The sequence below is a fragment of the Geminicoccus harenae genome (assembly GCF_019800005.1).
Lineage (GTDB): Bacteria > Pseudomonadota > Alphaproteobacteria > Geminicoccales > Geminicoccaceae > Geminicoccus > Geminicoccus harenae.
Window position 1 is genome coordinate 225,465 of record NZ_JABGCL010000002.1, and the last position, 54,493, is coordinate 279,957.

A 54,493-nucleotide genomic window follows, 5' to 3' on the forward strand; every position below is an offset into this window, starting at 1 on the left:
GAGCATCCGGTGGCGCTGCAGCTGGGCGGCTCGGAGCCGGAGGCGCTGGCGGAGGCGGCAAGGCTCGGGGCCGAGCGGGGCTATGACGAGATCAACCTGAACTGCGGCTGCCCCTCGGAGCGGGTGCAGAAGGGGGCGTTCGGCGCCTGCCTGATGCGCGAGCCGGAACTGGTGGCGGACTGCGTGCGGGCGATGCGCGAGGCGGTGCCCGTGCCGGTGACGGTCAAGCACCGGATCGGGGTGGACGACGACGAGGAATGGCCGACGCTCTCCCGCTTCGTGAGCGAGGTGGCGGAGGCGGGCTGTTCGGTGTTCATCGTCCACGCGCGCAAGGCCTGGCTGAAGGGCTTGAGCCCCAAGGAGAACCGGGAGATCCCGCCGCTGCGCTACGAGCTGGTCGAGCGGCTGAAGGCGGAGCGGCCGGACCTGACCATCGTGCTGAACGGTGGGCTGCGCAGCGAGGCTGCGGTCGCGGACGCGCTGGCGCGGTTCGACGGGGTGATGATCGGCCGCGAGGCCTATGAGAACCCCTGGAGCCTGACCCGGTTCGGGCCGCTGGCGGGCCAGGAGGCGCCCCCTGGCCTGACGCGGGAAGCGGTGGTCCGGGCGATGGCGGATTATGCCGAGGCGCGCATGGCGACGGGCACGCCGTTCAGGGCGATCGGCCGGCACATGCTGGGCCTGTTCAACGGGCTGCCGGGGGCCCGGCGCTACCGGCGCATCCTGTCCGAGGGCATGGTCCAGGGCCTGCCCGCCCGGGAACTGCTGGACGCGGCCCTGGCCGCGGTCACGCGCGACGACGACACCACGAGGAAAGCCGCATGAGCAACGCCACCGAGAACCTGATCCGTGCCTACTACCAGGCGTTCAACGACCGGGACTGGGACGCGTTCTTCGATCTTCTGACCGACGACGTGGTCCACGACCTGAACCAGGGTGCGCGCGAGACCGGCAAGGATGCGTTCCGCCGGTTCATGGGGCGGATGAACCAATCCTATGCCGAGCGGCTGGCCGACATCGTGGTGATGACCTCGGCGGACGGCAGGCGCGCCGCGGCGGAATACGTGGTGCACGGCACCTACCTGGCGACCGACGAGGGGCTGCCCGAGGCGAAGAACCAGACCTATGTGCTGCCGGGCGGGGCGTTCTTCGAGGTCCGCGACGGCAAGGTCGCGCGGGTCACCAACTATTATAATCTCGAGGACTGGCTGAAGCAGGTGGGTGGCTGAGGCCTGAGCAGGAGGGAGGTCCGTCGATGAGCGAGCCCCGCTTCGAGCGCCTGACCGGCAGCCGGCTGGAGCAGGCCCTGCCCGAGCTCGCCCGGCTGCGCATCGAGGTGTTCCGTGACTTTCCCTACCTCTATGACGGCTCGACCGCCTACGAGGAGCGCTACCTGCGCACCTATCTGGACGAGCCCGAGGCGGTGGTGGTCGGCTGCTTCCTGGACGAGCGGGTGATCGGCGCTGCCACCGCCCTGCCCATGCGCGGCGAGCCGGAAGCGGTGCGCCGGCCGCTGGCGGAGGCCGGCTACGACACCGAGCGCATCTTCTATTTCGGCGAATCGGTCCTGGAGAAGGCCTATCGCGGCCGGGGGATCGGCGTGCGCTTCTTCCAGGAGCGCGAGGCGGCGGCACGCGAATCCGGCCGCTACGACCATGCGGTGTTCTGCGCGGTGGTCCGGCCCGACGATCATCCGGCCAGGCCCAGGGACTACCAGCCGCTCGACCGGTTCTGGCGCAAGCGGGGCTTTGCCCGGATCGAGGGGCTGAGCTGCCGGTTCTCCTGGAAGGACGTGGGCGACCAGCAGGAGTCCACGAAGGCCATGTCCTACTGGGTCAAGCAGATCTGAGGCCGGTCGGGCGCGGCCTGGCCCGGGTTCGTCTCGTCGTCATTGGCCGCATCCGCCCGGGTGCTTGCGGCGGGACTGCGACCGGCTACAGCCACCTGTCGTCTGGGCTCGGGTTCGTTCGGTAATGCGCTGCGCGTAGCCGCGGCCTCGGCAGGTTCGGCATCGTTGGCGGGCGCGGCCGGCGCGCGTGGGCGGCGGGGTTCCGTAGAGGCCACCGCGTCGGCCACCCGCTCCAGCAGGTCCGGCGCCTCTGCCGCGCGAGGTGCCTGGAGAAGCTTCAGCATCTCCCTGATCTCCCGCCACAGCGCCGAGCGGTAGCGGGTCAGCGCCGCCAGATGGGGCGAAAGGTCATACACCGCCGCTTCCGGCACGGTGTAGTCGTACTCCGCGATCAGCTCGGCGGCATGGGCGCCGGCCAGCCGGTCGCAGCGATCGCGCAGGAAGAAGTTCCAGGCGAGCTGGTCGACCAGCAGGACCCGGTCCGGCTCGGCGCCGGGGGCATATTGCTGGAGCAACGCCTCGCGGCGGCGGAGGAACTCACGCTCGTCCTCGCCGGGGAGGAAGCGGCGGCTCCGGGCGCACAGGCCATGGCGGACGGCGTTCCTGGCCGAGGCGGCCTTGCCTTCGGGGGTGACGGGGCCGGCGGAGCGGGCGCCGTTCTTGCGGGCGGCTTCGACTTGGGCAGGAGTGCGGGCGGCGGGCATGGGCGGGACTCCGGAGATAGGCGTTTACTCCTATATCCGGGATCCAGCCATTACTCCAGCCTGGAAGGAAACTGGTTCCGCAACCGCCCGAAGCCCGGTCATTTCGGCAGTCCGGCAAGGGTCAGCCCCTCATCGATGAACTTCCGATATTCGGGGTCTTCAAACTCATCCACCAGCTGATAGCGCACCGCTTGCGGATCAGGCATCACGCTCAATGCCGCCTCGATCTCCGACCTCGCCTCTTCCGTGCGCCCCAGCCGTACGAGGCAAATGGCCAGATAGCCGTGAATGTACCAGAACTGCTTGTACTGGCGCGAGTAGGCCTGCAACGCGTCCACGTAGCGGCCCAGTAACAGCAGCACCAGTCCCCGCACCTCCCAGTACCAGGTCGGTGGAATAGGGTCGCGTTCGAGCAGTTCGTCCAACATGGCGAGCGCAGCTTCGGCCTTGCCGATCCGCAGGAGCCACTCGCTGTAGTAGCCCATGGCGTGGGTGTCGCCGGGGTTGAGACTGATGGCGCGCTGCAGGTGGGAGCCCGCCAGCTCGAACCGCTTCCTGTAGGTCAGGGCCATTCCCAGATAGGCGTGCGCCTTGGAGTCTCCGTTGTCGAGCGCAACCGCCCTGCGGGCCGCCGCCTCCATCCCATCGAGATACTCGTCCCGAGGATCGGCCAGCCAGCGGACATAGCAGATCGCGCTCAGCATGGAATGCGTGAGCGAATGGTCTGGATCGAGGGAGAGTGCCCGTTCCACGAGGGGCATGGCTCGTTCGGCCTCATGCGCCGTCACATACTTCCTGGCCAGCAGGAGGCACTCGTATGCAGCCAGGCTCGGCATGTTGCGGCTCCTGGCGCTATCGGCAATCGCCAGCCCCAGCCTCGCTTCCAGAGTAACAACGATCGTTCTGACGACCTCGTCCTGAACGGCGAAGATATCGGTCAGCTCACGATCATAGCGCTCGGCCCACACTTCCCCGCCGCTCGGAGCATGGGTCAGTTGCACCGCGACCCGCACTCGAGATCTAGAACGTCTTACGCTGCCGGTTGCGATATACTCTACATTGAGCATTCGCGCGGCCGCCCCACCATCGATGTCCTTGCTCTTGAAGGAGAAGGAAGAATTGCGGGCGATGACCCGCAGGTTCCGGAACCGCGACAGTTCGGTGATGATGTCCTCGGAGATCCCTTCGGCGAGGTAGTCCTGCTCCGTGCTGCTGCCCATGGTGCTGAATGGCAGGACCGCGATCCCCGTCTTCCAATGTGCCGCCGCAGGAATAGTCATCCTGGTCATCGGGGATGAACCGGCATCGAGCACGACATTGTAAATGCGCACCAGCCTGCCGATGTTCTTGAGGGTCTGCTCGCCGGTATCCTCGAATTCGAGCTGCAGGTTGTTGCCGATACTCTCCTTGACCCAGCCTGTCACCGCGATGCCGCCCGGTGGGGCGAGGCTCTCGACCCTGGCGGCGATGTTCACCCCATCGCCGAACAGGTCATCGCCGTCGACGATGACGTCGCCGAGGTTGATGCCCATCCTGAACTCGATGCGCTGCTCATGCGGAACGTCGGCGTTGCGCTGCCGCATTTCCCGCTGGATTCCGGCAGCACAGTCCACCGCGTTCACCACGCTCGGAAACTCGACCAGCATGCCGTCACCCGTGAGCTTCACGATGCGGCCGTGATGCTGGCTGATCAGCGGCTCGATCAGCTGTGAGCGATGGTTCTTGAACGCTGCGAGCGTGGCGACTTCGTTGATTTCCATCAGCCGGCTGTAGCCAACCACATCCACAGCCAAGATGGCGGAAAGTCGTCGTTCCATGACCGGGCACGATGATGATGGAAAGCTTCAGCATATCGTAGGAAGCACGGCTCCGGCAATGTCCAGGCCATGGCTCTGTTCCCCAGCAGGCGAGAATACGCACGTTCGGCAATGGCACCCGTCCAGGACGGGCGCCACGCCATCTTCATCCAACTGTGCGAGTCGATCACATCGTCCAGGACAACCGGCCGAGCCGGCGGCGGGCATGGCGGGGCCCCGTTTATGGACTTACTCCTATAACCGGAATGTCGGCTGGATTGCCAGCACGGCGGTGCCGGCATGCCGCCCGCGAGGTCCGTCCTGCGCTACGGGTTCACGCCGAGCAGCTTCAGGTCGACCGAGTCGGCCATCGCCCGGTAACCGGTATCGTTCGGATGGAGATGGTCGCCCTTGTCGTAGGCGGCCTGGATGTGCTTCGGGCTGTCGGGGTTGCGGGTCACCGCGTCGAAGTCGATCACGCCGTCGAAGGCGCCGCTGGTGCGGATCCAGTCGTTGATCGCCTGGCGCTTCGCCTCCTTGGTCTCGTCGTAGTAGCCGAAGAGCGGCGTGCCCTCGAAGGTGTCGGCGAACGGCGTCAAGGTCGCGCCGATGATCCGCATCCCGTTGGCGTGCGCCCGGGCGATCAGCTGCTCGTAGCCGGTGATCACGTCCTCCGCGCTGGGGGCCGGCTCGCCTTCCGGCACCAGCAGCGTGCCCGGCCAGCCGATGTCGTTGATCCCCATCATCAGCACCACCGTGTCGGCATGGGGATGGCTCAGCACGTCCCGGTCGAAGCGGGCGAGCGCGTTGTCGCCCATGCGGTCGCGCAGGATGCGCGCCCCGGAGATGCCTTCGTTCAGCACCGCGACCTCGGCCCCCGCCTGATGCAGGCGCTCGGCCAGAAAGTCCGGCCAGCGGTGATTGGCATCCAGGGTGGAGCCGTCGCCATCGGTGATCGAATCGCCGAACAGCACGACGGCGCGGGCGCCCGGGGCGGCATCGACCATGATCCCGCTCAGGAAGATCCGCGACTCGATCGTCTGCGCCGGCTCGAAGGTGGTCGCCTGGGTGTGATTGCCCTCGCCCGAGATGTAGGCGGTCTGGCGGGCGTCGTTGTGCCAGGTGGTGGTGGGTGTGATCTCCGGCAGGAACAGGCTGACGGCGACGTCGCCCAGCGGCTCGACTGGCATGTCCACGGGGTCGCTCAGGATCGGCGCGCCGGGCGGCACGGTGACGGACGGGTTGCCGCCAAACGTCAGGGCGTGGTCCGAGCCGGGCTTGATGGCGCCGTTCTCGTCGGCCAGCGCGATATGCGCCGCACCGATCACCAGGGGGCGGTCGCCATACTCGTTGGAGAACTCCACGCGGACCCGGTCGCCGCCCAGGCTGACCTGGGCGACCTGCCGGATGGTCTGGTTGCGCAGGGCGCGGGGGATGTTGACCGGCGCGAAGAAGTCGGGCTCCCACACGGGCTGCGGGCTGGCCGACCAGGTGCCGATCCATGCACCGTCGTCGGCCGATTGCGCCTGGGCCGGTGCCGGGATGGCGGCGGACAGGCCGCACAGGATGACGGTCAGCGCGAACAGCGTCCGCCGCACCTTGGCGCGGACAGGTGCGGCCGGCGGCAGGTTGTCCTGAAACTGCTCGGACACGATTACCTCCTGATATGCTCTTTGCCGGGCCTGATGATCGCTTCTTGACTATGACGATCATTACCCGTTGGTCGAGGCTAGTAGTGTTCCCTGAATGGAACAACCGGCTGCGGGTCACGGCACTGCGGCTGTTCTGGTGCGGGTCCGGGCGCCGATATGCCGGGCATCCGGACCCGGAGCGAAGGCAGTTCCTTGATCTCCGCCGCGAACCAGCTAGATTGTAAGCTAGCTCATGCGGAGAGTAGCATGTCCGAGATCGGCGCCTTCGAGGCCAAGAACACGTTGGGCAGCCTGCTCGACCGGGTCGAGCACGGCGAGGAGATCGTCATCACCCGGCGCGGCCGGGCGGTTGCCCGGCTGGTGCCTGCGGGTCGTGGGCATGACCGGGCGAAGGCGCGCGCGGCAGCCGAACGGATCATGGCGCGCAGCAAGGGCGCACGGCTGGACGGCATCGGCCTGAAGGAGCTGATCGACGAAGGCCGGCCGTGAGCCTCGTGCTCGATTGCTCGATGGCGCTGTCCTGGTTCTTCGAGGACGAGCGGACGCCGGCGGCCGACGCGGTGCTGGCGCAGGTCGCCGAGCACGGCGCGGTGGTGCCAGGCATCTGGCGGCTGGAAGTGGGCAATGCGCTGCAGGCTGCCGTGCGGCGCGGACGGGTCGATGCCACATTCCGGGACGCATCCATCAGCGATCTGGCCTTGCTCGACATCGTGACCGACCAGGAGACAGACGGGCATGCGTGGGCGACGACGCTGCAGCTCAGCGACCGGTTCCGGCTGACCACCTACGACGCTGCCTATCTGGAGCTGGCCAGGCGGCGCGACCTGCCACTGGCTTCGCTGGATCGGGAACTGCGGACGGCGGCCCGCGTGGTGGGGACGGAACTGCTCGGGGAGTAGGCCCTGAGGTTGCGTCGGCCGGCCTAGAGGACCTGGTCGTCCTGGCCGCTGCGGTTGCTGTAGAACACGAGGCCCATCAGGACGATCCCGAGCACGCAGGTCAGGACGACGCCCAGGGTGAAGGCGATCCAGCCGTGCAGGCCGAGATTGATGTCGTCGAAGGCGCCCATGAGCCAGACGATGCCCATGACCAGGGCGATGAAGCCGATGCAGCCGGCGACGAACCCGCTCAACTGGCGCATCCGGATCGCTCCTCTTCCTGTGGGCCCGGGCCGTGGCTGGTGGGGTGGCCTAGCGCGGCATGTGGTGGCGGCGGGCGCTGGCCGGGCTGATCCGCGGGTCGTTCAGCCATCGGATGGCCTGCCCTGCTTTGCCTGCTCCTCGGCGCAGACGGCGAGCGCCAGCGCGGAATGGGCATAGGCGCCGCCGGCCCGCATCTCGGCGGCGACCCAGATCGCCTCCATCAGTTCCTGAGGGGTGGCGCCGGCTTTCAGTGCCGCTTTGGTATGGCCCTTGATGCAGTAGGGGCACTGGGTCACGTGTGCCACGGCAACCGCGATCACCTGCTTCATCCGGGCAGACAGGGCGCCCTCGGCGAACACCTGGCGGCTGAACGCATCGAAGGCGGCCTGGGTTTCCGGCGTCAGGTCGCGGCGCTGCTGCGCGATCTCGCGGGTCGCCGCCGGATACATCGCATCTGCCATGGCTTTCCTCCGGGCTCGGGCCGCGCGCGGGTGACCCTGCATCCTCGGCTTCATTTGGGCCCGAGATGGTCAAAAGCAATATCTAGAATATATGTTTAAGGAGGCACCGCGTCCGGGGACGGAGCCACGATGCGCCTGACGGTCCATGCCGACTATTCGCTGCGGATGCTGATCCATCTGGCGACCAGGCGCAGCAGTGCGGCCACCATCGCCGGGATCGCCGGTGCCTACGGAATCTCCAAGGCGCACCTGAACAAGGTCGCCTACGGGCCGGGCTTGGCCGGCTATGTCGGGACCGTGCGCGGCAAGGGCGGCGGGGCCTTCAATGAGCGAGGTAGCGGGAGGCGGGCATGACAGCGCGGGTTGCGGCGGAGCATGGGGCAGTCAAGCGGATCTGCCTGCCGGTGACGGCTGGGGATGGCGTGCGGGTCCTGGCCGACCGGCCATGGCAGCGGGGCGTGAGCAAGGCCGGGGCCGCGCCGGACGCATGGAACCGGGACGTGGTGTTGCGGGAGGTTCTGCCGGACGGCTCTGGCGGCCGGGCCGGGCGTGGAGCGATGCAGTCAATGATTGAGGAGACGATGCGATGATGCCTCAGCACGTGCTGGCCAGGGCGCGCGAGCGCCTGACGACCATCGATGCGACCGCACCCGTGACCGAGGCGGCCGACCGCATGGCAAAGCCGCATGTCGACCTCGTGGTCGTGTGCGATTCGGACGGGCGGATGGTCGGGGTCGTGACGAAGACGAACATCGTCGGCCAGGTCAGGCAGTGCCTGGGCGGCGCCTGCACGACCAGTGTGGCGGACATCATGGTCCGGGACGTGGTGTCCTGCGGCCCGGACGGCTCCCTGCAGGACGTCTGGTCGGCGATGAAGGGCACCGGCCTCCAGCGCGTGCCGGTGGTCGACGGGCACGGGCGGCCGGTCGGGATCATCTATGCGCGGGACGCCCTGCAGCACCTGCTGCGCGAGGTGGAGGACGAGGAGGCGCTGCTGCGGGACTATGTGCTGGGCATCGGCTACCGCTGAAGGGCGAACGGGCGCCCTTCCTGGCAGGAAGCTGGCCGGCGGGGCCGGCCAGCATGGTGGCAGGCCTCAGCCGGCCATCTGGTAGGAGGCGGCCGCGGCGCGGTGCATGGTGCGGGTGGCGAGCTGGGAAAGCTGCTCGCCGGCCTCGCGGCTCTCGCGCGCCGAGGTCTCGATGAAGTGCTGGTCGTGCTTGCGCTTCATGAAGACCGCGAACGGCGCCAGCGCACGGTAGCCGGCCTCGCGGTAGTGGGCGACGCGCTGGGCGACGGCGATCAGGCCGGCATCGCGCAGGTCCTGCTCCGGCATGCTCTCGATCAGGGCCTCGCTCGCCTCGCGGATGCAGGCGATCGGATCGGCGCCGGTGCTGACGGTCTCCTGGCCGAGCTCGCCCAGGATCTGCTCCAGCATGTGGCGCCGCTGCAGACCCTGCTCGACCCAGTCCCCGAAGATCTTGTCGAGATCCTTGTGCCCGGCGGCAGCGCGCAGGGTCGGCACCAGTTCACAGAGCTGGCTCTCGCCGCAGAAAAGCTCCTGCAACTGCTGGGTGTAGAGATCTTCCAGGGTGTAGATCGACAACGTTTCTGTCCTTCTTGGGCCAGGGCGGAACAATGACCGGCGGCCGCGCATCCTGCCCCCGCGCCAGGATCGGCTTCGGCGCAGGCAACGCGCAGTAACGTGCAGTGTTTTCGGGGATCCACCGGAATCCAGTTCTGGATATGGCTACTGAAGCTGTATTATTCAATAGCTTGGTGGAGCCAAGGTTTTTCTTTTCATCTGTCTGGTGGACAGGGGCGCGACCGGCGGACGACGGGAGGGGAAATCAGCGGAACGCCGGCTCGTCGAAGCTGCGCAGCTTGCGCGAATGGAGCCGGTCGGGGCCCTGCTCGCGCAGGAGCCGGATCGCCTCCAGCCCGACCAGCAAATGCTGCTCAACGCGCTGACGGTAGAACTGGTCGGCGGAGCCGCGCAGCTTGATCTCGCCGTGCAGCGGCTTGTCGGAGACGCAGAGCAGCGTGCCGTAGGGGACGCGGAAGCGGAAGCCGTTGGTGGCGATGGTGGCGCTCTCCATGTCGACCGCGATGGTGCGCGACTGGGAGAGGCGCTCGAAGAACTCGTCGTAGCGCAGCTCCCAGTTGCGGTTGTCGGTGCTGGCGACCGTGCCGGTGCGCATCCTGGTCTTCTGGTCCAGGCCGGACAGGCCAGTGACGTTGGCCACCGCCTGCTGGAGGGCGACCTGGACCTCGGCGATCGGCGGGATCGGGACGAACGGCGGGACCTCGTCGTCCAGCACATGGTCGTCGCGGACATAGCCATGGGCCAGCACATAGTCGCCGAGCTGCTGGGATCGGCGCAGGCCGGCGCAATGGCCGAGCATCAGCCAGCAATGCGGGCGCAGCACCGCCAGATGGTCGGTGATGGTGCGGGCATTGCTGGGGCCGACCCCGATATTGACCAGCGTGATGCCGCGGCCATCGGGGCGGGTCAGGTGGTAGGCCGGCATCTGCGGCAGATGGGCCGGGGACGTGCCGGACGGCTCCCGGTCGGTCAGGCGCGGGTTGGGGGTGACGACGTTGCCGGGCTCGACCAGAAAATCGTACTCGTCGCCGTCCAGGATCTGCTTGCGGCCCCAGGTGACGAAGTGCTCGACATAGCGCTGGTAGTTGGTGAGCAGGATGAAGCGCTGCACCCAGCCGGGCGAGGTGCCGGTATAATGCGCGATCCGCGCCAGGCTGTAGTCGACCCGCTCGGCGGTGAACAAGGCCAATGGGCCCGGCCGGTCCTTGGCCCGCAGCGCCGTGCCGTTGGCGATCGCGTCGTCGGTGCGCGACAGGTCCGGCATCGGGAAGACGTGCTGGAGGCGGCGGCGCTGGACCTCGTCCAGGTTGGGCGGGATGTCCTCGGTCACGAAGGGGAGCGGGATCGGCCGGTCGCTCACCCCCACCACCACCGGCTGCTGGTGGTTCTCCATCAGGATGGCGAGCTGGTTGCGGTAATAGTCGCGGAAGAAGTCGGGGCGGGTCAGGGTGGTGCCGTAGATGCCGGGCTCGTGGAGCACGCCATAGGCGAGCCTGCCGTCGAGCGCCAGGTGATGGGCCTCGACCACGATGCCGACGAACGGATAGCAGGCGTCGATCGGGCCGGGCTCCACGCCTCGGCCGAAGGCCTGCAGCGCATCGTGCAGTGCCTGCCGGGATTCTTGATAGATCGCCTCGATCCGGGCCACCGCCTCGTTCGGATCATGAAACACGCTGGCGTGGCGGACGCCGAAGCCGCCGAACTGTTCCGCCAGATCCATCGCCATGAGCTGCCTGCTGTCCTTGCCTGTCGCTGCGGTCTCACTTAGCACGGCCGGGTCGATCCCGCCGCATCTGCCGGCTCACGCCCTGCAACGAGACCCATGGCCCCTCCGCTTCTGGCACTGCGCTCCGCCTCGCTCGGCCTCGGCCGCAAGCGCCTGTTCGACCAGCTCGACGTCTCGCTCGCCAAGGGCGAGCGGGTCTGCCTGATCGGCCGCAACGGTGCGGGCAAGTCCACGCTCCTGAAGGTGCTGGCCGGGATGGTCGAGCTGGATTCGGGCGAGCGCTTCCTCCAGCCGCGCACGGGAGTGAGCTATTTGCCGCAGGAGCCGGACTTCGGCGGGCACGCCACCGCGCTGTCCTTCGTCGCCGCCGCCCTGCCCGAGAGCGTCGACCCGCCGTTACGCAAGGTGATGGCCGAGGCGGTGCTGGGGCGGCTCGGCATGGACCCGGAGCGGCCCACCGCCCCGCTCTCGGGCGGCGAGGCCCGGCGGATCTCGCTGGCGGCGGCGCTGGTGGTGGAGCCGGACGTGCTGCTGCTGGACGAGCCGACCAACCATCTGGACATCGCGTCGATCGAGTGGCTGGAGACGGAGCTGGCGGCGTTCCAAGGCGCGCTGGTGATCATCAGCCATGACCGGCGCCTGCTGGCGAACGTGTCGGCGGTCACCTGGTGGCTGGACCGGGCGAAGATCCGGGTCCACGACCGGGGCTTTGCCGATTTCGAGAACTGGTCGGAGCAGGTGCTGGCCGAGGAGGAGGCCAATCTCTACCGGCTGCAGAAGCGGATCGAGGCGGAGGAGCACTGGCTGCACCGCGGCGTTACCGCCAGGCGCAAGCGCAACATGGGGCGGCTGCGGCGCCTCCAGGATTTGCGCCAGCAGAAGCGCTCCTGGGTCGGGCGGACCGGCAGCGTCGATCTGCGCATGGATGCCGGCCAGGCGTCGGGCACGCTGGTGATCGAGGCCAAGGCGATCAGCAAACGCTTCGGCGAGCGGGTGATCGTCCAGGACTTCTCGACCCGGATCCTGAAGGGTGACCGGGTCGGGCTGATCGGGCCGAACGGGGTGGGCAAGACCACGCTGCTCCGCATGCTCACCGGGGAACTGGAGCCGGACAGCGGCCAAGTGCGGCTCGGCACCAATTTGACGCTGGCGCGGTTCGACCAGACCCGGGCGCAGCTCGATCCGGATGCCACGCCCTGGACCACGCTCTGCCCGGAGGGCGGCGACCAGGTGAACGTGCTCGGCCGCTGGCAGCACGTGGTGGGCTATCTGCGCTCCTTCCTGTTCGAGGAGGAGCAGGCGCGCACGCCGATCCGGGTGCTCTCGGGCGGCGAGCGCAACCGGCTGCTGCTCGCCAAGATCCTAGCGGCACCCTCCAACCTGCTGGTGCTGGACGAGCCGACCAACGACCTGGACATGGACACGCTCGACCTGCTCCAGGAGACGCTGGACGGCTACGAGGGCACCGTGCTGGTGGTCAGCCACGACCGCGACTTCCTGGACCGGGTGGCGACCAGCACGATCGTGTTCGAGCCGGACGGCACGGTCCAGGAATATGCCGGCGGCTATTCCGACTGGCTGGTGCAGCGGGCAGCGCAGGAGCCGGCGGCGGCGAGCAGGGCTGCCCCGGAGAAGCCGAAATCGGAGCGGCCGAAGCGGCCGATGGAGACCAGGCTGCTGCGCGAGCTGGAGCGGCTGCCGGGCAAGATGGAGGCGGCCACGGCCGAGATCGCCAGGCTCGAGGAGAAGCTGGGCCAGGCGGACTTCTACCTGAAGGACCCGGACGGGTTCGCCAAGGTGAACGCCAGCGTCGAGGCCAAGCGTGCCGAGCTGGCGGCGATGGAGGAGCGCTGGCTGGAGCTGGAGACGATGAAGGAGGCGGCGGGCCTTTAGGCTTCGCTTTTGCGCTGCATCCAGACGGTGGCGAGCGGCGGGCTGGCTGGCCGGCTCGGTTGCGCTAGGATGGCGTGGTCCGAGTGGTCCCCGTCGAGGGAGGCAGATCCTGGCCAAGACGACCCCTGCCCGCCTCCTGCTCCTTGCCATCGCCGCAGTCGCGCAATGCTGGCCCCTCGCCTGGGCGTCGTCAGCTTCGGCTGCCGGGCCGCGGCCGGTGGCGGTCTTTCCGGTCGAGTTCGCCGACACCAGCGGCGAGGCGCCCGGGGCAGATCGGACCGGGCGGATCGCCAGTACGACCGCGGAACTGGCCGACCTGCTCGAGCAGTCGGGCAGGTATCGCGAGGTCGATCTGACGCCGGTCCGCCAGCGCCTGACGGCGGCGGGCCCGCTTCATCTCTGCGACGGCTGCTGGCTCGACCTGGCCCGCGAGACCGGTGCCAAAGTCGCTGCGGTCACGGTCGTGCACAAGATGTCGACGCTGGTGGCCTCGATCCATGTCTGGCTCGTCGATGTCGCGGCCGGGCAGGTCATCCGCGACGGGGCGGTCTCGCTGCGTGGCGATACCGACGAGGCCTGGCGGCGCGGCGTTCGCTATCTGGTCCAGAACGTCCTCCTGAAGGAGGACCCGGGCCATGTCTCGCGGTCGTCGCCATTTCCGGGCGGGTGATGCGGCCGGGCAGGAAGTGAAATCTGGCAGGAGGGAAGTACCGGAAACCCTGCCTGGCAGATCAATGAAAACCACCTTGCGCCAGATCAGGTGCAGTGCAAGCATGTCTATTGCAGCAGGTCTGATCACACTCGACGAAGTGAGAAATGATGCTGTGCCACGAATAGGGATGGCATCCGAGATGCGTGCCGTGACGCTTCCTCGGTGGGTGCGCGCATAGCTGATATCGGGTCAGTTCTTTCCTGCTGCTGGCACCGGTTGGAGGCCCGACATGCGGAAGTGGCCCAGCTTGGCGGTTGTCATGCTGTCTGCGGCGGCAGGTCCCGCAGCGGCCCTGCCAGATGGGCCGGCCAGCGGCCGGATGGCCGCCATCTGCGGCGATTGCCGGGTGGAGCGCTTCACCCAGTGCGGCGCGCAGCTCAAGGGCCCCGCCTTCGACGAAGCGGGCAATCTCTGGATGGTGAGTGGGCGGACCGGCGACATCCACAAGGTGACGCCGGATGGCCGGTGCACGACGGTGGCGAACTCGGGCGGGGTGCCGGCCGCCTTGAAGTTCCACCAGGATGGCCGGCTGTTCGGCGCCGATCTCGCCCGGGGGATCTTCGTGCTGGATCTCGCCACGGGGGCGATCAGCGACTATGCCACCGAGTTCGGGGACAAGGGGTTCGCCGGGCCGTACGACCTGGTGTTCGACGCGCTGGGCGGGCTCTACTTCACCGATGCGGGCACCGGCCGGGTGCGGTCGTCGCTGCTGTCGCCGACCGGGGCCGTCTATCATGTGTCGCCGGAGCCGGCGAAGAAGGTCCGGCGGCTGGCGGGCGGGCTGGCCTTTCCGAGCGGGCTGGCGCTGGATGCTGCCGGGCGCTCGCTCCTGGTTTCCGAGAGCAGCGCCAAGCGGATCTTCTCGATCCGCCTCCAGTCGGGGCCGGAGGCGCCGCTGATCAGCTCGGTGGTGGTCCAGCTCCAGGGCAAGCCTACGGCCGACGGCATGGCCTTCGATGTCGAGGGCAATCTCTATGTCGCCCATGCGGGAGCTGGCGAGGTGCTGGTGCTAGACGCTGACCAGCTCCCGGTCGGTGCAATCGCGCTTCCAGCCGGGGCCGGGCAGTCCCCGACCGGCCTGGCCTACCATGGCGGCCATCTCTACGTGACCGAGGCGGACGAGAACGAGGTCTGGCGCGTCCGGGTGACGAACCCGCTCGTGGATCACCAGAAGGGTGCCGATGCCGGCGAACTGGTCATGGCCGACCCCATCCCTGGCAAGATCACCAGGAGCGGCATCGCCGTCGAGCTCGATACGGTCCTGACGGCGCCGCCGACCGCCAAGGTGACCAGGAACTTCCCGCGTGCGGCCCTGGTCCAGCTTGCCGACGCCGGGGACGGTTCGGGCAAGCTCTACCTCGCCGACCAGAACGGGGTGATCTGGCTCATCCGTAATGGGGTGCTGGCAGCCGAGCCGTTCCTGGACCTGCGGGAGGTGCGGGGCCCTGCCCTCATCACCGGCGGGCATCAGGTGGGCTTGCGCAGCTTCGCCTTCCATCCGGACTTCGGGCGGAAGGGCACTCCTGGCCATGGCAGGCTGTACACCGCGACCACCGAGAGCACGATCAGCGCCACCGGTGCGGTCAGGCTGTTTGAGGGGCCGGGCAGCGCCGCGCTGCATGACGTGCTGACGGAATGGCGGGTGGACCCGGGCGATGCGGACCGGGTCGATCCGGCCTCGCGGCGCGAGATCCTGCGTGCGGAGCAACCCGCCCGGATCCACACGATCGACCTCATTGCCTTCAACCCGGCGGCGAGGCCGGGCGAGGCCGATTACGGCAAGCTCTATCTGGGCTTCGGTGACGGCGCGTACCGGGAGGGTGTCCCGGACCCACTGCGTCAGGCCCAGGACCCGTCCACGCCGCTGGGCTCGATCCTCCGGATCGACCCGCTCGCCAGCGGGGACGATGCGTACCGCGTGCCGGACGACAATCCGTTCCTCGGCCGGCCGGGCTACCTGCCCGAGACCTGGGCGTTCGGCTTCAAGAACCCGGAACGGTTCAGTTGGGATAGTGTCACCGGGAAGATGCTCATCTCCGACATCGGCCAGGAATATGTCGAGGAGATCAATCTGGGCCTGCCCGGCGGCAATTACGGCTTCGGCCTGCGCGAGGGGACGTTCGCGCTCGACCCGAAGGACGCGCGCAGGCTGTCCATGCTGCCGGCCGACGATGCCGCGAACGGCTTCATCTATCCTGTGGCTCAGTACGACCACGACGAGGGCGATGCCGTCATGGGCGGCTTCGTTTATCGCGGCCGGGCGATCCCGGAGCTGCAGGGCCAATATGTCTTCGGCGACCTCGTCCGTGGCCGGGTGTTCCATGTGCCGGTGGGCGAGCTCGTCCAGGGCCGTCAGGCCGGGATCCGCGAGCTCACGCTGCTCGACGAGGGGCGGGAGACGACGCTCAGGCAGCTCGTCGGCAACCAGCAGCGGGTCGACCTGCGCTTCGGCACCGATGGCGAGGGGGAGCTCTATTTGCTGACCAAGCAGGATGGCGCGGTCCGCGCGGTCCGGCCGGCGGGTGCCGGGACGGCCAGGGCGAAGGGATTGGCCGAGCCTGGTGCCGATGGGCAGCTCCGCCGCTAGCCGCTTGGCCGGCCCCGTCAGTTCCGCGAGGCGGCGAGCCGGGCCCGCTCGGCGTCGCATTCCGGCAGGCGGTTGCGCGGGTCGAAGCTCTCGGCCGCGCCCGGCTTGGCGCAGAGCGGCAGGCCGGCCTTGCGGGCGCCGGCGATGAACAGGTCGGCGGCACTGCCGCCCAGCTGGTAGAGGTCGTTGTCGACCCAGGCCTCGGCGCTGAAGCCGGGATCCAGGCGCAGCACCTCCCGGGCATGATGGCGGGCCCGTTCCGTGAGGCCCGCCTGGGCGCAGCTCAGCGCCAGCATGACCTGCACCTCCAGCCAGGGGTTGGGCAGCTTCTCCAGCGCCGCCACGGCGTCGGCATGGCGGCCGGCGAAATAGAGCGGCATGGCATAGGCCAGGTAATGGAAGGGCGGGTGGAGCGGGTCGAGCTCGTGCAGCGCGCGCTCGACCAGCCGCACGCCCTCGGCGGCGCGCTCCGCCCCCAGCGCCTGGGCGATGCTGCCGCCGACCCAGCGGTTGACCAGCGCATTGTTGGGGGCGAGTTCCAGGGCGCGCTGCCAGGCCTGCCAGCCCAGCTCCGCCTCGCCCTTGCGGAAATGGGCGTTGCCGAGGGTGAGCTGGACCTCGGCATCGGCCGGATCGAGCTCGGCGGCCCGCTGGGCCGCCTGGTCGGACTTCGCCCAGGCGCGGTCGCGGTCGCCGGACCAGCCGTTGAGCGCATCCTGCTCGTAGATGCCGGCCAGGAACGCCCAGGCGCGAGCGAAGCCTGGATCGAGTGCCAGCGCCTGTTCCAGGAGCCGCTGGGCCTGGAGGATCCCATCCCGGTCGTGCCGGCGGTAGGGCTCGCCGGCCAGAAGATAATAGTCCCAGGCGGTGAGGCTGCCGGGGGTGCGGCGCTGGGCGCGGTCGCGCCACTCGGTCCAGATGGCACCGTCATAGCCGGTGAGCGTCCCGACCAGCCGGGTCAGGACCTCGTCGCGGATCCGGAACAGATCGCCGGCTGGCCGGTCGTAGCGTTCGGACCAGAGATGGGTGCCGCTGGCGGCATCGATCAGTTGCGCGTTGATCCGGACGCGGGTGGGCTCGACCTGCAGGCTGCCTTCCAGCACATAGTGGACGCCCAGCACCCGGCCGACCTCGCGGACATCGGTGGCGTTGCGCTTGATCGCCTCCACCGAGTTGCGGGCGATCACCAGCAGGCTGCGGGTGCGGGCGAGTTCGGTGATCAGGTCCTCGGTGAACGCCCCGGCCAGGCGCTCCTGCCGCTCGCCGCCGCTGAAATCGTCGAACGGCAGGACCGCGATCGCCGGGCGGTCGGGCAGCACGGCGTCGCGGCCGGGCCCGTCCAGGCCGTGCCACCACGCCCCGGCACCCAGGCCCAGCAGGAGCAGCAGTGCCAGGGCGGGCCGCCCGGGCCGGCGGAGCCTGAACCGGAGCCGGGTGGCCGTCCCGCCGAACCGGACCCGGTAGATCCGTACCGGCCGCTCCATGTTGCGGACCCGCTGCTCGCCGATGAACTCCAGCGGCAGGTCGAGCTTGCCCTGGAGATGGTCGTAGGCCGTGCCGGAAATGATCACGCCGCCCGGCTCGGCCAGATGCTCCAGCCGGGCGGCGACATTGACCCCGTCCCCGTAGAGGTCGCCATCGGCCTCGCGGATCACGTCGCCGAGATTGATGCCGATCCTTAGCTGGATGCGGCTGGACGAGGGGTTCTTCGCCTCCTTGCCGCCGCAGACCTGCTGGATCGCCACCGCGCAGCGCACCGCATCGACCACGCTGGTGAACTCGACCAGGGCGCCGTCGCCCATCAGCTTGACGATGCGCCCGCGGTAGCGGGTGATCATCGGCTCGACGCAGCCCTGCCGGAACGCCTTGAGCCGGGCCAGGGTGCGTTCCTCGTCCTGCTCCATCAGCCCGACATAGCCGACCACGTCGGCCGCCAGGATCGCGGCGAGCCGGCGCCTGCCCGCGGTGCCGGGCGCGGTCGTCCTTCTCGCGGGCTTGTCCATCGCCCAAGACCTCCCAGCCACGTCGGGCCGGGTATCATATACCTCCTGCCCCCTGCGGCGAACGCGCCAGAGGTTGTATTCCTATGATTGTGACGCGATGGCGCGTCCGGCCGCCGCCCTGCCCATCCCTGCATGGCTCGTGCTAGGCGGGGCTCGCGCGCCGGAGGGAACCGGGCTGCGCATGTCGATCCCGGCACTGGAGGCGACCATGAGCAACCGGAAGAAGGTGATTCTGCTCGCGTCCGGCATCCTGCTGCTGCCGGGCTCCGCCTGGGCGCAGTATTCGCCGACCGCCACCCTCGATCTCGGCATGGGCTTTGGCCGGATGGCCCTGGGCCAGGCGGTGCTGAACAGTGCGCGGGCGGCAAGCGGTGCCGGTGAGAAGTCGCCCGACACCGGGAGCGAGCAGCGCGCCACCATCGAGCGGGCCGAACCCGATCCCGCGCACGCCATTCCCGAAGGTTCGCTGACGTTCGAGGCCGTGCCGGGGGTCTCGGACTTGGTCATCCGGCGCTTCGTCGACGAGCTGAGCAAGGACCATCCGCAGCTGCGCGCGCAGGTCGAGGAAGAATTCCGGTCGGGCGCGTTGCAGGACTATTTCAGCGAGCTGCTGGATCGCTATGGCTACGAGGCTGACCATCTGGCCGATGTGTCGGCTGCCTATTACCTGTCCTTGTGGAAGATCGCCCATGGGCGCGAGCTCACCCCGGGTCAGATCGCCGGTGTGCGGCGGCAGATGCGCGCCCTGCTGGCGGAGGAGCCGGACCTGATGCGGCTCAGCGACGCGCAGAAGCAGGAGATCAGCGAGATTTTCGCGCTCAGCGCCTCCCTGTCCTTGCAGGGCTACGAGCAGCTCGTGCGCAGCGGCGATGAGGAGACGCTGGCGAATTTCCGCCGCGGCGTGCAGGCCACCTATGCGCCGCAGGGCCCGGACCTCACCGCGCTGTCGGTGACCGACGACGGCTTCTTCATCGAGTGAGCCATGGCGCGGGGGCGGCCGGTTCCCGGATCGGGATGCAGCCGGCCGCCTCCGCTGTGCTCAGCCGGCCAGCAGCTCGCGGAGCGGGGCGTCGATGGCGGCGCGGTCGCCCGGGTTCATGAGCGCCATGTGGCCCCAGGGCGAGGCCACCACCCGCACCTCGGCGTTCGGGATGTGCCGGGCCTCGGCCTGGCTGTCGACCGGCGGGAAATAGCGGTCGTTGTCGATCGGCACGATGATCGTGCGGGCCTTGATGGCGCCGAGCGCCGCCTCGAGGTCACCGCCATGGGCCGGGTTCGCGCTGATGTCGCCCTGCTCCCAGGTCCAGAGCTGGGAAAGCAGGTTGTTGGCGTCGCAGCGGGCGAAGAACGGCTCCCAGAAATCGGCGACGTGCTCGACCGTGCTGCGGGAGCCCAGCGGCCGGAAGGCTTCCTCGCGGAAGAACGGCTCCGAGGTGCCCCAGCCGGCATAGATGGTGGCGAAGGCCTGGATGCCGCGGACCGGCGGGCGGTCGTAGAAGCCGTCCTGGAAGGCCGGGTCCAGCTCCAGCGTGCGCCGCAGGGCCAGGAGGAACACCTTGTTGTAGTTGCCGGTCCGGGCCGAGCCGGCGATCGGGCAGGCCGCCTGCACCATGTCCGGATACTGTGCCGCCCACTGGAAGGTCTGGCAGGCGCCCATGGAGAAGCCGGTGACCAGCCGCAGCCGCTCGATGCCCAGCCGCTCGGTGACGAGCTGGTGCTGCAGGCGGACATTGTCGTGGATGGTCACCTTGGGGAAGCGGCCGCGGTCGACCGGTGCCGGGCTGTTGCTGGGCGAGGACGACAGGCTGTTGCCGAGCAGGTTGGTCAGGATGATGAAATACTTGTTCGGGTCCAGCGCCCGGTCGGCGCCCAGCATGAAGGTCTCGCTGTCGGCGTGGGTCCCGGTGTACCAGCTCGGCACCAGCACCGCATTGTCGCGCGCGGCGTTCAGCTTGCCGCGCGTGGCATAGGCCAGCTTGGCGGTCGGCAGCACGCCGCCCTTCTGCAGCATGAAGTTGGGCACCTCGAAGGTATCGACGTCGCTCATCTCGTTCCTCCCCGATCTGCCGTGGCGTTGCCGCCGGCATGGCCGCCAGTGGTAGGCTCTGTCTCGCGGCAGGCAAAGCACCCGGCGCCGCGACGGGTGGGTCCACCGTGACCGATCGTTCCGCCTGCGCTAGATTGCAGCGCAGCAAAAGGCTTGGAGATGGCGATGGCACTGGCGTCGGCCGCGACTGGAGCGGCATCGGCGAGGCTCGGGCGATTCGACTGGCAGGACCCGCTCCTGCTGGAGGAGGAGCTTTCGGACGAGGAGCGGATGATCCGCGACGCGGCGCGGGAATATTGCCAGGGCGCGCTGATGCCGCGGGTGCTGGAGGCGAACCGGCACGAGGTGTTCCACCGCGAGATCATGACCGAGATGGGCGGGCTCGGCCTGCTGGGTGCCACCATCCCCGAGGAATATGGCGGGGCGGGTGCATCCTATGTCGCCTATGGGCTGGTCGCGCGCGAGGTGGAGCGGGTCGATTCCGGCTACCGCTCGGCGATGAGCGTGCAGTCCTCGCTGGTGATGTACCCGATCCATGCCTATGGCGACGAGGCGCAGCGCCGGCGCTGGCTGCCGGGTCTCGCCAAGGGTGAGCTGGTCGGCTGCTTCGGCCTGACCGAGCCGGACTTCGGCTCCGATCCCGGCGGGATGCGCACCCGGGCGAAGAAGGTCGACGGCGGCTGGCTGCTGTCCGGCTCGAAGAACTGGATCACCAACTCGCCGATCGCCGATCTGGCGGTGGTCTGGGCCAAGGACGACGAGGGCGAGATCCGCGGCTTCGTGGTCGAGCGGGATACGAAGGGCTTCGAGACGCCCAAGATCGACGGCAAGTTCTCGCTCCGCGCCTCCACCACCGGCATGATCATGCTGGACGAGGCGTTCGTGCCGGACGGCAACCTGCTGGCGGGGGTGAAGGGGCTGAGAGGCCCGTTCGGCTGCCTGAACCGGGCGCGCTACGGGATCAGCTGGGGCTCGATGGGGGCGGCGGAGTTCTGCTGGCACCAGGCCCGGCAGTACACGCTGGATCGCCAGCAGTTCGGCCGGCCGCTGGCCGCCAACCAGCTCATCCAGAAGAAGCTGGCCGACATGCAGACCGAGATCACGCTGGGCCTGTCCGCCTGCCTGCGCACCGGCCGGCTGATGGACCAGGGCAAGGCGTCGCCGGAGCTGATCTCGCTGATGAAGCGCAACAATTGCGGCAAGGCGCTCGACATCGCCCGGGTGTCCCGGGACATGCATGGCGGCAACGGCATCGCCGACGAGTACCATGTGATCCGCCACGTGATGAACCTGGAGGCGGTCAACACCTATGAGGGTACCCACGACATCCACGCCTTGATCCTGGGCCGCGCCCAGACCGGCATCCAGGCCTTCTCCTGATGAGCGAGAAGCGGCCGATCACGCTGACCGACGGGGTCGCGGCCAGCGGCTCCACGCGCAGCGGGCTGGAAGTCATCCAGGGGATGATCGACGGCGACCATGTCTCGTCCATGGCGACCACCATGGACTGCCGGGTGGTCGAGGCGGAGCAGGGCAAGGCGGTGATCCGCGCGGTGCCGAACGAGGGCTTCCTCAACCTCCATGGCACGGTGCATGGCGGCTGGGCGGCGACCGTGCTGGACACGGCGCTGGGCTGCGCGGTGGTGACCACGCTGGCGCCCGGCCAGGGCACCGCCACGGTCGAACTGTCCACCCGGTTCCTGCGGCCGATCTTCCCGGAGACCGGCCCGGTGCTGGCCACCGGCACGGTGCTCAACCGCGGCCGCCGGCTGGTGCTGGCGGAGGGGCGGATCGTTTCGAAGGACGGCAAGCTGCTGGCGCAGGCCACCGGGACCTGGACGATCCTGGAGGCGGAGGCCAGGTAGCAGGAGGGGCCAACCGGCCGTATCCCCGGCGAGCCCAGGCCTTCGGCCGGGTCCCGGGGATCGCCGCTGGCCGCGGGATCAGTCGTCCCAGTCCGGCAGGGCCTCCAGCTGCTCCTTCGTGAGGTTGGTGACCAGGCCGTTCTCGCCCCGGGTGAGCTGATCGATCTCGATCACGACATCCTTCTCGTTGATGCCGAGAAAGCCGCCCACCTCGGCCGATACCGCGGTGACCTGGCCTTCCGGCGTCATCAGGACATCGTCGATCTCGCCGATGCTCTCGCCGTTCGGGCCCACGAGGTCGAGATCTTCCACCTCGTCGACCGTCAGGCCGAACGCCTCGACCCTGACCGCGTCATCCGCCTCGACCAGCGTGGCGGTCTGCGCATGGGCGATGCCGGCCACGCCGAGGATGGCGCCAGCGAGGATCCATTGCCGCATCATGAGTCACTCCCGTTTCGATCTTTCCGGCTCAAGCAACGCCAGGATCGGGCAGTGGTGCCATGAGATGCAGGGCTTTTCGCCCGGCCCATACGCAAACGACCGCAGCAGCCGTCGCCGTTGCGGTCGTCAGGTCAGGCACTCGATGAGGTCGGCGGGGTTCGGGCCCCGCCGGTTCGTCGCACGCTTTTGGTTCAGACCGGCCGCTTGTCGGCCGTGTTCTCGTGGGCGGGAGCGGGAACGTCGTCGGCCTTGGTCACGGCCGGATCGTCCTGCATGCCCTTCTTGAAGGTCTTGATGCCCGAGGCGAGGTCACCCATCACCTTCGGCAGCCGGCCGGCGCCGAACACGATCAACACGATCACCAGCACGACAATCCAGTGCCATGCGCTGAAGGAACCCATCGAAACTCTCCCAGTGCGACGTACCCGGAACGTAGCGACGTGCGGTCGGGATGCCAAGCGGCGATGGGCCGGAGCTCAGGTCAAAGCGGCAGGATAACGTCCAAGAACATGGCAGGCTCCCTGCCCGTGTCGAAGATTTCTGTGGTCCTTGTCGTGAATTCGCACAATTTTGTGCGTTTTCTCACATCCAAGCCCTGGGTGTCCGTGACACATAGACGGCGCTGAGGGCTCTGTATCGACCGGGTGGTCCAAACCGTTCGCGGTTCCACCCGGTTCTTTTTTTGTCCGGCGCACTGCGCGCGCCTGCGCTTGCCCAAGCCCCCCGGTCCCGCCATGATCCGCGGCCTTCGGCAAGGATGGGGGCGAGGAATGCGGATCGCGGCGTGCATGAACCGGCTCGGCACGGAGAGCGCCTTCGAGGTGCTGGCCAGGGCCGTGCGGCTGCAGGCGGAAGGCCGCTCGATCATCAATCTGGGCATCGGCCAGCCGGACTTCCCGACCCCGCCGCACATCGTGGACGCGGCGGTCAAGGCGCTCAAAGACGGCCATCACGGCTACACCCCTGCCAACGGCATCCTGAAGCTGCGCGAGGCGGTGGCCGCCGACATGTACCAGCGCCGCGGCGTGGAGGTCGACCCGGACCGGATCCTGGTGGTGCCGGGCGGCAAGGTGACGATGTTCTTCGCCATCCAGATGTTCGGCGAGCCGGGGGCCGAGATCATGTACCCGGACCCGGGCTTCCCGATCTATCGCTCGGTGATCGAGTTCACCGGTGCGAAGGCCGTGCCGATCCCGCTGCTGGAGGAAAAGGGCTTTTCCTTCTCGGCCGAGGACGTGCTGAGCCGGATCACGCCCAATACCCGCCTCATCATCGTCAACAGCCCCGCCAACCCCACGGGCGGTGTGGTGCCCCAGGAGGAGCTGGACCGGCTGGTGGACGGGCTGCGCGCGCATCCCGAGGTGGCGATCCTGTCGGACGAGATCTATGCGCGGATGGTCTATGACGGCGTGCCCCACGCCTCGCTCACCGGCTACCCGGAGATCCAGGACCGGCTGATCCTGCTGGACGGCTGGTCCAAGACCTATGCGATGACCGGCTGGCGGATGGGCTGGGGAGTTTGGCCCAAGTCCCTGATCGATCTCGCGACCCGCTTTGCCATCAACGTCCATTCCTGCGTCAACGCCTCGGCGCAGTATGCCGGCATCGCGGCGCTGGAAGGCCCGCAGGATTCGGTCGACATGATGATGGCGGCGTTCGCCAAGCGGCGCGGCGTGATCGTGGACCGGCTGAACCGGCTGCCGGGCTTTTCCTGCGTGAACCCGGGCGGCGCGTTCTATGCGTTCCCCAACATCACCGGTACGGGCAAGAGCTCGCGCACCTTGCAGGACGAGATCCTGAACCAGGCCGGCGTGGCCCTGATCTCCGGGACCAGCTTCGGCATCCATGGCGAGGGCTATCTGCGCTTCTCCTATGCAGCGTCGGTAGAGGCGATCGAGGAAGCATGCGACCGGATCGACCGCTACCTGCAGGGCTGAGCGAGGCGCCGAGCCTGGACGCGTTGCTGGCCGAGATCCGTGGCTGCCGGCGCTGCGCCGGGCTGCTGCCGCTGGGCCCAAGGCCGGTGGTGCGGCCCAAGCCCGGTGCCCGGCTGCTGATCGTGGGCCAGGCGCCGAGCACGCGCGTTCATGCCACCGGCATCCCCTGGAACGACCAGTCCGGCGAGCGGCTGCGGGCCTGGCTCGGGGTCGGGCGGGAACAGTTCTACGACGACCCGGCCATCGCGATCATGCCGATGGGCTTCTGCTATCCGGGCAAGGGCCGCTCCGGCGACCTGCCGCCGCGGCCGGAATGCGCGCTTGCCTGGCACGGGGCGCTGCTGCGCCACATGCCGGATTTGCGGCTGGTGCTGCTGGTCGGCGCATATGCGCAGCGGCACTATCTCGGTGCGAGCCTGCCGCTCACCGAGAACGTGCGCGGCTGGCGGACCGCACCCGCCCCGTTCTTCCCCCTGCCCCACCCGAGCCCGCGCAACATCGCCTGGTTCCAGCGCAACCCCTGGTTCGAGGCCGAGACCCTGGCGGACCTGCGCGCCCGGGTGAGCGGTCTGCTGGCGCCGGTGGCGGCGTGATTGCAGGACTGGAAGCCGGGCTGGCGGCGCATGGCCTCAGCCTGCTGGGCGGCTTCGTGCCGGAGCCGGGCGATGAGGTGCCGGGCGACCCGGCCACGGTGCTGCTGGTCGGCAATGTCGGCAGCGCCGTCCATCCGCATCTCCAGGCAGCGCCCGAGCGCGACGGGCCGCATCCTTTGGACCGCTGGACCCGGCGGGTCGTGGCGGAGGTCGCCGCACCGCTGGGGGCGGCCTGCCTGTTCCCGTTCGACGGGCCGCCCTTCCATCCGTTCCAGCGCTGGGCGATCCGGGCAGACGGCCGGTTCAGCGCCTCGCCGCTAGGGCTGCTGATCCACGAGCGCTATGGGCTGTGGGCGGCGCTGCGGGCGGCCCTGCTGCTCGACCGTCCGGTGGCGCTGCCGCGGTTCGAGGTGGTCGGCAGTCCCTGCCGGAGCTGCACCGGGCGGCCGTGCCTGACGACCTGCCCGGTCGGCGCATTCCGGCCGAATGGCTACCAGGTTGCCGCCTGCCGGGCGCATCTGGGCACGCTGTCCGGCCAGGACTGCATGATGGGCGGCTGCCTGGCCAGGCGTGCCTGCCCGGTGGGACGCGCGCACGCCTATGACCGGCCGCACGCGGCGTTCCACATGCGGGCGTTCCGGGTGGGCGGAAGCTAGGCGGCGGTGTTCGGCGCCTTGCCTGCCTAGGCTTCGGCCGCCGCCAGGGCGCTTTCCAGGTCGGCGATCAGGTCGCCCACGTCCTCCGCCCCCACCGAAAGCCGCAGCAGGTTGGCGGGTGCCGGCGAGCTCGGGCCCTCGATCGAGGCGCGGTGCTCCAGGAGGCTTTCCACCCCGCCGAGCGAGGTCGCGCGTTTCCACAAGCGGACATTGGCGGCGGTCGCGACCGCCGCCTGCTCCCCGCCTTGGACCAGGATGGAGAGCATCCCGCCAAAGCCGCCCTGCATCTGGCGCGCGGCCAGGGTGTGGCCCTTGTGGGTGGGCAGGCCGGGGTAGAGGACGCGCTCGACCCTGGGGTGCTCCTGGAGGCGGGCTGCGAGGTGCATGGCGTTGCCGCAGGCGGCGCGCAGGCGCAGGTGGAGCGTGCGCAGGCCGCGCGTGAGGAGCCAGGCCTCGAAGGGCCCGAGGATGGCGCCCCCGTCGTGGCGGATCGTGCGGATGCGGGGCCAGATCTCCCCATCGGTGCGCCGGGTGACCAGCGCGCCCGCCACCACGTCGCTGTGGCCGTTCAGGTACTTGGTCGCCGAGTGCATGACGAGGTCGGCGCCGAGATCCAGCGGCCGGGTGAGCAGCGGCGTCGGCACGGTGTTGTCGACCGCGACCAGGGCGCCTGCCGCGTGGGCAAGCTCGGAAAGGGCGGCGATGTCGCTCACCGCCCAGGTCGGGTTGGCCGGCGTCTCCAGCCAGAGAAGGCGCGTGCGGCCCGGGCGCAGGGCGGCGTGCACCGCCTCGGGCTCGGTCGTGTCGACCAGCGCCACCTCCAGCCCCCAGGCTGTGGCGGTCTCGAGCAGCCACTTGCGCAGGCCCCAGTACATCACTTCGGGGACCACCACATGGTCGCCCGGCCGGAGCGCCTGGAACACTGCGGTCGCCGCCGCCATGCCGGACGAGAACAGCAGCGCTTCGGCCCCGCCTTCCAGCCCTGCCAGCACCGCCTCGGCCGGCTGGTAGGTGGGGTTGCGGTCCCGGGCATAGTCGAAGCCGCGGCGGTACGCGTTGTCCGGGTCGCGCAGGAAGGTCGTGCTCGGCTGCAGCGGCGGGATGAGGCCGCCCGTGGCCGGGTCCTCGAAGCCGGCGGCCTGGGCCAGCAGGGTTTCGGGCCTGAGCTCCATCATGCTCCTCTTTCCAGTGCGCCGTGCGGATCGCCGGCCCTGGCTATTCCGCCGCGACCAGCACCGGCTGCTCCGGCCTGGCGCGGAAGCGGGCCAGCAGCTCGGCCTCGCGCGCCTTGGCGGCCTGGAGGTTGCGTTCCTTGACGTGGCCGAAGCCGCGGATCCGGGACGGGATCGCCGCCAGCTCCTCGGCCAGTGTGCGGTTGGCAGGCGTGAGGCCGGCCAGCAGCTCCTCGACCAGGGTCTCGTACTGGCCGATCAGGGCGCGCTCGGTGCGGCGCTCCTCCGTGCGGCCGAACGGATCGAAGGGGGTGAAGCGCAGCGCCTTGCCGTGGCGGAGCAGGCGGAAGGCGTGGCGCATCCAGGGGCCGAAGGTCGACTTGCGCAGATGGCCGGTCGCATGGTCGCGGCTGGCGAGCATGGGCGGGGCCAGGTGGAAGGTCAGCTTGCCGGTCGACTGGAACTCGTGGGCGAGCTGGGCCTGGAAGGAGGGGTGGCTCCACAGGCGCGCCACCTCGTACTCGTCCTTGAACGCCATCAATTTGAAAAGATTCTCGGCGACGGTGCGGGCCAACGCCTCGGTGCCGAGCTTGGTCCGCTCGACCAGGCGGACGCGCTTGACCAGCCGCTCGTAGCGCTCGGCATAGCGGCGGTCCTGGTAGTCGGTCAGGAACGCCATGCGCCGGGCGATCAGCTCGTCCAGGTCGGCCGGTGGGGCGGTGGGCACGGGCGGCGGGGCCAGCTCGGCCACGACGGCCGCGTGGTCGTGGGCGGCACGGCGGCCGAGCGTGAAGGCGGACTGGTTCATCGCCACCGCGACGCCGTTCAGCTCGATGGCGCGCATCAAGGCGTCCAGGCCCAGCGGGATCAGGCCGCGCTGCCAGGCATAGCCGACCATGAACAGGTTGGTGGCGATGCTGTCGCCGATCAGGCCGGTGGCGATCCGGCTGCCGTCGACGAACTCGGCCAGGCCCTCGCCCGTGGCCCGGGTGATGGCACGGCGCAGGCGCTCGGCCGGGAAGGAGAAATCGGCGTTGCGGGTGAAGTCGCCGGTAAACGTCTCCTCCAGGTTCACGACCGCCCGGGTGACCCCGGCGCGCACCGTGGCGAGGGCCGGCTTGCTGGCGGCCACCACCTGATCACAGCCGATCAGGACCTTTGCCCCGCCGGCGGCGACCCGCGGCGAGCCGATCTCGTCCGCGCTCTTCGCGATCTTCAGGTGCGACAGGACGGCACCGCCCTTCTGGGCGAGGCCAATCATGTCGATCGCGGCGATGCCCTTGTTCTCCAGATGCGCCGCCATGCCGAGCAATGCGGCGATCGTGACCACGCCGGTGCCGCCGATGCCGGTGACGATGATCCCGTAGGTGCCCTCGATCGCCGGGAGCGCCGGCATGGGCAGGTCGGCGGCGGTGGCCGTGAGGTCGCGCCGCTGGCCCTTCTTCAGGACGGCGCCCTCGATCGTCACGAAGGACGGGCAGAAGCCCTTCAGGCAGGAGAAGTCCTTGTTGCAGGCGGACTGGTCGATCTTCCGCTTGCGGCCGAGTTCGGTCTCGACCGGCTGGACCGCCACGCAGTTGGACTGCACGCCGCAGTCGCCGCAGCCCTCGCAGACCAGCTCGTTGATCACGACACGCTTGTCGGGGTTGGGGAACTCGCCGCGCTTGCGGCGGCGACGCTTCTCGGCGGCACAGGTCTGGTCATAGACCATCGCGGTGACGCCCGGCACGGTGCGCAGGCGGCGCTGCAGCGCGTCCAGCTCGTCGCGATGATGGATCTTCACCCCGTCGGCCAGGTCGTAGCCGATCGGGTATTTGTGCGGCTCATCGGTGACGACGTGGATCTCCTGCACGCCCTCGGCATGGAGCAGCCGCGTCACCTCGGCGACGTCGAGATTGGCGGTCTCCATCTTCTGGCCGCCAGTCATCGCGACCGCGTCGTTGTACAGGATCTTGAAGGTGACGTTGGCCTTGGCGGCCATGGCGGCGCGGATCGCCAGCGAGCCGGAATGGTAGAAGGTGCCGTCGCCGATGTTCTGGAAGACGTGCGACCTTGTGGAGAACGGCGCCTCGCCCAGCCAGGACGCCCCTTCCCCGCCCATCTGGGTGTAGCGGGCGGTGTCGCGGTCCATCCACTGGGCCATGTAATGGCAGCCGATCCCGGCGCGGGCCTTGCTGCCTTCCGGCACCTTCGTGGAGGTGTTGTGCGGGCAGCCCGGGCAGAAATAGGGCAGCCGCAGCATGGCCGGGTCGTCCGTGGTCACGGCGACCCGGGCCTCCACCTCGGCGACCCGCTCGGCCAGTTCGGGATCATGGGTCCGCTCCAGCAGAGCGCGGCCGATCGCGAGCGCTACCTGGTTGGAGTTGATCGCACCCCAGGACGGGAACAGGGTCCGGCCCATCCGGTCGTGCTTGCCCTCGATCACCGGCGCGTTCGGCTGGCCGTACAGCAGGCTGCGGACCTGGTCCTCGACCAGGGGGCGCTTTTCCTCGACCACGATCAGGCGGGACAGGCCGCGCGCCGCCTCCTCCAGGCCGCGCGGCTCGAGCGGCCAGCTCATGCCGACCTTGTAGACGCGCAGGCCAAGCTGGCGGGCGCGGGCCTCGTCGATGCCGAGATCGTCCAGGGCCTGGACCGTATCCAGCCAGGCCTTGCCGGTGGTGGCGACACCCAGCCAGGCATCCTCGCCGCCCATGACGGTCCGGTCCAGCCGGTTGGCGCGGGCGAACGCCTTGGCCGCCTCCAGCTTGAAGCGGTGGAGGCGCTCCTCCATGGCGAGCGGCGTATCCGGCCAGCGGATGTTCAGCCCGCCCTCGGGCAGCGGGAAGTCGTCGGGCAGCGCGATCGGCAGGCGGGCCGGGTCGATCTCGGCGGACACGGTGCTTTCCACCGTGTCGTGCACGCATTTCAGGGCCACGAGCGCGCCGGAATAGCGCGACATGGCGATGCCGATGAGGCCGTAGTCCAGGATCTCCTGCACGCCCGCCGGGTTCAGCACCGGGATCATCGCGTCGATCATCGCCGGCTCGGACTGGTGCGCCGTGGTCGAGCTCTCGCAGGTATGATCGTCGCCGAGCAGGCAGAGATAGCCGCCATGGGCGGCGGTGCCGAACAGGTTGGCGTGGCGCAGCGCGTCGCCGGAGCGGTCCACGCCAGGGCCCTTGGCGTACCAGATGGCGAACACGCCATCATACTTGTTCTCGCCGTCCAGCGCGGCCTGCTGGGTGCCCGAGCAGGCGGTGGCGGCCAGGTCCTCGTTCACGCCCGGCTGGAACACGACATGGTGCTCGTCCAGGAGCTTTTTGGCCCGGGTGAGCTGCTGGTCGTACTGGCCGAGCGGCGAGCCGCGATAGCCCGAGATGTAGCCGGCTGTGTTCAGCCCGGCCGCCAGGTCGCGGCGGCGCTGCTCCAGCGGCAGGCGGACCAGGGCCTGGATCCCGGTCAGGAACACCCGGCCCTTGGGCTTCAGATATTTGTCATCGAGGCTGACCGTCTGCAGGTCCGTCATCCTCGAATTCTCCCTGCTCCGCTCCCGGCACCGCGCCGGCAGGAGCCGGGGCGGACCGCCCGGGAAGCCCCGGATCGCCGGGCGCACGACAAAGCGCACCGGCTCCACCCTCTTAGATGGGCATCCTACCGCGTCCTGTCACCCGGGTTGCGGCACCGACATCCACCGGCACCGCAACCCCATGGGGTCACGGCATCAGCTGGCCGCCGTTCACCTCGATCACCTGGCCGGTGATGTAGCCGGCGAGCTTCTCCGAGGCGAGGAACAGGAAGGCGCCGGCACAGTCCTCGCTCACCCCCAGCCGCTGCATCGGGATGCGCTGGCGGACCTGCTCCAGCCGCTCGGGCGTGGAGTAGATGTCGTGGAAATAGGTGTGGATCACGCCGGGCGAGACCGCATTCACCCGGATACCCTGCGGGGCCAGTTCGGTGGCGATCGACTTGGTGTAGGTCGAGACGAAGCCCTTGGCGCTGGCATAGAGCGCGGCACCGGCGGCACCGCCGTTGCGCGCGGCGATCGAGCTGGTGTTGACGATGTTGCCCTTGCTCTGCACCAGGGCCGGCAGGGCCACCCGGGTCGCGGTCATCACCGAGCGGGCGTTCAGGTCCATGACGCGGTCATAGGCCTCGTCATCGCTCTCCTCGAGCGGGAAGCGCGCGACCATGTGGCCGGCATTGTTCACCAGCACGTCCAGGCCGCCCAGCTTGCCGATGGCGTCCTCGATCACCGACTTGACCGCGTCGGTCCTGGAGAAGTCGCCGCCGAACACCGGGGCACCGCCCAGCTCGGCAGCGAGCGCCTCGGCCTTTTCCCGGTTCTTGTTGTAGTGGATCGCGACCTTCGCCCCGGCCTCGGCGAACGCCTTGGCCGCCGCGGCGCCGATGCCGATCGAGCCACCCGTCACCAGAACGCGCTTGCCGCCCAGTCCGAAGCCGTCGTAACCGCCTGTCACCTGTCATCCCCGAAACGTGTCACTGGAGCCCGGAACCATGAGCGAGCCCCGCATCCTTGAGGGGCTCGGCAGCATCGCCGAGCAGTACGATGGCTTCATTCTGGACCAGTGGGGCGTGCTGCACAACGGCAGGGCTCCCTACCCGGGCGTGGTCGAGGCGCTGGAAGCCATGCGTGCTGCCGGCAAGCGCATCTGCCTTCTGACCAATAGCGGCCGGCGCGCCCGGATGAACCGGGACCGCCTGCTGGAAATGGGCTTCCCGCCGGAAAGCTATCACGGGCTGATCACCTCGGGCGAGGCCGCCTGGCTGGGGCTGCACGACCGCAAGGACCCGCGTCTGGCCGAGCTCGGCAAGAAGGCGCTGCTGATCACGCGCGACAACGACCTGGAGGTGGTCGAGGGGCTGGGCCTCCATCTCACCAGCGACCCGGGCCAGGCCGACTTCGTCTATCTGTCGGGGGTCGACAGCCCGCCCATGACGCTGGAGGACTACGAGCCGACCCTCCGGGAGGCGGCGGCACTGAGCCTGCCGATGATCTGCTCCAACCCGGACCGGATCGCGGTGAGCGCCGACGGGCTCCTGATCGCGCCTGGGACGATCGCGGCGCGCTACGAGGAGCTGGGCGGCCGGGTCTATTATTTCGGCAAGCCGAACCGGCCGATCTACGAGGCCTGCCTGACCGTGCTGGAGGGGATCAGCCCGGAGCGGATCCTGTGCGTGGGCGACAGCCTGGAGCACGACATCGCGGGTGCGGTCGGCATGGGCATGGACAGCTGCTTCGTCATGCAGGGCATCCATGCCGAGCATTTTCCCGAGGACCTGCCGGCCGACCGGCTGGCGCTCCGGGTGCGCGAGCTGGCGGAGCGCTACGAGACCATGCCGCGCTACGCGATCCATCGCACGACCTGGTAGGGCAACGAACAATCAATCCATGGGTGGGGCTGACTGAATGACCGCGATCCTGTGCGTCGGCGTGCTGGTGCTCGACGTGATCTTCCAGGTGGACGAGCTGCCGAGCGGCGGCGAGAAGATGCTGGGCCACGGCATGAGCGAGGCGATCGGCGGCCCGGCCGCAATCGGTGGGCTCGCGGCGGTGCGCCTGGGTGGCGAGGCAGCGCTGCTGTCCCGGGTCGGCGACGACCGGGTCGGCACGGCGCTGCTGGAGGGCTTCAGCGCGGCCGGGCTGGACGTTTCCGCCGTGGAGCGGCTGCCGGGCGGCGTCTCGTCCTTTTCCGCGGTGGCCGTCGACCCCAGGGGCGAGCGGCAGATCGTCAACTATACCGACCAGCGCCTCCATGCCGAGCCGCCGGGGCATATGCCGTCCATGGAACGTTTCAAGGCGGTGCTGGCCGACACGATCTACCCGGCGGCGGCCGCCCCGGCGCTGAAGGCCGCGCGGGAGCACGGCGTTCCGGGCGTGGTCGACTTCGACGTGAACCCCAAGACCGGCAGCCGGGAGATCCTGGATCTCGCCAGCCATGTCGCCTTCAGCCGGCAGGGGCTGCGCAGCCTGACCGGGATCGAGGATCCGGAAGCCGGCCTGCGCCAGGTGGCGGAGCGCCATGGCGGCTGGGTCGGGGTCACGCTGGGCGAGCAGGGCGTGGCCTGGCTGGAGGACGGGAAGCTGCGCCGGATGCCGGCGTTCCAGGTGGAGGTGGTGGATACGCTGGGTGCCGGTGACGTGTTCCATGGCGGCTTCGCCTACGGGCTGGCGCAGGGCATGGGGATCGAGGCCTCGCTGCGCCTGGGCTCGGCGGCCGCCGCGGTGAAGTGCACCCGCAAGGGCGGCGGCCCCGGCGCACCGACCCTGGCCGAGGTCGAGGCGTTCCTGGCCAGGCACTGACTTTCAGGCTTCAGCGCAGCCGGTCGCGGTCGCGCTCCCGGTCCAGCTCCCGGCGGCGCTCGGCATCCAGCAGGTCCAGGCGGCGCTGGCGCTCGAATGCCTGCCAGGCGTCATCCTCGCCGGCGGGGCCGCTGGGTGCCGGCGTCGGGCCGGGCGGCGACGGGCGGAAGGCGGGCGTGCCGATCCCGCGTACCGAGCGGCTGTCCGTGGCGTACCAGGCGTGCACGTCCTCCGCGGCAGCGAGGCTCGCTAGCGGCACGGGCTCCCGCACCCTGCCGCCCGCGGCTTCGATCTCGGCGGGATCGGGTGGGGCGCGTCGGCGCAGGCCGTCCGTGTCCGGCAGCGGGCGGGCCGGCACCGGCACCAGGGTCAGCTCTGCCAGCGGTACGACCGACCAGCCGGTCGCCGTTCCATCCGCAGACGGCAGGGGCGCCCAGGCGATACGGCCGGGTCCGGCTGCCGCCCAGGCCACCGGCGCCGGGTCGAAGCGGCTGCCCGGCAGCCACCACCAGCTCCCCGCCGCTAGGCGCCAGCGACCGCGGTGCTCGGCCAGATCCGAGAACGGCAGGTCGCCTTGCCAGTACCAGCCGGCCTCCCGCGCCCAGCGCCACTGCCCTCTCGAGAAGGGCCGCCAGCCGTCCGGCACTCCCTCCGGCCGCCAGGCCGGGCCGAGGTCCGGCAGCTCGTCCCAGGTCCCGAACGGCTGAAGCTGGTCCCGGAACTGCCGGGCCAGCGCCTGGCGCAGGTCCTGGGCCAGGGCTGGTGCCGGAAGCAGCATGGAGAGGAACAGGCGGCGTCGCATGTGACGTCATCTTGGCACGCAGGTCTCCCAAGGCTAGCTCACGGGGAACCAGCGAGCCGGACCAGGAGGCCATAAGATGCCGCGCTTTGCCGCGAACCTCAGCATGATGTTCAACGAGCATGCCTTTCTCGACCGGTTCGCCGCCGCGTCCGCCTGCGGCTTCGAGGGCGTGGAGTTCCTGTTCCCCTACGACTTCCCGGTGGACGAGGTCGCCGGCGCCCTGGACGGTGCCGGCCTGTCCCAGGCGCTGTTCAACCTGCCGCCCGGCGACTGGGCGGCAGGAGAGCGCGGCATGGCCTGCCTGCCCGGGCGGGAGAAGGAGCTGATGGCAGGGGTGGAGAAGGCGCTGCGCTATGCCGAGGCGCTGCGCTGCCCGACCCTGCACCTGATGGCCGGGATCCCACCCGCCGACCTGCCGCGCGAGCAACAGGAGGCGACATTCGCGGCGAACCTGGCCGAGGTCGCGAAGGCCTGTGCGCCGCTGGGCATCACCGTGGTGATCGAGCCGATCAACCAGCGCGACATGCCGGGCTATTTCCTCTCCTACCAGGACCAGGCCCGCCGGCTGATCGAGCGCTCGGGTGCCGAGAACGCCAAGGTGCAGATGGATTTCTACCACTGCCAGATCATGGAGGGCGACCTCACCCGGCGGCTGGAAGCGCAGATCGACCAGGTGGGCCATGTCCAGGTGGCGGGCGTGCCGGACCGGCATGAGCCGCACGAGTGCGAGGTCAACTTCCCGCATCTGTTCGCCCTGCTGGACCGGCTGGGCTATGCCGGCTGGGTGGGCTGCGAATACCGGCCGCGCGGGCGCACCGAGGACGGGCTCGGCTGGGCCGCTCCTTATGGCATCAGGGGGACTGGCGCATGAGCGACACGAACGGGGACGAGGACCGCGACCACGCCCTGAAGAAGGCGAAGATCAAGGCCGCCAAGGACGCGCTCTATGCGTCCAAGACCGGGGAGAAGGGCCTGATCGTGGTCCATACCGGCACCGGCAAGGGCAAGTCGACGGCAGCCTGGGGCATGGTGCTGCGGGCATTGGGCCACGGCTACCGGGTCGGGATCGTCCAGTTCGTGAAGGGCGCGCGCGAGATCGGTGAGCGCGTGATCTTCGACAAGTTCCCGGACCAGTTGCGCTTCGTCGCCCATGGCGAGGGTTTCACCTGGGAAACCCAGGACCGGCAGAAGGACATGGCGCTGGCCCGCCAGGCCTTCGAGGCGGCCAGGGAGATGATGACCGACCCCGAGGTCCGGATGGTGGTCATGGACGAGCTGAACATCGCGCTGCGCTACGACTACCTGCCGATCGAGGAGGTGCTGGACGTGCTGCGCGACAAGCGGCCGGACCTCCATGTCATCATCACCGGCCGCAATGCCCGGCCGGAGCTGATCGAGGCGGCCGACCTCGTCACCGAGATGCAGCTGGTCAAGCACCCGTTCCGCGCCGGCATCAAGGCCCAGCCCGGGATCGAGTTCTGAGCTTGGCCGGACCCGGCGCCCGGGCGCTGATGATCCAGGGCACCTGCTCCAATGCCGGCAAGTCGCTGCTGGTGGCGGGCCTGTGCCGGGCGTTCACCCGCCAGGGGCTGCGGGTGCGGCCGTTCAAGCCGCAGAACATGAGCAACAACGCGGCCCCGGCCGCGGATGGCGGCGAGATCGGCCGCGCCCAGGCGCTCCAGGCGCAGGCCTGCGGCGTGAAGCCGTCGGTGCACATGAACCCGGTGCTGCTCAAGCCGCAGACCGACAGCGGCAGCCAGCTCGTGGTCCAGGGCGAGGTCGCGGGCGCGGTGGGTGCGCGCGACTATTACCGGATGAAGCCGCAGCTTCTGCCCAGGGTGCTGGAGAGCTTCCACAAGCTGGCAGGAGAAGCCGATCTGGTCCTGGTCGAGGGGGCCGGCAGCCCGGCCGAGGTCAATTTGCGCCACGGCGATATCGCCAACATGGGGTTCGCAACCCGGGCGGGCGTGCCGGTGGTGCTGGTGGGCGACATCGAGCGCGGCGGCGTGATCGCCCAGCTGGTCGGCACCTGGGAGCTGCTGGAGCCCGAGGAGCGGGCGCTGGTTCGGGGCTACCTGGTCAACAAGTTCCGCGGCGATCCCGCTTTGTTCGCCAGCGCCCATCCGGTGCTGGCCGCCCGCACCGGCCTGGCCAGCCTGGGCACGGTGACCTGGTGCGAGGCGGCGCGGGACCTGCCCAAGGAGGACATGCTGGGCTTGGCCGAGCTGGCGCGCGCGCGGCCGGATGCGCCGCTGGTCGTGGCCGTGCCGAGCCTGCCGCGCTTGGCCAACCTGGACGATCTCGATCCTTTGGCCCAGGAGCCGGACGTGCGCCTGGTGATCGTGCCGCCCGGCCGGCCTATCGAGGCAGAGGCTGACCTCGTGCTCCTGCCGGGCTCCAAGGCGACGATCGCCGACCTCACCTTCCTGCGCCAGCAGGGCTGGGACATCGACATCCTGGCCCATGTCCGCCGCGGCGGACACGTGCTGGGGATCTGCGGCGGCTTCCAGATGCTCGGCCATACCGTGGCCGACCCGCTGGGGATCGAGGGGCCACCGCAGACCGTGCCGGGCCTGGGCCTGCTCGATGTCCATACCGTATTCGACCGGACCAAGACCGTGCGCGAGGTAGCGGCGATCGATGCCGACAGCGGCTTGGCGCTCACCGGCTACGAGATCCATCTGGGTCGCACCGTGGGGCCAAGCCTCGCCCGCCCGCTGGTCCGGATCGAGGGCCGCCCCGATGGGGCGGTCTCGGCGGACGGGCGGGTCGCCGGCTGCTACCTGCACGGCCTGCTCGCCAATGACGGGTGGCGCGCCCGCTATCTCAGGCGCCTGGCCCCAGCGCTGCGCGCGTCCGTGGCCCATGCCCAGCGCACCGAGCAGGCGCTGGACGAACTGGCCGACCACCTGGCGGCCTGCGTCCCGCTCGACCGGCTGCTGGCGGCAGCCGCTCTGGTTGCTCCGTTCCAGGGGCGCTGATCCGCCCGGTCCCGTTCACGGATCGTTAAGCGATGGGGGCGCATAAGGGAGGCAGGCCCACCATCGGAGTTCGCTTCCTTGCCCGACCCGTCGCTCGACCGCCGCCGGCTCGCGGCCCTGATGCGCCATCACGGCATGCCCGCGATCCTGCTGGACCTGCGCGGCCGGCCGATCGCCGCCCAAGGCGAATGGGCCGCATCCCTGCTGGGTGACCAGGCGCTGCGCGACAGGCTGACCGACCAGATCCGCGCCGGGCTGCAGGACGACCTCGCTGGACCCGTGGCTGGCCTGCGGCTCTGCCTGCTCCAGGACGAGCGTGGCCAGGCGCCGCTCGGCTGGCTCGCCACCCCGGCCGAGCCGGCCCGCGCCCGCGCCGGTGCCACGGCGCAGGTCTTCGCCAGCGCCCACGCGAGGCCCTCGGACGAGGACGAGTTCTGGCCGGACCACTGGGGCGGACCTCGCTGAGGCCCGCCTCACCCCGTGCCGCCACCCGCTGCGAGCGCCAGGAACCCGAGCAGGAGGAGGCCGAGCGCGATCAGCCAGGCGAGCCAGAGCAGGCGGATGGCGCGGCGCACGTCGCCAGCCGTGACATCGCGCCGGCCGTCGCCGATCCAGTGCGCCACCGAAGGAACCCCGCCATAGCTGCGCGGCCCGCACAAGGCGACGCCGAGTGCCCCGGCGAATGCCGCCTCCGGCCAGCCGGCGTTGGGCGAGCGGTGCCACCTGGCGTCGCGGCGCACGGTCCGCCACGCCCGGGCGGGGCTGGCGCCCGGCAGGACGCAGGCGGCCAGAATCGCCAGCAGGGCGGCAAGACGCGAGGCCGGCAGGTTGACCAGATCGTCCAGCCGCGCCGCCGCCCAGCCGAACTGGCGGTAGCGCGGGCTCTTATGGCCGATCATGCTGTCCATGGTGTTGACCGCCTTGTAGGCGACGAGACCCGGCATGCCCAGCAGCAGCGCCCAGACCAGCGGGGCCACCAGGCCGTCGCTGAAGTTCTCCGCCGCGGATTCGATCGCAGCGCGCCCGACGGCCGGCTGGTCCAGCCGGTCCGGATCGCGCCCGACGATCATCGCGACCTTGCGCCTAGCGGCCTCGATTCCCTCGTCCATGCCTCCAGCCACCGCCAGGACGTGGTCGGACAGGGAGCGCTGGGCGAGCAGGGTCGCGGCGGCCACCGCCTCCATGAGCCAGCCACCCGGCAGCTGCCCGGCCAGCGCCTGGAGCGCGGCTCCCGTGGCCACCGCCACGCCGAGCACCAGCAGCACCAGGAGGACGCCCCGGCGGCGCCTGGACGCGTCCGCTGCCCGCTCGTCTGCCAACCGCTCGGTGGGGGCCTGCCCGTCCGGGGGCGCGTCCAGGAGGGCGTGCTCCAGCGCCGTGACGAGCCGGCCGATCATCACCACCGGATGCGGCAGTCGCCGCCACAGCCAGGGCGGATCGCCGACCAGCCCGTCCAGGACGAGAGCCAGGATCAGCCAGGCCAGGAGGTGGGCGGGCGCTTCGACGAGCAAGCTGCGGCGTTTCCCGGATGCGTGGGCGGGATGCAGGAGGCGGCGGCTCCGCTGTGGCGAGCCGGCGGTGACACTGCTATCCACCGCCGACATTCGACAGCGCAAGCGCGATCGGGGTGGTCGTGCCTGCAGGTGCCAGCGGCGTGGACGGGGGCGCGATGAGCAGGATCGGTGTGATGATCTGCGGGCACGGGTCGCGCGACGTCGAGGCGACCCACGAGTTCGCGGCGCTGGTCGCCCACCTGCGGCGCCATTATGCCGACCGGCCGGTGGAGGCCGGCTATCTGGAGTTCGCCCGGCCGGTAATCCGCGACGGCCTGGACCGGCTGCGCGACAAGGGGGTCACGGAGATCCTGGCGATGCCGGCCATGCTGTTCGCGGCCGGCCACGTGAAGAACGACGTACCGTCGGTGCTGAACACCTGGGCGGCGGAGAATCCCGAGGTGCGCGTGCGCATGGCCCGCGACCTCGCCATCGACGGCAAGCTGCTGCAGGCCGCTGCGCAGCGGATCGAGGCGGCGCTGGACCTCGCCTCGGACGAGATCACCCGCGCCGAGACCCTGCTGCTGGTGGTGGGCCGGGGCACCTCGGACAGCGACGCCAACGGCAACGTCGCCAAGGTCACCCGGATGCTGTGGGAGGGCATGGGCTTCGGCCATGCCGAGACCGGCTATTCCGGCGTGGCTCACCCCCGCACCGACGAGGCGCTGCGCCGCGCGATCCGCCTGGGCTACCGCCGGGTGGTGCTGTTCCCCTATTTCCTGTTCACCGGCGTGCTGGTGCAGCGGATCTACGAGCAGGCGCGCGCGGTGGCCGCCGAGCATCCGGAGATCGAGCTGGTCGAGGCCGGCTACCTGAACGACCATCCGCTGGTGATCGAGACCTTCGTCGAGCGGATCGAGGGCATCGCCACGGGCGATACCGCCATGAACTGCCAGCTCTGCAAGTATCGCACCCAGATCCTGGGCTTCGAGCACGACCAGGGCGCGCCGCAGGAAAGCCATCATCACCATGTCGAGGGCATCGGCACCGACGCCGACCGCCACGGCCACCATCACCATCATCACGGACACGGGCACGGGCATCATCACGGCCATGGGCATCATCACCACCATCACGACGCGCCGGAACCGGACAAGGTCGTGGTGCTGAAGGACGGCGGGACGCGCCGGCGCGGATGAGCCTGAAGGGATGAGCGACTGGCTGAAGGACCCGGCGGAGATCTACCGCCGCTCGTTCGCGACCATCCGCGCCGAGGCCGCCCTCGACCGGCTGCCCGAGCCCGTCCGGCCGCTGGCGGTGCGGATGATCCATGCCTGCGGCATGACCGACCTGGTGGCCGACCTGCGCAGCGGGGGCGACCCAGCGGCGGCCGTGCGGGCGGCGCTGGCGAAGCGGGCCCCGGTGCTGGTGGATGCGCGCATGGTCGCGGCCGGGATCCTGGCCCGCCACCTGCCGGACGGCGTCGAGATCCACTGCGGGCTGGAGGATCCGAGGCTGGCCGATCTGGCGCGGGCGGCCGGCACCACCCGTTCGGCCCGGCTGGTCACGGGCTGGTGCCAGCGGCTCCGCGGTGCCGTGGTGGTGATCGGCAATGCGCCGACCGCCCTGTTCCAGCTGCTCGACGAACTCCGTACCGGTGCCGGCCGGCCGGCCGCGATCATCGCCACGCCCGTGGGCTTCGTCGGTGCGGCCGAGAGCAAGCAGGCGCTGGTGGAGGCGGAACTCGGCATCCCGTACGTGACCGTGCTGGGCCGCCGCGGCGGCAGCGCCATGGCGGCAGCCGCACTCAATGCCTGCCTGGTGGAGGCGGCATGAGCGAGCCCTGGCTGTATGTCGTCGGGATCGGCGAGGACGGCCCGGCGGCGCTCTGCGCCGAGGCCCGCGCGGCACTCGGCTGGGCCCAGCTGTTCATCGGTGGCGACCGTCATCTCGCCATGCTGGGCGACGACCCGCGGCCGCGCATGCCCTGGCAGGTGCCGCTCGACCCGTCGATCGAGCATCTGGCGAGCCTCCGGCGGCACCGCGTGGTGGTGCTGGCCTCGGGCGATCCCTTGTGGTTCGGGGTGGCCCGCCGGCTGGTGGCGCGGTTCGGCGAGGACGCGATCCGGGTCGTGCCGCAGGTGGCGTCCATGCAGCTCGCCTGCGCCCGGCTGCGCTGGTCGCTCGCCGAGGCGGAGGTCGTCACCATCCATGGCCGGCCGCTGGAACGGCTGGTGCGCTGGCTGCAGCCGGGCCGGCGCCTGGTGATCCTGTGTGCCGGCCGGCACTGCCCGGGGAGGATCGCAGCACTGCTGGCCGAGCATGGCTTCCGCAGCGCCCGGCTCCGCGTGCTGGAGCATCTGGGCGGGCCGGACGAGCGGGTACTCGACCTGCCGGCAGCCGAGGTGGCGCAGCATAGCTTCCGCGATCTGGTGGTGGTCGGGCTGGAAGTGTCTGCACCCGAGGGTCCGGTCCGCCCGCTGGTGCCGGGGCTGCCGGACGATGCGTTCTGCCATGACGGCCAGCTCACCAAGCGCGAGGTGCGTGCGGCGACGCTGGCCAGGCTGGCACCCTGCCCGCGCGAGCGGCTCTGGGATGTTGGTGCCGGCAGCGGCGCCATCGCCATCGAGTGGCTGCGCGCCCAGCCCGGCACCAGGGCCGTCGCGATCGAGCGGGACCCGGCCAGGCTCGAGCGCATCCGCGCCAATGCCCTGCGGCTGGGGACGCCGGAGCTGGCCCTGGTGCAGGGCAGCGCGCCCTCGGCCCTGGACGGACTGCCCGACCCCGACGCGATCTTCCTGGGTGGTGGCACCGGCACGCCCGGCCTGATCGAGACCCTGGTCGAGCGGCTGCGGCCGGGCGGCCGGCTGGTGGCGAACGCCGTCACCCTGGAGGGCGAGGCAGCGCTGCTGGCGGCAGCTTCCCGCCATGGCGGCGAGCTCGCCCGGATCGCGGTGAGCCGGGCGGAGCCGGTCGGCGGCACGCTCGCCTGGCGCGCCCTGGCACCGGTCACCCAATGGGCCTGGACCAGGCCGTGACCAGCCTGTTCGGCATCGGGGTCGGCCCGGGCGATCCGGAACTGGTGACGCTGAAGGCGGCACGGCTGATCGGCACGCTGCCGGTCCTGGCCCATGTCGGCGCGGACGGCCGGCCGAGCCGGGCCCGGCGGATTGCGCAGGCCATGATCCCGGCCAGCACGCGGGAGCTGTCGGCGGACCTGCCGATGCGCTGCGCCCCGGACGCGGCCAAGCCGGTCTATGACCGGCTGGCGGCCAACATCCACACCGAGATCCGGCATGGCCGGGCCGTGGGCTTCCTGTGCGAGGGTGACCCTCTTCTCTACGGCTCGTTCGTGGCCCTGCTCGACCGGCTGGGCGAGCAGGTGCCGGTGACGGTGGTGCCCGGCATCACCTCGATCGCGGCGGCCGCGGCCGGCAGCCGCCACGTCCTGGCCCAGCGGGACGAGAACCTGGCGATCCTGGCGGCCACGGCCGGGGACGCACGGCTCCAGGCGGCCATGGAAAGTGCCGCCAGCGTCGCGATCCTGAAGGTCGGCCGCCATCTGCCGCGGATCCGGCGCCTCCTGGCGGATGCCGGGCTGGCCCGATCGGCGCTGGTCGTGAGCGAGCTGGGCAGTACGGAGGAGCAGGTCCGGCCGCTCGATCTGGTGACGGAGGAACGCCTGCCCTATTTCGCCCTGATCCTGGCCCGCCGCCCGCGCGGGCTGCCATGACTACGATCGTCGTCCTGGGCAGGCGGAGCCTGCCCCTGGCTCGCCAGATCGCGGCAGCACTCGTCGGCGCCGAGATCCATGGCCCGGCCGGGCTGGCGGTCGATGCGAGCTTCGCCCGGGCGACGGAACACCTGCTGGGCCTGTTCCGCCAGGGCCGGCCGATCGTCCTCTTGGGTGCTGCCGGCATCGCGATCCGGGCGGTGGCACCAGCCCTGGCCGACAAGACCGAAGAGCCGCCGGTCCTGGCAGTGGCCGAGGACGGCTCCAGCGTGGTGCCGCTCCTGGGCGGCCATCGCGGCGCCAACCGGCTGGCCCGGCAGATCGGCGCCGCGCTGGGCGTCCAGCCCGCCATCACGACGGCGGGCGACCTGCGGCTGGGCCTGGCGCTGGACGAGCCGCCGACGGGCTTCGCCTGCCCGGACCCGGCGCCCGCCAAGGCACTGACCGCCCATCTGCTGGAAGGTGGCGGTGTGCGGCTGGACGACCCGGCGGGGCTGGCGCCGGCTGCGGGCTTGGCGAGTGTTGCGGTGGATCCGGCCAGCCGCTGGACGATCCGGCTGACCGAGCAGGCCGTCCCGGCGCAGCCGGGGCAACTGGTCTGGCATCCGCGCCGGCTGGTGCTGGGGGTGGGCTGCGAACGCAATGCGCCGGCGGGGCTGCTGATCGACCATGTGGCGGCCTGCCTCGCGCGGGCCGGGCTGGCGCCGGAAGCGGTGGCCTGCGTCGCCTCGATCGACCTGAAGGCCGACGAGCCCGCCGTCCATGCGCTGGCCGATCATCTCGGCGTGCCGGCCAGGTTCTTCACGGCAGCCGAACTCCGGGAGCAGACGCCACGGCTGGCCACTCCATCCGAGCTGGTGTTCCGCGAGGTCGGCTGCCATGGCGTGGCCGAAGGTGCGGCGCTGGCCGGAGTCGGGCCGGAAGGCCGGCTGCTCATGGCCAAGCAGGCGGGCCCACGGGTGACCTGTGCGGCCGCGCTGGCGCCGTTGCCCGTCGATCCGGAAGCGGTCGGTCGGGCGCGCGGCCGGCTGGCCGTGCTGGGCGTGGGACCTGGCCAGCCGGCATGGCGGACCCGGGAGGTGGAAGCCCTGCTGGCCTCGGCCAGCGACGTGGTCGGCTACCGGCTCTATCTCGACCTGGTGGCCGACCGGATCGGCCATTGCCGGCGCCACGACTTCGATCTCGGCGAGGAGGAGGCGCGCTGCCGCCATGCCCTGGCACTGGCTGCGGAAGGGCGCGACGTCGCCCTGGTCTGCTCGGGCGATGCCGGCATCTTCGCCATGGCCTCGCCGCTGGTGGAACTCATGGAACGGCCGGACGATCCGGCCTGGGCCCGGGTCGAGCTGGTGGTGGGCCCGGGCATCAGCGCCATGCAGGCGGCAGCGGCCAGGCTGGGTGCACCGCTCGGCCATGATTTCTGCGCGATCTCGCTCTCCGACCTGCTGACCCCGCGCCCGGAGATCGAGCGCCGCCTGCAGGCCGCCGCCCAGGGCGATTTCGTGATCGCCTTCTACAACCCGGTGAGCCGGCGGCGGCGCGACCTGCTGCCGCTCGCCCAGGCGATCCTGCTGGAGGCTCGGCCGGCTGACACGCCGGTGGCGATCGCCCGCAGCCTGGGCCGTCCGGAGGAGGAAGTGACGGTGACCACGCTGGCGGCCCTGGACCCCGAAGCGGTCGACATGCTTTCCCTGGTCCTGGTCGGCTCGTCCAACAGCCGCGCCGTGACCCTGCCGTCCGGCCGTACGCTGGTGCTCACCCCTCGCGGCTACCACCGGAAATCCGCATGACCGTGCACTTCATCGGCGCCGGGCCCGGTGCCGCGGACCTCATCACCGTGCGCGGCTTGGAGCTGATCCGGCGCTGCCCGGTCTGCCTCTATGCCGGCTCGCTGGTGCCGCGCGCCATCGTCGAGGCAGCTCCCGCCGATGCGGAGGTGGTGGACACCGCACCCTTGCATCTCGACCAGATCATGGCGCTGATCGAGCGGGCGCACGGCCGGGGCCAGGACGTCGCCCGGGTCCATTCCGGCGACCCCTCCATCTATGGCGCCACGGCGGAGCAGATCCGCCGCCTCGCAGCGCTCGGCATCCCCTACACGATCACGCCGGGCGTGCCGGCGTTTGCCGCGGCCGCGGCGGAGCTCGGCACGGAGCTGACCCTGCCGGATGTCGCGCAGTCGATCGTGCTGACCCGAACCACGGTCAGGGCCTCGGCGATGCCGGCGGGCGAGGACCTCGCCTCGTTCGCCCGGACCGGCGCCACGCTGGCAATCCATCTCTCGATCAACAACCTGGCGCGGGTGGTTCGCGACCTCGTGCCCGTGCTGGGCGAGGACATGCCGGTGGCGGTGGTGTACCGGGCGACCTGGCCGGACCAGCAGATCGTCCAGGGCACGCTCGGCGACATCCGTGCCAAGGTGAAGGGGCTGGGCCTGACGCGCACCGCGCTGATCATGGTCGGCCGGGTGCTCGACCCGGGCCACTTCTCCGACAGCCGTCTCTACGCGGCGGACCACACGCATGTGCTCCGGCCGGAGCCGGCGGGGTCAGGCTGACCGACTGTCGGTGAGGTCGCTGAATGGTCACGCGATCCGCTGCGGCATGATCCGGCTCATGGCGGCCTGGATCATCGCCATGCCGGCTTCAGGCAGCCGCCCATAGTATCGCGCAAGAAGGTGGGAACGGGAGAACCAGGCGAAGGTCCGCTCGATGATCCATCATCCGGCCGCAGGCGGATGATGCGCTTTCCGAAGGCACGGCGGTCGGCAGGCCGCCGGGGGCGCCGCGGGAGGACGTGGCAGCCCGCCAGCCGTTCCTCCAGTCCATAGCGCCATGCCTGCTCTGGCGGTGGAACCGGGCCTCCCATGCGCCAGCTGCGTTCCTTCTCCAGCCACTTTACGCACGGCCGGTACAGGCGCGAGCCGGCCAGACCAGCTCCAACCGCGGCAAGGCCGCCATGGGCGCTGCCTCGATCATATGCCATGTGCCGACCGCGCCGCGCAGGTTGGCAGCGTGGATGTGTGCCAGGAGGATCAGGCCCGATGCGTCCACCAGGATGCGCCGCTTGCGCCCGAACGTCTTCCTGACTGCCTCCGAGCCTCGGTCAGGTCCACCCACGCCCGTTGTCCGTGCTGTCTGCGAACCGATCGCGGCAGCGGGTCGGGTGCGAGCGTACCATCGGCCCTGTCCGCTTTGCGGACATCACTCCGCAGGATCGATGGTTTGCATCGACGGAGGAAAGTGGCGTGGCAGCATGCGCCAAGCGCAGCGGGAGCCGGCCAGTTATACCAAAGCTCAGAAGAAGTGGCTTGGATGCAGTGGCGTCGGGCGGAGCATGGTGAGATGGGCCAGGAGGCCCCTCATGCCTGCTTGCCCCATCTGTGATGATCTGTCTGCCCTCGAACTTCGTCGCCTGGCCCGGCACGAGCCGGATCGCCATGCTGCGATGCGCCTTTTGGCGGTCGCCGATGCGTCGGGTGGTCTGTCGCGGGCCGAGGTTGCCCGGCTGGCCGGGATGGAGCGCAAAGTGCTGCGCGATGCGGTGCTGCGCTACCATGCGGAAGGACCGCAGGGGCTGCGCACTCGGCCAAAGTCGGGAGGCCTGAGAGGCTGACGCCTGTAGAGCAGGCGATCCCTCAAGGCTCTCCGCCGGCTCCTGCCGGAGCTGCCCTGAGCCTAGGCGCCGCCCACAGCCTGGAGCCAGCGCGTTCCCTGCCGTGGGCCGGCCCGGCCGATGGGTCAGGCCAGCCCACATAGCCAGGGGAGTGCACCGGACGGGTCGGTTGCCGTCGGCCCGTCCGGCTGGGGCGGGCGGGCCAGCAGCACCACGGGGATGCCGCGCGCCCGCGCCGCCAGGATCTTGGCGTGGCCTGCCGCACCGCCCGATGCCTTGCTCACCAGCACGTCCACGCCGTAGCGCGCGAGCAACGCGCTTTCCGCTTCAAGCGTGAAGGGCGGGCGCGCCTGCACGTGCACCACCCCGAGCGGCAGGTCCGGGATCGGCTCGATGCTGCGCAGGACCAGCCGCATGCGCTGGTGGAGCTGGAGGAAGAGCTGGACGGCCTCGTGGCCGGTGGTGAGGAGCGCGGTCTTGCCGAAGCTCGGCAGGATGCGGACCGCCTCGGTTGCGTCGGCGACCTCCACCCAGCGGTCTTCCGCGTCGCGTCGCCAGGAGGGGCGCAGGAGACGCAGGCGCGGGATGCCGAGCGCAGCGCAGGCCTCGGCGGCATGCGAGGGCATCTGGCGCGCGAACGGGTGGGTGGCGTCCACCACCGCTGCCGGCCGTTCGGCCGCGAGCCAGGCGGTGAGGCCCGCGATCCCGCCAAAGCCGCCCTGGCGCAGCTCGCCCGCCACTTTCCCCGGCGTGCTGGTGCGCCCGGCCAGCGAGGTCACGGTCCGCCAGCCGGGCCGATCGGCCAGGGCTCGGGCGAGTTCGGTCGCTTCCGCCGTGCCGCCCAGGATCAGGACCAGCCGGGCGCCCATCCGACCTCCCTGCCCGTTCGGTCATACACCAGCACCTCCACCGCGACCGCGTCGCCCACCACCGCCTGCGCCACTGCGCGCGCCTGCTCGGCCACGTGCTGCGCCAGGGGGAAGCCCAGCGCATCGGCGGCCTGGTGCAGTTCCAGGGCGGTGTTGGCGGTGGCGGCCAGTGCCACGAGGGGCGCCGGCGCCCCGACGGTCCGCAGCAGGTCCGCCAGTGCCTCGGGCCGCATCGGGTTGCGCGCGGAATGGAGGTCCATGGCACCCTGCGCCAGCTTGGTGAGCTTGGCGAAGCCGCCGGCCACGGTCAGTCGGGCGACCGGGTGGCGGCGCAGATATTTCAGCGTGCCGCCCGCGAAGTCGCCCATGTCGAGCAGCGCCAGGTCCGAGAGCGCATGGCGCCGCCGCACCGCGGCCTCCGAGGTCGAGCCGGTGCAGGCGGCCACGTGACCCAGCCCCGCCGCGCGCGCCACGTCGATGCCGCGCTGGATCGAGTGGATCCAGGCGGAGCAGGAATAGGGCACGACGATGCCGGTGGTGCCCAGGATGGACAGGCCGCCCAGGATGCCGAGCCGCGGGTTCCAGGTTTTCGCGGCGATGGCGGCACCATTTGGGACCGACACCGTCACGGTCAAGTCGGCGGGCTGGCCCGTGGCGGCGGCCACCTCCTCCAACCCGGTGCGGATCATCGCGCGGGGCCCAGGATTGATGGCGGGCTCGCCGGGCGGCAGGGGCAGGCCCGGCAGGGTCACGGTGCCCACGCCTGGGCCGGCGAGGAAGCGGATGCCGCTGCCGGGCGGGGCGGGTGCGACCGTGGCGCCGACTTCGCAGCCATGGGTCACATCCGGGTCGTCGCCGGCATCCTTCACGATCGCGGCGAACGCGTGATCGGCGGTGAGTTCCGTGCGGGCGAGCGGCAGCCGGACGCTGCCGCCGCGCGGCAGGGTGATCTCGACCGGGTCGGGGAAGCCGGCGCCGGCCAGCGCCTGGAACGCGGCCTTGGTGGCGCCGGCGGCACAGGTCCCGGTGGTCCAGCCGCGGCGCAGCGCCGGGGACGGAGGTGCCTCGGCACTCGGTTTCGTCGCCATGCCCGGCTATCCTGGCCCGGTTACTGGATGCACCGGGAGACTCCCATCAGCTCCGCCCCTACCCTTCTGGTCGCCGCGACCGCCTCGGGCTCGGGCAAGACCGCGATCACCGCCGCGATCCTGCGCGCGCTTGGCCGGCGCGGCCAGACGGTGGGCGGGTTCAAGGTCGGCCCCGACTATATCGACCCGGCCTTTCACCGGGCAGCCTCCGGTCGGCCCTGCCCCAATGTCGATCCCTGGGCGATGCGAGTCGCCACCCAGACCGCCATCCTGGAGCAGGCCGGCCTCGCGGTCGACCTGCTGATCGGCGAAGGCGTGATGGGCTTGTTCGACGGGGCGGCGGACGGCACGGGTGCTACCGCCGATCTCGCCGCCACCCTCGCCATCCCGGTCGTGCTGGTGGTGAGTGCCAGGGGCATGGGCGCCTCGGCCGCAGCGCTGATCGAGGGGTTCTGCCATCATCGCGCCGACGTGGCGGTGGTGGGGGTGATCTTCAACCGGGTCAACACCGATACCCATGCAAGGCTCTTGCGCGAGGCCTGCGCCGGCCGGCTTTCCATCCCGATCCTGGGCTTCCTCCCCGACGACCCGGCCCTGACGCTGCCCGAGCGCCATCTAGGCCTGGTCCAGGCGCAGGAGCTGGCCGGGCTCGACCGGCAGCTCGACCAGGCGGCACGGCTGGTCGAGCGCCATCTCGACCTGCCGCGCCTAGTCCGCCTGGCACGTTTCCCGTCGGTCGCGGCCCTGCCGCACCGAACGGCACCGCTGAAGCCACCCGGCCAGCGGATCGCCCTGGCCGAGGATGCCGCGTTCGCCTTCGCCTACCCGTCGGTCCTGGCCGGGTGGCGGGCGCGTGGTACCGAGCTCCTGCCCTTCGCGCCGCTGGCCGACCAGCCACCCGACCCGGACGCCGATGCGGTCTACCTGCCGGGGGGATATCCGGAACTGCATGCCGCCAGGCTCGTCGGCGCTGGCCGGTTCATGTCCGGCCTGCGTGCCGCGGCCGCGAGGGGGGCCGCCGTCTATGGCGAGTGCGGCGGCTACATGGTGCTGGGCGAGGTGCTGGTCGACCGGGACGGCCAGGCCCAGCCCATGAGCGGCCTCCTGCCGGTGGTGACCAGCTTCGCCAAGCCCAGGCTGCATTTGGGCTATCGCCGCGTGACCAGCCGGCACTCCTCGCCCCTGGGGCTGGCCGGGACCGTCTGGCGGGGCCATGAGTTCCACTATGCCAGCGAGCTGGAGGCGCGTGGCCCCAGGCTGTTCGGCCTGGCCGATGCCCGCGGTGAGCCGCGCGCCGATGCCGGCTGCGTGCTGGGCCGGGTCTGCGGCAGCTTCGTCCATCTGGTCGACCGCGCCGACTAGCGGCCTTCGCTCTCAGAGGGGCGCTCCGCCACGCCCGCCTCGGCAAAACTCGCCATGCCGGTGTGGCAGGCGAGTGCCGCGCGCACCACCTGGATCGCCAATGCCGCGCCCGACGCCTCGCCCAGCCGCATCTCCAGGTCGAGCAGCGGCTGGAGGCCCAGCCGGCCGAGCAGGGCGCGGTGGGCATGCTCGGCGGAGACATGGCCGGCCAGGCAATGGGCGATGGCGGTCGGGTCCAGCCGGAACAGCACGGCCGCGGCCGCTCCAGTGACGAAGCCGTCCAGCAGCACCGGGATCCGGCGCCGGCGTGCCTCGAGGATGCAGCCGGCCATGGCCGCCAGCTCGAACCCGCCGAGTGCCTGCAGGACCAGCTCCGGGTCGCCCAGCACGTCCTGGTGCCGGGCCAAGCCCGCATCCACCACCGCTGCCTTGTGCCGGATCCCATCTGCGTCCAGCCCGGTGCCGGCACCGCACCATTCCCGGCCGCCACCGCCCAGCAGGGCAGCACAGACCGCCGCGGCCGTGGCCGTGTTGCCGATGCCCATCTCGCCGACCGCCAGGAGATCCACGCCCTCGCCGACGGCCCGCCGGCCGGCCTCGACCGCGGCGGCACATTCCGCCGGGTCCATTGACGGAGCTTTGGTCCAGTCGCGCGTCGTCCAATGCGGGAACGGGTCGTGCACCAGGAGCTTGGCGCCGCATGTGCGCGCCAGCTGGTTGATCGCGGCACCGCCCTTGCGGAAGTTGCGGACCATCTGGTCGGTCACCGCGGCCGGAAAAGCGGAAACACCCTGGGCGGCCACACCGTGGCGGCCGGTGAAGACATGGACCTCGACCCGGTCCAGCCGGGGCGGGTGGCGGCCCTGCCAGGTGCAGAGATGGGCCGTCACCTCCTCCAGCCGCCCGAGCGATCCCGCGGGCTTGGTCAGCTCCGCCTCGTGCTGCCGTGCTGCCGCGAGCGGTGCTGGATCGGACGGTGGCAGCGCCGACACGTCGAGGATCGGTTTGCGCATGGCGGCGTTTCCGAGGCTGGGGTACCGACCGACAGGAGGGCAGGCCCTGCCCCCCGACCGGCTGGCACGGACACAAGACTTGCTCCACGACGTCAAGCTCGCCCTGCAGTTCCTGACCAGGCTGCCGATCCGAACGGACGATCCTGCGGGCATGGCCGGCATCGCGCGCGCCGCCTGGGCGTTCCCATTGGCGGGCCTGGTGGTGGCCGCCGCCGCTGCCCTGACCTTCCTCCTGGCGGACCGGATCGGGCTGCCGCCGGTGCTGGCCGCGATCCTGGCCCTGGCTGCGTCCATCGCCCTGACCGGGGCGCTGCATGAGGACGGGCTGGCCGACCTGTTCGACGCCCTTGGCGGCCATGCCGGCCGGGCGCGCGCGCTCGAGATCATGCGCGACAGCCGAATCGGCACCTACGGCACGCTCGCCCTGCTGGTCACCCTGGCGCTGCGCGCCGGCGCCCTGGCCATGCTCGCCACGCCCGGCCGCGTCGCCCTGGCCCTGGCGGGCGCCGCCTGCCTATCACGAGCCGCCATGGCAGTCACGATGGCACTCCAGCACCCGGCCCGGCCCGACGGCCTGGGTGCCGCCGCCGGCCAGGTGACACCGGCCCGGGCTGCCATCGCCACTGCGCTCGCCAGCCTCTGCCTTCTGGCCGCAGCCGGTCCGGTCCAAGCGCTGCCCGCGCTCGTCGCAGCCGCCGGCACCCTGGCTCTCACCATGCACTGGACCCGCCGGCGCCTCGGCGGCTTCACCGGCGACACGCTGGGCGCCACCCAGCAACTGGTCGAAACGGCATGCCTGCTGGCAGCGGTCGCCGGTCAGCGCATGGGCTGAGGCTGGCGGTGGTTCGGGATCGTGGCTGGTAGTATTCTTCCCCAGAGAGATCGCGGGATCGGCACGAGTCCCGGCTCAGGCCAGGCGGTGGATGATGCCGAGCCGGAGGACAGTCGATGTCATGCAGCGCGACCTCGGAGCAGTCCGACGATCAGCGTGGCCTGGGGTCTCCGTCCAATGTGCCCATCGGCAGCCAAGCGCCAGTGGCGGCAAACCTGCTCCCCGACGGGACAGGCGGATGCACGACCATGCCTGCAGGAAGCTACATTGCCGCACCGTCAGGACCAGCGGGCGGTACCGAACGGAGGTCCGTCAATACGGCCATGGTGCCCTGGTCCCTCGCTGTGCTCAGCGATGAGACGCGGGGAAGAGCATCCGGGAGCTCGACGAATGATGAGCTCTGGATCTCTTACGGCCATCTGAACGTGGCGCTTGCGGCAATGCAGATCGTCGGGAGGCGTCGATATCCGCCATGACGCGCAGCGATGCGGTACCGGTTCCTGAAATGGCGATCTGTGGGACGATCAGATGGAGTTCCGCGCGCGGTACTTGGCTTAACGTATCCCGAAGGCAGCCGCGGCATGAACACCATCGCCGATGAGATGGCAGTCTGGGAGCGGTATGCAGCAGCATGGGGCTCCACCGCGATGGCTCATCTCACCTTCTGCCAGCAACATGGTAAAAGTGAGAGTTTCGGCCGCCAAACCGCTTGGGCCCCCGCCCACTTGGTTCGTCCGTCACAGTGAATGACAACTTCTTCGGCTACGGGGCCTGAAGGCCAAGCCGAACGGATGATCCGGGCCGTGACAGAGGCCACCATCAAGACCCTCCACTATCCTTGCCTTGGAGCACTTCAGGCCAGGTGCTGATCTATCGTGGCCGCCTGCCAGTTCGTCAGGCATCTGAAGTCGCTGTGACGGCGAGGACCCTTTCAGGCAGCCTGCGACGCAAAGTCCGGCGCCTCGATCTTCAAGATCGACTCGCACCACCTAATCATCACACCCTGTATCCACGCGCATCAGCCGGTGGCACGAAGCTGCTTCTCAGTTCACCCCATGGTACCGCTTGTACCACTGAATGAACTTCGGCAGCCCCTCTTCCAATGGGGTCTTGGGCTCGAAGCCGAGGTCGCGCTGGCTCGCCTCGATGTCGGCATAGGTGGCAGGCACATCGCCCGGCTGCATCGGTGCCAGGCAGATCTCCGCGCTACGCCCCAGTTCCTGCTCGATGATCCGGACGAAGGTCTTCAGGTCGTTCGGCCGGTGGTTGCCGAGATTGTACACTTTGGCCGGCACGCCCTGCGCGTCGGGGGCCGGTGGCCGGTCCAGGGCGGCAAGCACGCCCGCCACGATGTCGTCGATATAGGTGAAGTCGCGCTGCATCTCGCCGTGGTTGAACAGCGTGATCGGCCGGCCCTTGGCGATCGCATCGGCGAAGATGTAGGCCGCCATGTCCGGCCGGCCCCACGGCCCGTACACGGTGAAGAAGCGCAGGCCGGTCTGCGGGATCCGGTAGAGGTGGGCATAGGCGTAGGAGAGCAGTTCGTCCGCCCGCTTGGTCGCGGCATAGAGCGAGACCGGCCGCTCCACCGGATCGTCCACCGAGAACGGCGTCTTGTCGTTGCCGCCATAGACCGAACTGCTGGATGCGTAGACGAAGCTGTTCAGCTTGGGCAGGTCGTGGCGCGCCACCTCCAGCATCACCATGTGGCCGACCAGGTTGGCGCGGACATAGTCGAAGGGGGCGGTCAGCGAGTGGCGCACGCCGGCCTGGGCTGCCAGATGCACCACGCCGGTGATCTCGTGCCCGTGCTCTTTGGCGATCGCGCGGATCTGGTCCAGCTCGGCGATGTCGGCGCGGATGAAGCGGAAGCCTTCCCGCCCGGCCAGCTCGGCCAGCCGTGCCTCTTTCAGCGCCGGATCGTAATAGGCGTTGACGATGTCCACGCCGATCACCGCCTCGCCCCGGTCCAAGAGTGCTCGGGCGACATGAAAGCCGATGAAGCCGGCGACACCGGTGACGAGAATGGTCATGGGCCGGAGATTCCGCGCAGGAAGGTCGCGGGGCCCACTATCGCAGGCCCAGCCTAACAATGGGTAAAGCTCGCCCGGATCAGCCGCCGGCGGGCGCGTCCGCAGCGATATAGACGCGGACCATCTTGTCCGGGTTGGCCGGCGGCTCACCCTTGGCGATCGCGTCGACCAGCTCCATGCCGTCCACCACCTTGCCGAACACGGTGTACTGCCCGTCCAGCCAGTCGGCCCGGTCGAAGCAGATGAAGAACTGGCTGTTCGCGCTGTTGGGGTTCTGCGAGCGCGCCATGCCGAGCGTGCCGCGCTCGAACGGCGTGCGGGTGAACTCGGCCTTCAGGTTCGGCTTGTCCGAGCCGCCCATGCCCGTGCCAGTCGGGTCGCCGGTCTGTGCCATGAAGCCCGGAATGACCCGATGGAAGACGATGCCGTCGTAGAACCCGTCCCTGGCGAGCTCCTTGATCCGTGCGACATGGGCCGGCGCCAGGTCCGGGCGCAGCTCCACGGTCACCTTGCCGCTCGCCAGTTCGATGATGAGGGTATTGTCCAAGTCTCGGGCCTCCGCGCCGTTGATGGCCGGCTGCATGGCCAGAATGGCCGCGCCGATGACGAGAGCTCTTCTGGTGGTCACCAACCGACCCCTTACCCATATGGTCGCAAGTCCGGCCGGGCCCATCCCGACCGGCCCGGGTAGTCGCAGAAATCCAGCCGGCTGAGAACCCCGTTGCCGCGGCCGGTGGCCATGTGGCTGGCGCCATCCGGGCCGAGCCGCCATGTTCCGGTTGATCACAGACCCAGGAAGGATGGTTCGGGCCGACATGACGAGCTTGGCGCTGGCGCCCACCGGGCGCCGCGACGTCGAGGTGATCAGCCTCATCGGAGCGGGGCATTTCTTTGCCCATTTCTACATCCTGGCGCTGCCGCCCTTGTTCCCGCTGCTCACCGCGGGACTGGGGTTCAGCTACGCCGAGCTGGGCCTGGGCCTGGCCGTCCTGAACCTGGCGACCGGGCTGGCGCAGGTGCCGATCGGCATGCTGGTCGACCGCTACGGGGCGTTCTGGCCGCTGCTGCTGGGCCAGGTCTGCTTCGCGCTCGGCATCGGCCTGGTGGCGCTGGCACCGGGCTACCCCGCCTTTCTCTGCCTGATGGTGCTGGCCGGCCTGGGCAATGCAGTGTTCCATCCGGCCGACTATGCGATCCTGGCGGGCTCGGTAAGCAGAGGACGGCTGGGCCGCGGCTTTGCCGTGCACACGTTCGGCGGCTATCTGGGTTTCGCGGCCGCTCCGGCCGTTCTTCTGCCGCTGTCCGGCTGGCTCGGCTGGCAGCTCGCTTTGGGGCTGAGTGCCGTCGCCGGCCTGGCCTTCGCCGGAGTGCTGGTCGTCTTCCGGCATCATCTCGCGAGCGAGCAGGCCACGGCACCGGGAGCACCGCCGGTCAGTGGCGGCAGCACGCTGCGCCTGTTCCTCGGCTGGCCGGTCGCGATGGCCTTTCTGTTCTTCGCGCTGATCTCCGCCGGACAGGGCGGCTTCAGC

At 70.2% G+C, this 54,493-nt stretch carries 55 protein-coding genes (2 of these 55 only partly in view); 33 read left to right on the top strand and 22 right to left on the bottom strand.

Going from position 1 to position 54,493, the window contains the following annotated elements:
• The 3 genes in view from dusA to HLA95_RS02430 are tightly spaced (at most 26 nt apart) and all read left to right on the top strand, a layout consistent with a single transcriptional unit that may run on beyond the window.
• On the top strand, window positions 1-825 hold the 3' portion of the coding sequence (dusA, locus tag HLA95_RS02420) for a tRNA dihydrouridine(20/20a) synthase DusA (protein ID WP_223861337.1). 204 nt of this gene lie to the left of the window's left edge; 825 of the gene's 1,029 nt are visible here — the last part of the coding sequence; its start codon lies beyond the left edge, outside the window; the stop codon is at window positions 823-825.
• Entirely contained in the window at window positions 822-1,229 is a 408-nt protein-coding gene (locus tag HLA95_RS02425) for a ketosteroid isomerase-related protein (RefSeq protein WP_191057533.1), read from the top strand. The genes dusA and HLA95_RS02425 overlap by 4 nt, the downstream gene beginning before the upstream one ends.
• A gap of 26 nt (window positions 1,230-1,255) precedes the next feature.
• Window positions 1,256-1,849, top strand: a complete 594-nt coding sequence (locus HLA95_RS02430) for a GNAT family N-acetyltransferase (protein WP_191057532.1) — start codon at window positions 1,256-1,258, stop codon at window positions 1,847-1,849.
• On the opposite strand, the gene HLA95_RS02435 is transcribed toward HLA95_RS02430, so the two are convergent.
• From HLA95_RS02435 to HLA95_RS27975, 3 genes are all read right to left on the bottom strand, one after another.
• Window positions 1,828-2,553: a hypothetical protein gene (locus tag HLA95_RS02435; protein ID WP_191057531.1), complete on the bottom strand. Its 726-nt coding sequence runs from the start codon at window positions 2,551-2,553 to the stop codon at window positions 1,828-1,830. The genes HLA95_RS02430 and HLA95_RS02435 overlap by 22 nt on opposite strands.
• A gap of 98 nt (window positions 2,554-2,651) precedes the next feature.
• Window positions 2,652-4,370, bottom strand: a complete 1,719-nt coding sequence (locus tag HLA95_RS02440) for a tetratricopeptide repeat protein (protein ID WP_191057530.1) — start codon at window positions 4,368-4,370, stop codon at window positions 2,652-2,654.
• A gap of 305 nt (window positions 4,371-4,675) precedes the next feature.
• Entirely contained in the window at window positions 4,676-6,001 is a 1,326-nt protein-coding gene (locus HLA95_RS27975; RefSeq protein WP_222182265.1) for an SGNH/GDSL hydrolase family protein, read from the bottom strand.
• A 246-nt stretch (window positions 6,002-6,247) separates the two neighbouring features.
• Here HLA95_RS27975 and HLA95_RS02450 point away from each other — a divergent pair, with 246 nt between their 5' ends.
• Window positions 6,248-6,490 (top strand): type II toxin-antitoxin system Phd/YefM family antitoxin, encoded by a 243-nt coding sequence (locus HLA95_RS02450; protein WP_191057529.1) that lies wholly within the window; start codon window positions 6,248-6,250, stop codon window positions 6,488-6,490.
• A complete protein-coding gene (locus HLA95_RS02455) occupies window positions 6,487-6,900 on the top strand; it encodes a type II toxin-antitoxin system VapC family toxin (protein WP_191057528.1) in 414 nt (137 codons plus the stop codon). Before HLA95_RS02450 ends, HLA95_RS02455 begins: the two co-directional genes overlap by 4 nt.
• Window positions 6,901-6,923: 23 nt before the next feature.
• On the opposite strand, the gene HLA95_RS02460 is transcribed toward HLA95_RS02455, so the two are convergent.
• The gene (locus HLA95_RS02460) at window positions 6,924-7,142 is read right to left on the bottom strand and encodes a hypothetical protein (protein ID WP_191057527.1); all 219 of its coding nucleotides are present in this window, start codon (window positions 7,140-7,142) and stop codon (window positions 6,924-6,926) included.
• A gap of 102 nt (window positions 7,143-7,244) precedes the next feature.
• Entirely contained in the window at window positions 7,245-7,604 is a 360-nt protein-coding gene (locus HLA95_RS02465; RefSeq protein WP_191057526.1) for a carboxymuconolactone decarboxylase family protein, read from the bottom strand.
• Between the two features lie 129 nt (window positions 7,605-7,733).
• Here HLA95_RS02465 and HLA95_RS02470 point away from each other — a divergent pair, with 129 nt between their 5' ends.
• The 3 genes from HLA95_RS02470 to HLA95_RS02480 are packed head-to-tail and all read left to right on the top strand — an operon-like array spanning window position 7,734 to window position 8,634.
• A complete protein-coding gene (locus HLA95_RS02470; protein WP_191057525.1) occupies window positions 7,734-7,958 on the top strand; it encodes an Rrf2 family transcriptional regulator in 225 nt (74 codons plus the stop codon).
• On the top strand, window positions 7,955-8,194 hold the full coding sequence (locus HLA95_RS02475) for a DUF488 family protein, N3 subclade (protein ID WP_222182267.1): 240 nt from the start codon (window positions 7,955-7,957) through the stop codon (window positions 8,192-8,194). The genes HLA95_RS02470 and HLA95_RS02475 overlap by 4 nt, the downstream gene beginning before the upstream one ends.
• A complete protein-coding gene (locus tag HLA95_RS02480) occupies window positions 8,191-8,634 on the top strand; it encodes a CBS domain-containing protein (protein ID WP_191057524.1) in 444 nt (147 codons plus the stop codon). The genes HLA95_RS02475 and HLA95_RS02480 overlap by 4 nt, the downstream gene beginning before the upstream one ends.
• Window positions 8,635-8,700: 66 nt before the next feature.
• Here HLA95_RS02480 and HLA95_RS02485 read toward each other — a convergent pair whose 3' ends face one another.
• Window positions 8,701-9,210 carry a DUF892 family protein gene (locus HLA95_RS02485; protein ID WP_191057523.1) on the bottom strand — a complete coding sequence of 170 codons (510 nt, stop codon included), beginning with the start codon at window positions 9,208-9,210 and terminating at the stop codon, window positions 8,701-8,703.
• A gap of 244 nt (window positions 9,211-9,454) precedes the next feature.
• Window positions 9,455-10,930: an AMP nucleosidase gene (locus HLA95_RS02490; RefSeq protein WP_191057548.1), complete on the bottom strand. Its 1,476-nt coding sequence runs from the start codon at window positions 10,928-10,930 to the stop codon at window positions 9,455-9,457.
• Between the two features lie 102 nt (window positions 10,931-11,032).
• Here HLA95_RS02490 and HLA95_RS02495 point away from each other — a divergent pair, with 102 nt between their 5' ends.
• The 3 genes from HLA95_RS02495 (at window position 11,033) to HLA95_RS02505 (ending at window position 16,128) form a co-directional block, all read left to right on the top strand.
• On the top strand, window positions 11,033-12,829 hold the full coding sequence (locus tag HLA95_RS02495; RefSeq protein ID WP_222182269.1) for an ABC-F family ATP-binding cassette domain-containing protein: 1,797 nt from the start codon (window positions 11,033-11,035) through the stop codon (window positions 12,827-12,829).
• Between the two features lie 217 nt (window positions 12,830-13,046).
• On the top strand, window positions 13,047-13,499 hold the full coding sequence (locus tag HLA95_RS02500) for a DUF3280 domain-containing protein (RefSeq protein WP_191060851.1): 453 nt from the start codon (window positions 13,047-13,049) through the stop codon (window positions 13,497-13,499).
• Between the two features lie 301 nt (window positions 13,500-13,800).
• Entirely contained in the window at window positions 13,801-16,128 is a 2,328-nt protein-coding gene (locus HLA95_RS02505) for an SMP-30/gluconolactonase/LRE family protein (protein WP_222182272.1), read from the top strand.
• Window positions 16,129-16,145: 17 nt separating this feature from the next.
• Here the strand turns inward: HLA95_RS02505 and HLA95_RS02510 are convergent, their stop codons facing one another.
• Window positions 16,146-18,131, bottom strand: a complete 1,986-nt coding sequence (locus tag HLA95_RS02510; protein ID WP_222182274.1) for an adenylate/guanylate cyclase domain-containing protein — start codon at window positions 18,129-18,131, stop codon at window positions 16,146-16,148.
• Window positions 18,132-18,228: 97 nt separating this feature from the next.
• Between HLA95_RS02510 and HLA95_RS02515 the strand changes: the two genes are divergently transcribed.
• A complete protein-coding gene (locus HLA95_RS02515) occupies window positions 18,229-19,110 on the top strand; it encodes a DUF6683 family protein (RefSeq protein ID WP_222182276.1) in 882 nt (293 codons plus the stop codon).
• A gap of 60 nt (window positions 19,111-19,170) precedes the next feature.
• Here the strand turns inward: HLA95_RS02515 and HLA95_RS02520 are convergent, their stop codons facing one another.
• The gene (locus tag HLA95_RS02520; RefSeq protein WP_191059990.1) at window positions 19,171-20,178 is read right to left on the bottom strand and encodes an alpha/beta fold hydrolase; all 1,008 of its coding nucleotides are present in this window, start codon (window positions 20,176-20,178) and stop codon (window positions 19,171-19,173) included.
• A gap of 165 nt (window positions 20,179-20,343) precedes the next feature.
• Between HLA95_RS02520 and HLA95_RS02525 the strand changes: the two genes are divergently transcribed.
• Both HLA95_RS02525 and HLA95_RS02530 read left to right on the top strand, forming a co-directional pair.
• Complete coding sequence (locus HLA95_RS02525) at window positions 20,344-21,558, top strand: acyl-CoA dehydrogenase (RefSeq protein WP_191059989.1); 1,215 nt, start codon at window positions 20,344-20,346, stop codon at window positions 21,556-21,558.
• Complete coding sequence (locus tag HLA95_RS02530; RefSeq protein ID WP_191059988.1) at window positions 21,558-22,043, top strand: PaaI family thioesterase; 486 nt, start codon at window positions 21,558-21,560, stop codon at window positions 22,041-22,043. The genes HLA95_RS02525 and HLA95_RS02530 overlap by 1 nt, the downstream gene beginning before the upstream one ends.
• Before the next feature lie 78 nt (window positions 22,044-22,121).
• On the opposite strand, the gene HLA95_RS02535 is transcribed toward HLA95_RS02530, so the two are convergent.
• Both HLA95_RS02535 and HLA95_RS02540 read right to left on the bottom strand, forming a co-directional pair.
• Entirely contained in the window at window positions 22,122-22,484 is a 363-nt protein-coding gene (locus tag HLA95_RS02535; protein WP_222182278.1) for a PRC-barrel domain-containing protein, read from the bottom strand.
• A 191-nt stretch (window positions 22,485-22,675) separates the two neighbouring features.
• On the bottom strand, window positions 22,676-22,885 hold the full coding sequence (locus HLA95_RS02540) for a twin-arginine translocase TatA/TatE family subunit (protein ID WP_191059986.1): 210 nt from the start codon (window positions 22,883-22,885) through the stop codon (window positions 22,676-22,678).
• A gap of 369 nt (window positions 22,886-23,254) precedes the next feature.
• Between HLA95_RS02540 and HLA95_RS02545 the strand changes: the two genes are divergently transcribed.
• The 3 genes from HLA95_RS02545 to HLA95_RS02555 are packed head-to-tail and all read left to right on the top strand — an operon-like array spanning window position 23,255 to window position 25,670.
• Complete coding sequence (locus tag HLA95_RS02545) at window positions 23,255-24,421, top strand: pyridoxal phosphate-dependent aminotransferase (protein WP_223861536.1); 1,167 nt, start codon at window positions 23,255-23,257, stop codon at window positions 24,419-24,421.
• Window positions 24,388-25,014: a uracil-DNA glycosylase family protein gene (locus tag HLA95_RS02550; RefSeq protein ID WP_222182282.1), complete on the top strand. Its 627-nt coding sequence runs from the start codon at window positions 24,388-24,390 to the stop codon at window positions 25,012-25,014. The genes HLA95_RS02545 and HLA95_RS02550 overlap by 34 nt, the downstream gene beginning before the upstream one ends.
• Window positions 25,011-25,670 (top strand): hypothetical protein, encoded by a 660-nt coding sequence (locus HLA95_RS02555; protein ID WP_191061775.1) that lies wholly within the window; start codon window positions 25,011-25,013, stop codon window positions 25,668-25,670. The genes HLA95_RS02550 and HLA95_RS02555 overlap by 4 nt, the downstream gene beginning before the upstream one ends.
• Before the next feature lie 26 nt (window positions 25,671-25,696).
• Here the strand turns inward: HLA95_RS02555 and HLA95_RS02560 are convergent, their stop codons facing one another.
• From HLA95_RS02560 to HLA95_RS02570, 3 genes are all read right to left on the bottom strand, one after another.
• The gene (locus tag HLA95_RS02560; protein WP_191061774.1) at window positions 25,697-26,845 is read right to left on the bottom strand and encodes a trans-sulfuration enzyme family protein; all 1,149 of its coding nucleotides are present in this window, start codon (window positions 26,843-26,845) and stop codon (window positions 25,697-25,699) included.
• 40 nt (window positions 26,846-26,885) lie between these two features.
• A complete protein-coding gene (locus tag HLA95_RS02565; RefSeq protein WP_222182284.1) occupies window positions 26,886-30,350 on the bottom strand; it encodes an indolepyruvate ferredoxin oxidoreductase family protein in 3,465 nt (1,154 codons plus the stop codon).
• Window positions 30,351-30,537: 187 nt separating this feature from the next.
• Window positions 30,538-31,302, bottom strand: coding sequence for an SDR family NAD(P)-dependent oxidoreductase (locus HLA95_RS02570; protein WP_191060786.1), 765 nt, complete (start codon window positions 31,300-31,302; stop codon window positions 30,538-30,540).
• Between the two features lie 37 nt (window positions 31,303-31,339).
• Here HLA95_RS02570 and HLA95_RS02575 point away from each other — a divergent pair, with 37 nt between their 5' ends.
• Window positions 31,340-32,215: a TIGR01459 family HAD-type hydrolase gene (locus tag HLA95_RS02575; protein WP_191060785.1), complete on the top strand. Its 876-nt coding sequence runs from the start codon at window positions 31,340-31,342 to the stop codon at window positions 32,213-32,215.
• A gap of 37 nt (window positions 32,216-32,252) precedes the next feature.
• Window positions 32,253-33,146 (top strand): PfkB family carbohydrate kinase, encoded by an 894-nt coding sequence (locus HLA95_RS02580; protein ID WP_222182286.1) that lies wholly within the window; start codon window positions 32,253-32,255, stop codon window positions 33,144-33,146.
• A gap of 10 nt (window positions 33,147-33,156) precedes the next feature.
• Here HLA95_RS02580 and HLA95_RS02585 read toward each other — a convergent pair whose 3' ends face one another.
• Window positions 33,157-33,948, bottom strand: coding sequence for a DUF6600 domain-containing protein (locus tag HLA95_RS02585; protein WP_222182287.1), 792 nt, complete (start codon window positions 33,946-33,948; stop codon window positions 33,157-33,159).
• 76 nt (window positions 33,949-34,024) lie between these two features.
• Between HLA95_RS02585 and otnI the strand changes: the two genes are divergently transcribed.
• The 4 genes from otnI to HLA95_RS02605 all read left to right on the top strand — a co-directional run bounded on the left by otnI (window position 34,025) and on the right by HLA95_RS02605 (window position 37,394).
• Window positions 34,025-34,819 carry a 2-oxo-tetronate isomerase gene (gene otnI, locus HLA95_RS02590; RefSeq protein ID WP_191061419.1) on the top strand — a complete coding sequence of 265 codons (795 nt, stop codon included), beginning with the start codon at window positions 34,025-34,027 and terminating at the stop codon, window positions 34,817-34,819.
• The gene (gene cobO / locus HLA95_RS02595; RefSeq protein WP_191061420.1) at window positions 34,816-35,430 is read left to right on the top strand and encodes a cob(I)yrinic acid a,c-diamide adenosyltransferase; all 615 of its coding nucleotides are present in this window, start codon (window positions 34,816-34,818) and stop codon (window positions 35,428-35,430) included. The genes otnI and cobO overlap by 4 nt, the downstream gene beginning before the upstream one ends.
• Window positions 35,431-35,459: 29 nt before the next feature.
• A complete protein-coding gene (locus HLA95_RS02600; RefSeq protein ID WP_191061421.1) occupies window positions 35,460-36,929 on the top strand; it encodes a cobyric acid synthase in 1,470 nt (489 codons plus the stop codon).
• A 78-nt stretch (window positions 36,930-37,007) separates the two neighbouring features.
• Window positions 37,008-37,394, top strand: coding sequence for a hypothetical protein (locus tag HLA95_RS02605; RefSeq protein ID WP_222182288.1), 387 nt, complete (start codon window positions 37,008-37,010; stop codon window positions 37,392-37,394).
• Window positions 37,395-37,402: 8 nt separating this feature from the next.
• On the opposite strand, the gene cbiB is transcribed toward HLA95_RS02605, so the two are convergent.
• Entirely contained in the window at window positions 37,403-38,440 is a 1,038-nt protein-coding gene (cbiB, locus tag HLA95_RS02610) for an adenosylcobinamide-phosphate synthase CbiB (RefSeq protein WP_255591345.1), read from the bottom strand.
• 158 nt (window positions 38,441-38,598) lie between these two features.
• Here cbiB and HLA95_RS02615 point away from each other — a divergent pair, with 158 nt between their 5' ends.
• The 6 genes from HLA95_RS02615 to cobM are packed head-to-tail and all read left to right on the top strand — an operon-like array spanning window position 38,599 to window position 44,709.
• Window positions 38,599-39,621: a sirohydrochlorin chelatase gene (locus tag HLA95_RS02615; protein ID WP_191062348.1), complete on the top strand. Its 1,023-nt coding sequence runs from the start codon at window positions 38,599-38,601 to the stop codon at window positions 39,619-39,621.
• Window positions 39,622-39,631: 10 nt separating this feature from the next.
• On the top strand, window positions 39,632-40,258 hold the full coding sequence (locus tag HLA95_RS02620; protein ID WP_222182290.1) for a precorrin-8X methylmutase: 627 nt from the start codon (window positions 39,632-39,634) through the stop codon (window positions 40,256-40,258).
• Window positions 40,255-41,460, top strand: a complete 1,206-nt coding sequence (cbiE, locus tag HLA95_RS02625) for a precorrin-6y C5,15-methyltransferase (decarboxylating) subunit CbiE (RefSeq protein WP_222182291.1) — start codon at window positions 40,255-40,257, stop codon at window positions 41,458-41,460. The genes HLA95_RS02620 and cbiE overlap by 4 nt, the downstream gene beginning before the upstream one ends.
• Window positions 41,457-42,155, top strand: a complete 699-nt coding sequence (gene cobI / locus HLA95_RS02630) for a precorrin-2 C(20)-methyltransferase (protein WP_222182292.1) — start codon at window positions 41,457-41,459, stop codon at window positions 42,153-42,155. The genes cbiE and cobI overlap by 4 nt, the downstream gene beginning before the upstream one ends.
• Entirely contained in the window at window positions 42,152-43,942 is a 1,791-nt protein-coding gene (gene cobJ / locus HLA95_RS02635) for a precorrin-3B C(17)-methyltransferase (RefSeq protein WP_222182293.1), read from the top strand. Before cobI ends, cobJ begins: the two co-directional genes overlap by 4 nt.
• Complete coding sequence (gene cobM, locus HLA95_RS02640) at window positions 43,939-44,709, top strand: precorrin-4 C(11)-methyltransferase (RefSeq protein WP_191061481.1); 771 nt, start codon at window positions 43,939-43,941, stop codon at window positions 44,707-44,709. Before cobJ ends, cobM begins: the two co-directional genes overlap by 4 nt.
• A 340-nt stretch (window positions 44,710-45,049) precedes the next feature.
• Here the strand turns inward: cobM and HLA95_RS02645 are convergent, their stop codons facing one another.
• A complete protein-coding gene (locus tag HLA95_RS02645; protein ID WP_222182294.1) occupies window positions 45,050-45,271 on the bottom strand; it encodes a hypothetical protein in 222 nt (73 codons plus the stop codon).
• 328 nt (window positions 45,272-45,599) lie between these two features.
• Between HLA95_RS02645 and HLA95_RS02650 the strand changes: the two genes are divergently transcribed.
• Window positions 45,600-45,767, top strand: coding sequence for a helix-turn-helix domain-containing protein (locus tag HLA95_RS02650; protein WP_191061480.1), 168 nt, complete (start codon window positions 45,600-45,602; stop codon window positions 45,765-45,767).
• Window positions 45,768-45,892: 125 nt separating this feature from the next.
• On the opposite strand, the gene HLA95_RS02655 is transcribed toward HLA95_RS02650, so the two are convergent.
• Together HLA95_RS02655 and HLA95_RS02660 are read right to left on the bottom strand one after the other, a co-directional pair.
• Window positions 45,893-46,636, bottom strand: coding sequence for a cobalt-precorrin-6A reductase (locus tag HLA95_RS02655; RefSeq protein WP_222182296.1), 744 nt, complete (start codon window positions 46,634-46,636; stop codon window positions 45,893-45,895).
• Window positions 46,615-47,724 carry a cobalt-precorrin-5B (C(1))-methyltransferase gene (locus HLA95_RS02660; RefSeq protein WP_222182298.1) on the bottom strand — a complete coding sequence of 370 codons (1,110 nt, stop codon included), beginning with the start codon at window positions 47,722-47,724 and terminating at the stop codon, window positions 46,615-46,617. Before HLA95_RS02660 ends, HLA95_RS02655 begins: the two co-directional genes overlap by 22 nt.
• Before the next feature lie 27 nt (window positions 47,725-47,751).
• Here HLA95_RS02660 and HLA95_RS02665 point away from each other — a divergent pair, with 27 nt between their 5' ends.
• The gene (locus tag HLA95_RS02665; RefSeq protein ID WP_191061685.1) at window positions 47,752-49,086 is read left to right on the top strand and encodes a cobyrinic acid a,c-diamide synthase CobB; all 1,335 of its coding nucleotides are present in this window, start codon (window positions 47,752-47,754) and stop codon (window positions 49,084-49,086) included.
• Here HLA95_RS02665 and cobT read toward each other — a convergent pair.
• Window positions 49,083-50,099 (bottom strand): nicotinate-nucleotide--dimethylbenzimidazole phosphoribosyltransferase, encoded by a 1,017-nt coding sequence (cobT, locus tag HLA95_RS02670; protein ID WP_191061686.1) that lies wholly within the window; start codon window positions 50,097-50,099, stop codon window positions 49,083-49,085. The genes HLA95_RS02665 and cobT overlap by 4 nt on opposite strands.
• A 79-nt stretch (window positions 50,100-50,178) precedes the next feature.
• On the opposite strand from cobT, the gene cobS reads away from it, so the two are divergent.
• The gene (gene cobS, locus HLA95_RS02675) at window positions 50,179-50,931 is read left to right on the top strand and encodes an adenosylcobinamide-GDP ribazoletransferase (protein WP_255591349.1); all 753 of its coding nucleotides are present in this window, start codon (window positions 50,179-50,181) and stop codon (window positions 50,929-50,931) included.
• A gap of 1,043 nt (window positions 50,932-51,974) precedes the next feature.
• Here cobS and HLA95_RS02680 read toward each other — a convergent pair.
• Together HLA95_RS02680 and HLA95_RS02685 are read right to left on the bottom strand one after the other, a co-directional pair.
• Window positions 51,975-52,964, bottom strand: coding sequence for an SDR family NAD(P)-dependent oxidoreductase (locus HLA95_RS02680; protein WP_191059027.1), 990 nt, complete (start codon window positions 52,962-52,964; stop codon window positions 51,975-51,977).
• 79 nt (window positions 52,965-53,043) lie between these two features.
• Complete coding sequence (locus HLA95_RS02685; RefSeq protein ID WP_191059026.1) at window positions 53,044-53,547, bottom strand: peptidylprolyl isomerase; 504 nt, start codon at window positions 53,545-53,547, stop codon at window positions 53,044-53,046.
• A gap of 232 nt (window positions 53,548-53,779) precedes the next feature.
• On the opposite strand from HLA95_RS02685, the gene HLA95_RS02690 reads away from it, so the two are divergent.
• On the top strand, window positions 53,780-54,493 hold the 5' portion of the coding sequence (locus HLA95_RS02690) for an MFS transporter (protein ID WP_191059025.1). It continues 522 nt past the right edge of the window; the window shows 714 of its 1,236 coding nt (coding positions 1-714); its start codon is at window positions 53,780-53,782; its stop codon lies off the right edge, out of view.

Excerpts from the sequence above, each read along its gene's own strand:
- HLA95_RS02425 (WP_191057533.1), top strand. The coding sequence starts at position 822 with ATGAGCAACGCCACCGAGAACCTGATCCGTGCCTACTACCAGGCGTTC.
- HLA95_RS02430 (WP_191057532.1), top strand. The coding sequence starts at position 1,256 with ATGAGCGAGCCCCGCTTCGAGCGCCTGACCGGCAGCCGGCTGGAGCAG.
- HLA95_RS02435 (WP_191057531.1), bottom strand. The coding sequence starts at position 2,553 with ATGCCCGCCGCCCGCACTCCTGCCCAAGTCGAAGCCGCCCGCAAGAAC.
- HLA95_RS02440 (WP_191057530.1), bottom strand. The coding sequence starts at position 4,370 with ATGGAACGACGACTTTCCGCCATCTTGGCTGTGGATGTGGTTGGCTAC.
- HLA95_RS02450 (WP_191057529.1), top strand. The coding sequence starts at position 6,248 with ATGTCCGAGATCGGCGCCTTCGAGGCCAAGAACACGTTGGGCAGCCTG.
- HLA95_RS02460 (WP_191057527.1), bottom strand. The coding sequence starts at position 7,142 with ATGCGCCAGTTGAGCGGGTTCGTCGCCGGCTGCATCGGCTTCATCGCC.
- HLA95_RS02465 (WP_191057526.1), bottom strand. The coding sequence starts at position 7,604 with ATGGCAGATGCGATGTATCCGGCGGCGACCCGCGAGATCGCGCAGCAG.
- HLA95_RS02470 (WP_191057525.1), top strand. The coding sequence starts at position 7,734 with ATGCGCCTGACGGTCCATGCCGACTATTCGCTGCGGATGCTGATCCAT.
- HLA95_RS02475 (WP_222182267.1), top strand. The coding sequence starts at position 7,955 with ATGACAGCGCGGGTTGCGGCGGAGCATGGGGCAGTCAAGCGGATCTGC.
- HLA95_RS02480 (WP_191057524.1), top strand. The coding sequence starts at position 8,191 with ATGATGCCTCAGCACGTGCTGGCCAGGGCGCGCGAGCGCCTGACGACC.
- HLA95_RS02490 (WP_191057548.1), bottom strand. The coding sequence starts at position 10,930 with ATGGATCTGGCGGAACAGTTCGGCGGCTTCGGCGTCCGCCACGCCAGC.
- HLA95_RS02495 (WP_222182269.1), top strand. The coding sequence starts at position 11,033 with ATGGCCCCTCCGCTTCTGGCACTGCGCTCCGCCTCGCTCGGCCTCGGC.
- HLA95_RS02505 (WP_222182272.1), top strand. The coding sequence starts at position 13,801 with ATGCTGTCTGCGGCGGCAGGTCCCGCAGCGGCCCTGCCAGATGGGCCG.
- HLA95_RS02510 (WP_222182274.1), bottom strand. The coding sequence starts at position 18,131 with ATGGACAAGCCCGCGAGAAGGACGACCGCGCCCGGCACCGCGGGCAGG.
- HLA95_RS02515 (WP_222182276.1), top strand. The coding sequence starts at position 18,229 with ATGGCGCGTCCGGCCGCCGCCCTGCCCATCCCTGCATGGCTCGTGCTA.
- HLA95_RS02520 (WP_191059990.1), bottom strand. The coding sequence starts at position 20,178 with ATGAGCGACGTCGATACCTTCGAGGTGCCCAACTTCATGCTGCAGAAG.
- HLA95_RS02525 (WP_191059989.1), top strand. The coding sequence starts at position 20,344 with ATGGCACTGGCGTCGGCCGCGACTGGAGCGGCATCGGCGAGGCTCGGG.
- HLA95_RS02530 (WP_191059988.1), top strand. The coding sequence starts at position 21,558 with ATGAGCGAGAAGCGGCCGATCACGCTGACCGACGGGGTCGCGGCCAGC.
- HLA95_RS02535 (WP_222182278.1), bottom strand. The coding sequence starts at position 22,484 with ATGATGCGGCAATGGATCCTCGCTGGCGCCATCCTCGGCGTGGCCGGC.
- HLA95_RS02540 (WP_191059986.1), bottom strand. The coding sequence starts at position 22,885 with ATGGGTTCCTTCAGCGCATGGCACTGGATTGTCGTGCTGGTGATCGTG.
- HLA95_RS02545 (WP_223861536.1), top strand. The coding sequence starts at position 23,255 with ATGCGGATCGCGGCGTGCATGAACCGGCTCGGCACGGAGAGCGCCTTC.
- HLA95_RS02550 (WP_222182282.1), top strand. The coding sequence starts at position 24,388 with ATGCGACCGGATCGACCGCTACCTGCAGGGCTGAGCGAGGCGCCGAGC.
- HLA95_RS02560 (WP_191061774.1), bottom strand. The coding sequence starts at position 26,845 with ATGATGGAGCTCAGGCCCGAAACCCTGCTGGCCCAGGCCGCCGGCTTC.
- HLA95_RS02565 (WP_222182284.1), bottom strand. The coding sequence starts at position 30,350 with ATGACGGACCTGCAGACGGTCAGCCTCGATGACAAATATCTGAAGCCC.
- HLA95_RS02575 (WP_191060785.1), top strand. The coding sequence starts at position 31,340 with ATGAGCGAGCCCCGCATCCTTGAGGGGCTCGGCAGCATCGCCGAGCAG.
- HLA95_RS02580 (WP_222182286.1), top strand. The coding sequence starts at position 32,253 with ATGACCGCGATCCTGTGCGTCGGCGTGCTGGTGCTCGACGTGATCTTC.
- HLA95_RS02585 (WP_222182287.1), bottom strand. The coding sequence starts at position 33,948 with ATGCGACGCCGCCTGTTCCTCTCCATGCTGCTTCCGGCACCAGCCCTG.
- otnI (WP_191061419.1), top strand. The coding sequence starts at position 34,025 with ATGCCGCGCTTTGCCGCGAACCTCAGCATGATGTTCAACGAGCATGCC.
- cobO (WP_191061420.1), top strand. The coding sequence starts at position 34,816 with ATGAGCGACACGAACGGGGACGAGGACCGCGACCACGCCCTGAAGAAG.
- HLA95_RS02600 (WP_191061421.1), top strand. The coding sequence starts at position 35,460 with ATGATCCAGGGCACCTGCTCCAATGCCGGCAAGTCGCTGCTGGTGGCG.
- HLA95_RS02615 (WP_191062348.1), top strand. The coding sequence starts at position 38,599 with ATGAGCAGGATCGGTGTGATGATCTGCGGGCACGGGTCGCGCGACGTC.
- HLA95_RS02620 (WP_222182290.1), top strand. The coding sequence starts at position 39,632 with ATGAGCGACTGGCTGAAGGACCCGGCGGAGATCTACCGCCGCTCGTTC.
- cbiE (WP_222182291.1), top strand. The coding sequence starts at position 40,255 with ATGAGCGAGCCCTGGCTGTATGTCGTCGGGATCGGCGAGGACGGCCCG.
- cobJ (WP_222182293.1), top strand. The coding sequence starts at position 42,152 with ATGACTACGATCGTCGTCCTGGGCAGGCGGAGCCTGCCCCTGGCTCGC.
- cobM (WP_191061481.1), top strand. The coding sequence starts at position 43,939 with ATGACCGTGCACTTCATCGGCGCCGGGCCCGGTGCCGCGGACCTCATC.
- HLA95_RS02650 (WP_191061480.1), top strand. The coding sequence starts at position 45,600 with ATGCGCCTTTTGGCGGTCGCCGATGCGTCGGGTGGTCTGTCGCGGGCC.
- HLA95_RS02655 (WP_222182296.1), bottom strand. The coding sequence starts at position 46,636 with ATGGGCGCCCGGCTGGTCCTGATCCTGGGCGGCACGGCGGAAGCGACC.
- HLA95_RS02660 (WP_222182298.1), bottom strand. The coding sequence starts at position 47,724 with ATGGCGACGAAACCGAGTGCCGAGGCACCTCCGTCCCCGGCGCTGCGC.
- HLA95_RS02665 (WP_191061685.1), top strand. The coding sequence starts at position 47,752 with ATGCACCGGGAGACTCCCATCAGCTCCGCCCCTACCCTTCTGGTCGCC.
- cobT (WP_191061686.1), bottom strand. The coding sequence starts at position 50,099 with ATGCGCAAACCGATCCTCGACGTGTCGGCGCTGCCACCGTCCGATCCA.
- HLA95_RS02680 (WP_191059027.1), bottom strand. The coding sequence starts at position 52,964 with ATGACCATTCTCGTCACCGGTGTCGCCGGCTTCATCGGCTTTCATGTC.
- HLA95_RS02685 (WP_191059026.1), bottom strand. The coding sequence starts at position 53,547 with ATGCAGCCGGCCATCAACGGCGCGGAGGCCCGAGACTTGGACAATACC.